Source organism: Streptomyces sp. NPDC037242, from assembly GCF_055604165.1.
On sequence record NZ_JBVJUY010000024.1, the window covers coordinates 56,047 to 111,760 of the forward strand.

Sequence of the window (55,714 nt, forward strand, 5' to 3'; positions counted from 1 at the left end):
GCGGACCCCAGGTGCAGCAGATAGCCCGTGGCGTGGGTGCTGATCCACTCGGGTCCGTCGTCCCCTGGGCCGCGCAGCCGGCGGCGCAGCCGGGCCACATGGGCCTGCAGCGCGTTGGCCGCGCCCGCGGGCGGGGCGTCACCCCACAGTTCGTGGATGAGCCGCTCTGCGGATAGCACCTCACCGGCCCGTACGAGCAGGCTCGCCAGCAGCGTGCGCTGCTTGGACCCCTGCGGCTCGCACCATGCGCCCGTCCGGCGCTCGCGCGCCTGCACCGGTCCCAGAATGCGGAAATCCCCCGGCCCGCTGCCGGCCACGACGAATTCCATCGACGCTCCCAACGGTGTCCGGATACGTGTTCCGGACTTAATCCCCCGGGCGGAATCTAGCAGCTTGGTGTCTACACGCAAATGCCTGATCGCGAAGCGTGGTGGATACTCGCTCAAGAATTCACCGGTACGGTTCGAGTCGCGGTTACCTTGCCTGAGTCGACGTCCGAAAATCGATGAGAACTCGGCTACGTCCGGAGGGAAGCCGTGGAGATTCAGGTACTGGGTCCGTTGAGTGCGGAGGTCAACGGGGGTTCGGTCGTTCCGTCGGCGGGAAAGCCGCGACAGGTGCTCGCGCTGCTCGCGTTGTACCCGGGCCGTGTGGTGCCGGTGCCGACGCTGATGGAGGAGATCTGGGGTTCGGGGCTGCCGCAGAGCGCGCTCACGACGCTGCAGACGTACATCCTGCAGCTGCGCCGGCGCCTCGGCGCCGCACTCGGCCCGGCCGCCCCCGGCGGCGCGAAAGAGGTGCTCGCGACCAGGCACGGGGGATACGTGCTCCAGGTCGCACCGGAGAGCGTGGACGTCCACGGGTTCGAGCGGCTGGTCGCGGGGGGCCAGTCGGCGTTCGAGGACGGAGACGACGAGCGCGCGGCCGGTCTGCTGCGCTCCGCGCTGGCCCTGTGGCAGGGGCCCGCGCTGGTGGACGTACGGGTGGGGCCGATCCTGGAGATCGAGGTGATGCGCCTCGAGGAGAGCCGGCTGGTGACCGTCGAGCGGCGGATCGACGTCGATCTGCGCCTGGGCCGGCACACGGAGGTGCTGGCGGAGCTGACCGAGCTCATAGCCCGCCACCGGCAGCACGAGGGGCTGCACGCCCAGGCGATGGTGGCGCTCTACCGCTCGGGCCGCCAGGCGAGCGCGCTGGACGTGTTCCGGAGGCTGCGGACGCGGCTGATCGACGAGCTGGGCGTGGAGCCCTCCCCGCAGCTCCAGCGGCTGCACCAGGCGATGCTCGCGGTCGACCCCGCGCTCGACGTGACCGCAGGACCGCGGCGCACGTCGACCTTCGACCTCTACGCGGCATAACCCGCGCCGAGGTGCCCGGATAACACCGTACGATCGATGGCCCGTGGAATTCTGATCATTCTCCACCGGAATCCTGCCGAAGTCCGGCCGGATTCCGGTCGGAGGCCGGACGGAATCTCGGCGGAATTCGATCGGAGTTCCGCCGGAGCCGCGCCGGAGTCTCGGCGTGTTCCCCCGGAAAGATCTAGGCTGAATCCTTTCTGAATTCTGGCGCGATCATCCATAATTCGTAGAACGGCCGTGTACGCGACGCCCGAGGGGCGCCGTGTCAGCGCCGTGTCAGCGTTTTGTGGCGGCGGCATGCACAATCGCTCCCTGTCCACGTCTGTGTTCCCAGCCAGGGAGGAGCTGATGGGCCGTGACGCAGATGAGCGTGGTCATCGCTCCCGGGCCACCGCCTTCCCTCGACCTGCACGGGCCGCTCACCTCGACGGCCCTGCAGGCGGCGCTGTCGCTGTTCCCGCCGTTCACCCCGGCCCTGCGCCGGCACAGCGCGACGCACCACAGCCTGACGCTGCCGCCGCCCCCCTTCCCGGCCGGGCCGCTGGTCGACCTGCTCACCTCGCTCCCCCAGCAGCCCGCCGCCGGTGTCCTGACGGCCCGGCCGGCGGCGGGCGATGCCCGTCCCGGGCCCGCCGCAGGTAGCCCCGCGCGCCCGGCGGCGGGTAGGCCCGCGCGCTCGGCGACGGGTGACGCCGTGCGCCCGGCTGCCGGGCCGGTGACGCCCGTACAGCACGACCTGCTGCTCGACACGGTGGCGCATCCCGGACACGGCCTGCACGTCGGACAGGTGCACTGGCGCTGGCGCGGACCGCTGGACACCGAGCGGTTCGCCGAGGCCTGGCAGTACGTCTTCGGCTCCGAGGCCGTCCTGCGGGCGGCCCTCGGGCCGGGGACCGCGGCCGGAACCCGGGCGGGAGCGGGGACCGGCGCCGCGCCCGGTGAGGCACCCGCCGTCTTCGTGCACGCCCACGCGGCCCCCGAGATCGTGTGGCACCCGGCCGGCAGCGCCGACTGGCCCGCGCTGCTGGCGAGCGAGCGGCGGCGCGAGTTCGACGTGTCCCGCCCCGGTCCGCTGCGCATCGCCCTGGTCGACGAGGGTGCCTGCACCCGGATCCTTGTCACCCACCACCAGGCCTTCGTCGACGGCCGCAGCATGCGCCTGCTGCTCGACGCCTTCTACCGCGCCTACCTCGCCGACGGGCGCCCGATGGGCGGTGAGCGCCGCCCGGACCTGCGCGACCACCTCCAGTGGCTCTCCTCCCGGGACCTGGCGCCGGCCCGCGCCTACTGGGCCCGGGCCACTCCCCCGCGCGGCGCCGCCACCCTGCCCGCGCGCACCGGCACGCGCCCGACCGGCGGGGAGGGGCACGGGGTGGGCCGACGGCGCCTGACCCCGTACGAGGCCGCGCGTCTGCGGGACTGGGCCGCGGGCCACGGCGCCGCCGAGAGCACCGCCCTGCACGCCGTCTGGGCGCTGCTGCTGCACCGGGCCACCGGGGAGCGGCACGTCGCCTTCGCCGTCGCCTCCTCCGGGCGGGGCATCGCGCTCGACAGCGTCGAACGGCTCCCGGGCCCGCTCCAGGTGGCACTCCCCCGGCATGCGGTCGTCGAGCCGCGCGGGCTGGTCACCGGGCTGCTCGCCGACCTGACGGGAAGCGCCCTGGACGCCGCCGCCTACGAGTGGGTCTCCCCCGGGCAGATCCACGCCTGGGCCGGCCGCGCCCCGTACGAGGCCGAACTCACCGAATCCCTCCTCGCCTTCGAGCCCCCGGCCGGGAGCGAGCGGCCGCACACCGCCCGCGCCACCCGGGAGTCGCTGAGCGAGGCGCTCGCGGAGGAGGGCGTACGCGTCGACCCCGTCGAGGCCGTCGGACCGTACACCGGGGCGCCGTTCAGCCTCAGCGCCGGGCACGACGGCGAAGGCGGCCTGATGCTCACCGCCGTCCACGACCGGGCCCGGATCAGCGACTGCGATGCCGCCGAGATCCTCGCGCAGACCGCCCGGCTGATGCGCGAACTGCCCGCCGCCGCACGGGAGTCCACCACCGTCGCCGAGGCCCTCGCGCTGCTCGACGGCGCCCCCGTACCGCATACGGCGGCCCGGCCGTCCGCGCCGCTGCGCACCCTGCGGGCGCCGGCCCACCCCGGAGCGGGCACCGTCTGCCTGATCCCGCCGCCGGGCGCGCCGCCCGGCTGCTACGACGCCATGGCGCAGGCCTACCCCGGGCCGCAGGCCCTGACCACCCTGCCGGACGGGGCCCCGGCCGACGCGGCGGCCTGCCTCGCCGCGCTGCGTCCGGCGCTGGCCGCGGGGCCGCCCCTGCTGCTGGGGTGCTTCTCCGGTGCGGCGGCGCTCGCCGCCGAGGTCGCAGGGCGCATCGCGGAGCAGGGCTGGCAGCCGCCGCTGGTCGCCGTCGCGGGAACCCCCGACGGGGGCGCCGACTCGGTCCGCGAGCTCGCCCGTACCCTCATGGCGGCGGCTTCGCGCCGGTTGTGAGGCTTCCGGAGCGGTCGAAAACCGCTGTACGGCCGCCTGGAGGCCTACCGGGTGATCCAGAGTCATATCCCATACGGGGGTGGGAGATCGGCGCGTACGACCCCGGTTCTGTGGGTCGCTTTTGTCGGATTTGGGAGTAAAGTCTAGAAGGTGAAGTCGACGTAGTCGATGTCGGTGAACTCCACGAGGAGCCCCTGGGCGCGGGCGCCGTGGTCCTTGAAGTAGATCTCCTGGAGACCCTCGGCGGCGATCTGCCGCAGCCGGCTCTCGGCGGCCCCGGCCGCCTGCGCGGCGAAGAGACGCTCGGCGTAGTCCGCCGGCAGGTGCTGGGTGATCCGCCGCATCCGGCCGTCGTCGGTGGTGCCGGGCGCGGCGCTGAAACCGAACCGGGCCCGGGTCTCGATGACCAGGCCGGTGGTCTTCGCCGCCTGGGCGCGGGCCCGCTTGCGCACCAGCGGCTGCCAGCGGCGGCGCACCTCGGTCGCGAGGCGGGTGGCGAGTGCCGGCTTGGGCTGCTTGATCTGGTCCTTCACATAGCGCTCGACCGTGCGCTGGGAAATGGCGAGGAGCTCCGCCACGGCCTTGGTGGACTTGAGCTGCTTCACCAGGAAACGCACCTGGGCGCCCGCTGACTTGGGGATCGGGCGGGTGAAGTGCTGCTCGTCGGCGCGGTCGAGGCTGTCGCTGATCTCGGGCATGGGTGGTGGCTACTCTCCGTCGGCCGCGGCGTCGTGGCCCTTGACGTGCCGGGCGGGGTTGTGGCGTTCGTCGAGCAGCTGCACGGCCCAGAGCAGGGGCTGCGTGCCCTCGTGCTTGACCATGCCGGGGCTGACGCCGAGGCGGAAGCCGCCGGGCAGCGGCTTGCCGTCGGGGGTGCGGGGCAGGAAGTCGAGCGGGCTGGGCCCGTCGGACAGGTAGACCGCGCAGTCGGAGAGGACGGCGATGGGGTACTCCCCCGCGTCGGCCAGCTTGCGCATCTTGCGGTGCATGTTGACGCGGGCCGTGGAGATGACCGCCGCCCGGATGTCGGGTCGCCAGGTGGGGCGTTCGAGGGCGGGCCAGGGCTCGCCCGGACGGTATCCGGCGCCCTGCGGTCGTTCGCGGAGCTTGCCGATGCCGCCCTTGACGGTGGACTTGATCGCGGAGAGCACCGCGGCCTGGGCCGGGTCCTGCTCCTTGTGGTGCGCCATCGCGGTGAGGAACTCGGGCTCGGTGAGGCCGGGGTGCACGCCGAGCTCCGCCATCGTGGCCATGTACGCGTCGCGCAGGCGGGTGTACCAGGCGTCGAGGTACGGGCCGTGGTCCGGGCGCAGCCAGGCCTCGGCCGGCTGGACGGGGTGGCCGAGCTCCTGGGCGTAGGCGAGGGTGGGGGTCGCGTACCAGGCGGGGCCGTCCGGGGCCCGGCCGTGCGGGGTGAAGGGGCTGGGCAGCCGCGGGTCGAGTTCCAGGTCCGAGAGGTCCGCCAGCCAGCAGCCGGGGATCTTGGGGTCGAAGCGCGGACGGCCGGTGTGGACGGCGGGGCCGATGCCGACGACGAGGCGGTTGGCCGCGGCGGCGAAGGCCATGTTCACGTCGATGCCGACCGCGTGGGTACGGGTGCACTCGGCGTCGCTCAGGAGCTGCGGATCGCGGATCCAGTCGTACGCCTCCTCGTCGAGGACCTGGTCCGGGGTGCGCTGGTGGGCGCGGGGGTAGAGAGCCGCGACCACCGGGTGCTCGTCGGGGGCCTCCGGGGGAGCGGGGTCGACGGGGCGGGTGAGGGAGCCGGCGACGGGAGCCGAGACCCAGGCGCCGGTTGCCTCGTCGCGGGCGGCGCGGGTGGGCGGACGCAGGGAGGTCATCAGCTCCAGGCCCGAGACCGCCGTCGAGCCGCGGGGGGTGAGCACCCGGGCGGCGTACGAGGTGAGCAGCTCGGCGAGGGCCGGGGCGGGCAGTTCGGCGGTGTCCTCACCCCAGGCGCGGGGGTCGAGGGCGCCCCAGGGCAGAACCGCGAGCTGGACGCACTGGCGGCCGGTGGTGGGGGTGGCCGGGCGGTAGACGCGGGCCCACGGGCCGAAGCCGCGGCGGGTCAGCTGCCACTTGGCCTTGGCGAGCTGCCGGACGACGGGGTGGTTGTCGGGGAGGCGCAGGCCGCGGCGGTCCTCCAGGACCAGGGGCAGGCCGAGCGCTTCGGCGGCCTCGGGGGTGAGGACCAGGAGGGGGTCGCCGTCCTTGCCGTTGCGGTGGAGGCGGGGGGAGCGGAGGTCGGCGTCGGGGCCGAGGGCCCACGAGATGAGGGCGGGGAGACCGGTGGCGGGGTACTCCAGGACCACCCCGCCGGCGGCGTGGGCGCGGCCGGTGCCGTCGAGCACGGCGAGCGGGCCGTTGCCTTCCAGGGGGGTGGTCCGGGTGGCGGGCTGCCGGGCGGGGGCGTTAACGCCGTTAACGCCGTTAATGATCGACTTCTTGGGCCGCGCCGGAGCCGGGGTGGGCGCCGGGGCGGGCGCCGGGGCGTTAACGGCGTTAACGGCGTTAACGATCGACTTCGTGCTCTGTTCCGGGGTCTCGTCCGGAGCGGGGGCGTTAACGGCGTTAATGATCGTTTGCGGAGCGGGCTCCGCCGGAGTCCCGTCCGGGGCGTTAACGCCGTTAATGACCGACCTCGAGGTTTCGTCCGGGGTGGGGTCACCGGCGCCGTTAACGCCGTTAACGGCGTCGGCCGGGTGGAGGTCCGAGAGGCCTTCCAGGAGGCGGGCGTAGGCCGCGCGCTTGGGGGGGCGGGGAGCGGTCCGGCCCGTCTCCCAGGAGGTGACCGTCTCGCGGCGGACGGACAGCGCCTTGGCGATCTGGTCCTGGCTCAGCCCCGCCGCCTCGCGCAGCCGCTTGCGCTCGTCCGGGTGCGGGAGGGCGTCCTTCGCCGCGGCCTCCGCGAGCAGGGCGTCGACCGCCGCGAAGAGGCTGGTCTGTTCGTTCTCGTGCGCGTTGAGCATCGGTACCTCCAGCCGCAGCCTATGCGAAGCGCACCTCAGAACGCACATGAAACACACGTGGGGGCGTTAACGGCGTTAATGCCGTCAGCGCCCCCGTCGTGGGTGCGGCCGCCGATCCGGCCTCAGATCCGGGTCAGCAGCAGCTCGGTGACGGCCTTCAGGTCGTCGGGCGTGAGGTGCGCGGTCAGGGCGTCCGCGATGGTCTCGGGGGAGTCCACCGCGATCGTGATCCGGCGGGGCGCGGGGGCCGGCCGGTCCTCGCGAGCGTTAACGGCGTTAACGGCGTTAACGCCGTTAACGCTCGCCGATGCCCCGGCCGCCGGCCCCGCCGTCGGGCGCGTGCGCTGGCGCGGGGGATTAACGGCGTTAATGGTCTCCTCCGCCGCGGCCGCCTGCTCGCCCTGGGGCAGGCGCCCGATCCGCCGGGCCGGCTCCACCTTGAGCTCGCCCGTCTCCACCTTGTCCTGGAGCTCCGGGGTCAGGTGAAGGAGGGTCAGCCGCTGCGAGACCCACGCCGCCGTCTTGCCCAGCCGCTTGGCGACCTGCGCCTGCGAGCCGTGCGCGTCCACCAGTTCCTGAAGGGCCCGCGCCTGGTCCATCGGCGCCACGTCGACCCGGTGGACGTTGGCGATCAGCGCCGACTCCAGGATGTCCGCCGCCGAAGTGGCCAGGGAGTCGTTCACGTGGATGTGCATCGTCTTCAGCCCGGCCAGCTGCGCCGCAGCGAGCCGCCGGTTGCCGTCGATGACCACGTACGGGGCACGGCCCAGGCCGTCGGTCTGTCCCGGGTGGGCCTCCATGAAGGCCATCCGGGTGGCCACGGCCAGGGGCTGGAGCTGGCCGCGGACCGAGAGGGACTGCGCCATCTCCTCCAGCTCGGTGAGCTCCTCGCGGAGGTTGAACGGGTTGTGGGCCAGCGCCTCGATCGGCACCTCCGAGGGCGGCACCACCCCGGAGGTCGGGGCGCCGGTGGCCTCCGCGATGGCCGCGCGGCGCGAGCTGACCCCGGCCGGCTGGGCCCGGGCGAAGGAAGCCGAGACTCCGAGTTTGTCGGCCTTGCTCATGAGATCTCCCTTGCGAGGGCGCGCAGTGCGATCGCCTGGTCGCCCTTGGGTGCGTAGACGAACAGCGGCTGCTTCACCCGGACGGCCTCGCGCTGTTCCTTCAGGTCGGGTACGACGGCCACGACGCGCGGATCCTTTATGTCCATCCAGGCCTGGAGCGAGGAGGTCGCGATGTACCCGCGCCGGCCGTCGTAGAGGTTCACGACGAGCCCGAGGTAGTCGATCTCCAGGCTGAGGTCGTCGCGCAGGTCGTTGATCTGAGAGGTGAGGAGGTCGTACGCATCGGCCGAGGAGTCCTCCGCCTGTACGACGATCAGCGCGCCCGAGGCGCCCGGCTGTTCGGTGTCGCGGCGGCGCCCGTAGTAGATGGCCGCGTCCATGCTCAGGCCCAGGCTCGGCGGGCAGTCGATGAGGATGACGTCGTAGTCGGACTCGACGGGGGAGAGGGCCCGCTCCAGCGCGGCCTCGCGGGCGCGCACCGTGGAGAGGCGGACGTCGAGGAGGAACGCGTCCGTGCACGCGGGCAGGATGTGCAGCCGGTCGCCGAAGCGCTCGTCCGCGACGGGCACGATCAGGTCGGCCAGCGGGCCCTTGGCCTCGCCGGCCATGTGGCAGGTGAGGCTGTCGCCGCCGATGGGCAGCGGCTGCTGGCCGAGCTGCTTGGTGAGGTGGCCCTGCGGGTCGAAGTCGACGATCAGTACGCGCATCCCGAGGCCCGGGAGGTCCTCCAGGTCCAGGGGGACGACCTCGGCGAGGCGCTGCTCCGTGCTGTGGGAGTCACCCGCGTCGCCCTCGGCGCCGGCGGCGGTGCCCGCGGCTTCGGCCGCCGAGAGCCGGGCGAGCTGGCGGGCGACGCGGACGGGGTGGAGGCTGGCGGGGTCCTCGGCGAGGGCCTCGGCGGTACCGGCGGTGATGGCGGTCTTGCCGACTCCGCCCTTCTGGTTGCACACGACGATGCGGCGGACGACGGACGGCCGCTTGACCGTGGGCGCCGGGTTCATCTCCAGCCAGAGGCGGACGGCTTGGGCGAGCCCCTGGATGAGGGAGACCCCGCGGTCCTTGGAGTCGGCGCGGAAGGACTCCCACTGCCCGGCGGGGAGCCAGGTGGAGAAGGACTCGGCGCCGGAGGTGTCGACGGGGGAGGGGGAAGAGGCGAGCGCGCTCCAGTGTGCGACGCCCTGGTGGACGGCGTCCTGGATGTCCACCCGCAGTTGGGCGGTGCGGATCTTCAACTCCTGGCGCAGCCACGGGGGGAGTTTGGAGACGACCTTCTCTCGGTCGCTCTGAGACGAGGGCGAAGTCATGAGAGGGACTTTACTAACGTTCGCCAGTGGATGTGGGCACCGCGCTTGAGTTTTGCTAACGAAGTGGTGTGGATCCCCGGCGGATCTCCCTCCGGATTCCCCTCCGGACCCGCCGTCAGCCGACCGGGACCGGCGGGGAGTCCAGTGCCGTCAGACCCAGCTCGGCCCGGCACCCGGACGAACCCGCGGGGTCGAACAGGGAGATGCGGCCGACGGGCACCATGCCCGGCAGCAGGAAGTTCCACAGGTCGACGACGCGCGCGTGCAGGTCCGCGCGGTGGGTGCGCGCCTGCGAGGCGACCTGGATGCCGGCGAACGCGCCGACGATCATCGTCGAGAGGTCGTACACATCGAGCGAGGGCAGCAGCTCGCCCCGCTCCTGGGCCGGCGTCAGACAGCGGTGGCAGGTGTCGATCCAGCCGTCGTACGGGCTCGGGTCCGGGTCGGTCGCGGAGCGGAGCTCGATGACCAGACGGATCCCGGCGCGGATGCGGACGTCGGTGCGCAGCCCGAAGGCCGTCCGGTGCGTGAGGTCGATGACCGTCTGGAGGCCCGGCTCCCGGACGTCGGTCACCGCGTGGGAGATCCGGTGCTGCTCCTCCATCAGGGCGCGGGCGAGCGCTTCCTTGGAGGGGAAGTGGAAGTACAGGGCGCCCTTGGTGACGCCGGCGTCCCGGACGACGTCGCTGAGGCTGGCGCAGGCGAAGCCGGCCTGGTCGAAGACGCTCGCCGCGCTGTCGAGGATCGCCTGCCGGGTGTTCTCCGCGCGTGTCTGCCTGGTCCTTGCCATGTGCCCGCTCCTCGTGGGTGTGTGACCGGGCGTCCAGGCGTCAGGCTGGCTGTTCTCCGTGTCCCGTCGAGGTCTATGTAGCCAGCAACTTCTTGGGGAAACCAGCCCGTCGGTACTTTCGGGGAAGTGGATCATTAACGGCGTTAACGCCGTTAACGTGTACGGTAGACACAGTTTGGCGGGACGGGCGGGAAGAGTGAGGGATCCGATGACGGACGAGCAGTGGGGCGCGGCCGTGCGGCTGCTCTGGGGGCCGCCGGTCACCTCCGCGCGGGGGCCCAAGCGCGGGCTCACCCTGGAGGGCATCGCCGAAGCCGGGGTCCGGATCGCCGACGCCGAGGGGCTGGCCGGCGTATCGATGCAGGGGGTGGCCGGGGAACTGGCGGTCACGAAGATGGCGCTGTACCGGTACGTCCCCGGCAAGGCCGAACTGGTCTCGCTGATGGTGGAGGCGGCTGTCCCGGAACCACCCGTCCTGGACGCGGCGGGGGAGGGCTGGCGCGAGCGGCTCGCGCTCTGGGCCCGGGAACTGTACGCGGGGTTCCGCGCCCACCCGTGGCTCCTGGAGGCGACGGTCGGGGCGCGGGTGATGGGGCCGCGGGAGACCGGGTGGATGGAGCGGGCCCTGTCCGCGCTGGACGGGTGCGGGCTGAGCGGGGCCGAGGCGATCGACGCGGTGGTGCTGCTGTCCGGGCACGTCCGGGGGATCGCCGAGCAGGAGCGGGCCATGGGCGGGGGAAGCGGCGGTGCCGGCGGCGGTGGACCGGTCGAGGGCCCCGACGCGCAGTTGGCGGCGGCGCTCGGCGAGGTGATGCGGGTGCACGGTGAGCGCTACCCGGCGCTCACCGCAGCGCTGGCTTCGGTCGCCGCCGTCGGGGGGCAGGACCAGGCCCTGGGATTCGGGCTGGATCGCATCCTTGACGGGCTCGGGCTCCTGATGGCGGGACGGGCTGCCGGGGCGTAGGAGACGGGTGGGGCGCGGGGGGAGAGCGACCCCCGGAAGTGTGGGCCCGGTCTGTTTCCGGATCCGCCGGCCCGGGGGAGGGTGACCGCCATGACGGCCACGGTGCCCATGACTCCCCTGGCGATCGGGGCGCTCGGGGCGCTCGGAGCGTTGCGCGACCCCCTGCCGGGGGTGCTGATCGCCACCGCGGTGGTCGTCCTCGCGTGCCGGGCCGGCGCCGCGGTGATGCGCGGCCTCGGGCAGACGGCCGTCGTCGGGGAGATCGCGGTGGGCATCCTGCTCGGGCCGACGCTGCTCGGGTGGCTCTGGCCGGCGGGGGAGAGGTGGCTGCTGCCGGGCGAGGTGGTGACGTACCTGGGGGTGTTGGGGAACGTAGGGCTCGTCGTCTTCATGTTCCTGGTGGGACTGGAGCTCGACCTCGGGCTGCTGCGGGGCAGCGGCCGGGCCGTGGTCCTGGTGAGCCAGGCGACCGTGGCCGTACCGCTGGGACTCGGGGCGCTGCTGGCGCTCGCGATGTACGGGTCCTTCGCGCCCGCCGGGGTGGGCCGGACCGAGTTCGCCCTCTTCGTGGCGGTGGCCCTGAGCGTGACGGCGTTCCCCGTGCTCGCGCGGATCCTCACCGAGGAGGGCCTGTACGCCACACCGGTCGGGGCGTTGGCCATGGCCTGCGCGGCGGTGGCCGACGTGGTGGCGTGGTGCCTGCTGGCGGTGGTCGTCGCGGTCGCCGGTGACGGCGGGGCCGAGCGGGTGCTGCTGACGGTGGCCGCGGCGGCGGCGTTCCTGGCGGCGATGTGGTGGGGCGTACGGCCGCTGCTCGCGCGGTGGGGCGCCCCCGGCGGGGCGGCCGGACTGTTCGCCGGAATCTGCCTGGCGGCCTGGGCGACCGATGCCATCGGGGTCCACGCGCTGTTCGGCGCCTTCCTGTTCGGCGCGGTGGTGCCGAGGGACGCGGAGCCCGCCCGGCGGGCGGCCGAGCGGATGCGGGAGTTCGCCGCGCCGGTGCTGCTGCCGCTGTTCTTCGTCGGGAGCGGACTGCGGACGGACATCGGGCTGCTGGGCGCGGACGCGGCCGGCTGGCTCTGGGCGGCGGCGGTCCTGGCGGTGGCGGTCGCCGCGAAGTGGGGCGCGGGCACCGGGGCGGCGCTGCTGGCGGGTCGCCCGGTGCGGGAGGCGGTGACGCTCGGGGCGCTGATGAACTGCCGGGGGGTGACGGAGCTGGTGGTGCTGAACATCGGCCTCGGCCTCGGCGTGATCGGCCCGCGCCTGTTCACCGTGCTCGTCCTGATGGCCCTGGCCACCACCGCCCTGACGGCCCCGGTGGTCCGCCGCACGGCGGCCCCGTACCGACGTGCCGAAGCCGGGGAGCGTTAACGGCGTTAACGCCGTTAACGCCGTTAACGCTCCCCGACATCGGCGGCGCCGCATCAGCGGACGGTCCAGCCGCCGTCCACGGGCAAGGTGGCGCCGACGACGAAGGAGGAGCGGTCGCTGCAGAGCCAGGCGGCGGCTTCGGCGATCTCGCTGGGGGCCGCGATGCGGGGGAGGAGGGCCGACTGGAGGAGGACCTCCTCCATCGCCGGATTCTCCTTGAGCCACCCGTCGATCATCTCGCTGCGCGTGGAGCCGGTCGCAAGGACGTTGACCCGGATGCCGAGGGCCGCGTAGTCGTTGGCGGCAGCCTTGGTCAGGCCCACGACCGCGTGCTTCGACGCGACGTAGGAGGCCGCCACCGGCGTGGCCACCAGGCCGGCGGTGCTGCTGTTGTTGACGATCGAGCCGCCGCCGGTGGCCAGCATGGCGCGGATCTCGTGGCGCAGGCAGTTCCAGACGCCGCGCACGTTGGTGTCCATGACGCTGTCGTAGGCGTCCTCACCGAGGAGGTGCAGGGGCTTGGGCTCGGTGCCGATGCCCGCGTTGTTGAAGGCCGCGTCCAGTCGGCCGTACGCGGAGACGGCCGCTGCGACGGCGCGCGCCACGTCCTCGCTGTCGGTGACATCGGCGACCACGTACTGCACCCGGTGTCCGTCGGCGCGCAGCTCCTCGGTGAGCGCGGACAGTTCGGGCTCGCGGCGGGCCACGAGTGTCAGCGCGGCGCCTTCCCGGCAGAACACACGGGCGGCGGCCGCTCCGATCCCGGAGCTCGCGCCGGTGATCAGCGCCGACTTGCCGGAAAGAAGTTTCACTTGTCTGTCTCCAACATCACCGCGAGACAGTAACACGGTGTAATGATCAATGCCATGACGAGTCGCAGGGTATTGGTAACAGGTGGTGCCGGGTTCGTCGGGACCGGTGTGGTGGAGCGGCTGGTCCGGTCGGGGGTGGCCGTACGGGCGCTCGTGCACGAGGCCGACGTGCCCGGAGCGGAGGTCGTACACGGGGACCTGACGCGGCCCGAGTCGCTGCGCGGGCTGTGCGAGGGCGTCGACACCGTGCTGCACCTGGCCGCCCGGATCGGCGGCACCGAGGAGCAGTGCCGGGCGGTCAACGCGGAGGGGACCCGGGCGCTGTTGGCCGAGGCGGAGCGGGCCGGGGTGCGGCGGACCGTCCAGTTGGGGACGGCGGCCGTCTACCGGGAGGGGGCCCACCGCGGTGCGCGGGAAGGGGAACTCGCCGAGGAACCGGAGTCGGTGACGAGCGTGACCCGGCTGGCCGGCGAGCGCCTCGTGCTGGCGGCCGGCGGTACGGTCCTGCGGCCCCATCTGGTGTACGGGCGGGGGGACCGCTGGGTGGTGCCCTCGCTGGTGCGGTTACTGGAACGGGTGCCGTACTGGGTGAACGGCGGCCGGGCCAGGACGTCCATGGTCTCGGTGGACGCCCTGGCCGGCGCGTTGGCGGAACTCGCCGTCCGGCACGGCGTGGGGGGCGCGGGGCAGGTACTGCACGCCGGCCATCCGGAACCCGTCAGCGTGCGGGAACTGGTGGAGACGGTCGTACGGGAACTCGGGCTCACGGCACTGCCGACGGACGACGTGGACATGGCCGGGGCCTTGGAACTGCTCGGCGGGCGGGGAGACCCGGTGCTGCGAAGGCGGGTGTCGTTCCTGGCGGTGGACCACTGGTACGACAGCCGGCGCCTGTGGAACCAACTCGAGGCATCTCCCGGGCCGGGATTCTCCGCAGAGTTCGGACGCTACGCCGCCTGGTACCGGGAGTACCAGGGCCAGCAGGGCTGAGGGGTCGCGCGCGGGGCTTCCCGCGTGCGGACCGGACAAACGGTCAGGGTGGGACGGGCAGGGCGAGGACGGGCCGCACAGGCGGCTCTCGGCGGTCAGGCGATCGTGCCGGTCACCGTGGACCGGAAGGCGGCGGCGCCTCCCTGGCGGCCGACGACCTCCACCCGGCCGGGTCCGGTGACGTTCGCGTCCACCCAGCACGGCGTGTCCAGCTCGACGTAGTTGAGGAATTCCGTCGACACGGCCGTGGGGGTGAAGGTGTCGGCCGGGTGCATTCCGTAAGCCGCCTGGCGGGCGGCTTCGACGAGGACCATGCCGGGAACGTGGTCGTTGGCGTGCTCGAAGAGGATGGGGTGGTTGAGGTCGGCGCTGAGTTCCCACCGACCCGGTCGTTCGGCGGGCGCAAGGACGACGTCGAAGGGCAGCGATCTGCCCGCTGATGCGGCGGCCACCGGCGTACGGCGTGCCAGTGCCTTCTCTAAGCCGATGGTGCCGCGGTCGCCGCGCAGTCTTGCGTAGGTGTTCGGGTGGACGAAGGTGAAGCGGGCGGTGCCGGTGGCGGTGAGTTCGCCATCGCGGTGTATGTCGACTTCCAGCAGCCCGGAGAAGCGGTTGCCCTTCCAGGCGAAGTCGTTGCACACGGCTGTGATCTGGAGGTCGGTCGGGCCGCGGCCGATGCGCAGCTGCTCGGGCTGGGTCTCGAAGTCCAGGCTCCAGAGCAGCACGTTGTAGCCGAGCGGCACCCCGTACACGGCGTGGCAGAGGTAGAGCCCGACCTGTCGTACGGTCTCTCCCGCCTGCACCGGGTCGTGGCTGATGCCGTCGGCAGTGGTGAAGAAGGTGTGGGCACGGGGCCACTGCCCCGTGAGGCGGAACATGTCCGGCCCTGCCTCGTCGCACCCCGTCAGGAAGACCTCCGCAAGCGAGCTGCGGTGGACGTACTCCCTGGGCACCGTGGTGGTCAACCCCGGTATGACGTTGCACCGGGCCCACGGGTCTCCCGTCCTCGGTAGAGGAAGGGCGGGCGCGTTCTTCCGGATCGTCAGCATGGTCATGGAACTCTCCCCGCAGAGCCAGTTCGACTGATGGGACAAGTGGCGCACGCGCCTCGCAAGATACGTACTCTCCGGTTTTGTTTCAAGGTGCTCAAATCGTGTCCTCCTGACGCGCATGACGGGTCGTTTGGGTCACATGTCGGCCTGTAGGGCGCGCCCACCAGCGGTGTTCCGGTCGTGGAACGGGCGGGGCGCCACGAACCGCGAGTCCCAAGTGGGAGCCGGTCTTCCGGTCATATGCCCCGGTCCGGTGGGGTGTTGCTGCGCCGGATTCGGTGAGAGGAATTCAAGCCATCGTTGAGTGGACGTCGGGCGCCCGGGTGTCAGGGCCGCCGTCGGCTGCCGGTGGGTCCGCCGCTGTGACACAGGGGAGAAAGAGAGAGTTAAAAACCGTATGGGTGGTATTTTTGAGCAGAGCGTCAACCTCTAACCGCAGCCTGTCGCGGACCGGCGCAAAGGGTGTAGATCCGGGGCGTCGAGGGGATGGGGTGTGTGAGTGACCAGGCGAAGAAGTGGGAGACTCGATCAAGTCACACCAGAGACCGGCTTGATAAAATACGGACCTTCTGGTTGGTTTCTGTCGAACGGCGGGGGCTGTATACGAATCCGCCGGTACGATTCCCTGGACATCGGAGGCACTCGTGGTGCGACAGGAGCGTGCAGTACGTACGCGCCGCGCGATCTTGGATGCCGCGGCGGCCGTCTTCGACGAGCGGGGTTACGACGCCGCCACCATCGCGGACATCCTTTCCCGCGCAGGCGTCACCAAGGGCGCCCTGTACTTCCACTTCGCCTCGAAGCGGGAGTTGGCCCAAGGCGTGCTCGACGCGCAGCTCGGTGAGGGCGGCGTACCTTCCCGCGACAGCAAGCTCCAGGAGCTCGTGGACGTCGCGATGGTGCTGGCGTACCGGATGAAGCACGAGCCGATGCTCAGCGCGGGCGCCCGGCTCTCGCTCGGCCCGGAGATGCGCGAGGTCTTCGGCGGCGGCGCGGTGCCGGAGTGGATCGACCTCACCCGGATGCTGTTGAGCGAGGCGAAGGGGCAGGGCGAACTGCTGCCGCACGTGGATCCCGCCGAGACGGCCTGGGTCCTGTCCGCCAGTTGGACGGGCGTGCAGATCTACTCGCAGACCCTCACCGACCGCGCGGACATCGAGGAGCGGGTGGCCGCCCTCTACCAGCACGTCCTCCCCGGCATCGCGACCCCGGCGATGCTCGGCCGGCTCGACATCGCCGAAGACCGCGGGCGCCGGGTGCTCGCGGAGTTGGCGCTGCTGAACGCCGACGCGGCCGAAGAGGTCGAAGAGAGCGGCGATGCGGGGAAGCTGGAGCCGGCCCGCCCCTGAACCGCCGGGTGCCGGTGTTCCCGTGATGTCCCTGTGCGCCCCGTCTCGGGTTGAGACGGGGCGCTTTGCGTGTGTCCGCCGGTCCGCGCGCGGGGGTCGGCCGGGGGCCATCCCGTAGCCCCCGGGCGGCGCAGCGCCGGGCAATGTACCGACTGTGCGGTCTCTTATGGGGCGTCTCCGGCCCCCTTCTGTGCCTCGTGTCGAGGTGGGATTGAGGCGTGCTGGGTTGGTTTGGGGGTACCGGGTGGAGCTTAAAGTCGCAGCTCAGGGCCAGTTCTTGAGTGAGGATGGGGTATTGCTGGGCTCCAGAACAGCGGGATCGGTTTCATATTGACAAACCGCTCGTCCTGTTTTCTACTGAGGTTGTGACTCATCCAGGACAGGGGAGTACGGCGTGAATATCGAAGTACTGGGCGCACTGGCGGTGCGGGAGAACGGGATCTCCATCGCGCCGACCGCCCCCAAGCCCCGGCAGGTCCTGGCGCTCCTGGCCCTGCATGCCGACCAAGTGGTGCCCGTGGCGGCGCTCATAGAGGAGCTGTGGGGCGACGAACCGCCCCGCAGCGCCCGCACCACGCTCCAGACGTACGTCCTCCAGCTGCGCGCGCTCATCGCGACCGCGCTGGAGGCGGGTGCGAGAAACGCGGAAGGCACCGAGGCGCCGGAGCGCACCGAGGCGCCGGAGCGCACCGAGGCGCCGGAGCGCACCGCGAAGGACGTCCTCGTCACCCTGCCCGGCGGCTATCTGCTGAACAGCGGCGGCGGCACCCTCGACGTGCGGGAGTTCGACCGGCTGGCCGGCAGCGGCTACCGGGCCATGGACGCGGGGGACTTCCCCGGCGCCGCGCGCTTACTGCGCGAGGCCCTGGCGCTGTGGTCCGGCTCCGCCTTCGCCGACGTACAGGGCGGCGTCCAACTGGACATGGAGACGCTGCGGCTGGAAGAGACCCGGCTGTGCGCGCTGGACCAGCGGATCGAGGCGGACCTGCGGCTGGGGCGCCACCGCGAGCTGCTGGCCGAGCTGACCGTGCTGGTGAGCCGCTACCGCACCCACGAGAACCTGCACGGGCAGTTCATGCTCGCCCTGCACCGCTCGGGGCGCCGGGGCGAGGCCCTGGACGTCTACCAGCGGCTGCGCGCCACCCTCGTACGGGAGCTCGGGCTGGAGCCGTCCGCCGCACTGCGGCGATTGCAGCGCTCCATCCTGATGGCCGGGCCGGAGAGCCTGGCCGAGGCCGGCGGCGAACGCCTCGTGCAGGTCTGACGGCCGGCAATGTGAGCGCGAAAGTGTGCCCGAGCAGGGGCTGGTACGGGGCGGGGAAAGGAGACTGCTCGGTGCAGGAGAGGTCGGAGCGGACCCGCAGGCGGCTCGTCCGTGCCGGTGCGGACATGTTCCACCGACACGGATACGCCCACGCCACCCTGGCCGACATCGCGGGTGCGGCCGGAGTGACGAAGGGCGCGCTGTACTTCCACTTCGGCTCCAAGGACGAGCTCGCGGAAGCCGTGCAGCAGCATGGATGCGCCCTGCTGCGCAACGCGGTCAAGGAACAGCGCGGCACAGGGGCCTCGCCCTTGCAGGTGTTGATCGACACCACGCACTGGCTGGCGCGGACGCTGCACGAGGACTCGGCGATCCCGGCGAGCTTCCGGATCACCAAGGAGTGCGTGGGGCAGCAGCCGCAGGTGGTCGACTTCCACGCGACCTGGCTGTCGGCCGTGTGCGCGCTGCTGCGGTTCGCGCGCGACGCGGGCGAACTGTCCGCGGAACGGCGCTGGGAGAGCGCGGAGGCGCTGGTCGCGGCCGCCGCGTGCGGGATCGAGGCCATGTCCGGGACGGGGATGTCGGCCGCGGAACTGCAGCGCAGGGTCTCCGACCTGTGGGCGCTGCTGCTGCCGAGCCTGGTGGCGGAGGGCCGTGCCCCGGAATACCGCACGGACGCGCGGTCGGTGGCCGCCGCGGCCGCGGCCGGGGCCCTGGGGAGCCTGGGGACCGGGCCGTGAACGGGGTGGGCACGGTGCTCCCGCTGTGGGAGGCGCCGCTGCTCGGACGATCGGAGAGGACCGGTCGGGTGCGGATCGACTCCGCACCGCGACCGGATATGACGCAGTCGGAGGAAACCGCCGAGAGCACCCGGCAGGAGAACAGGATTTCCGCGGGTGAATTCGGCGTACGGAGGTTGGCGCCACCACTGGCCCCGGCACGGGAGGTGGGCGGGACACGGGACCGACAGGGCCGCCGACCGGCGGTTCGACCCGTGGAGAGGGGCTCAAAAGAGCCTCGAGAATTCGGAGACGTTGCGCAGGGCCCGGCTACCGTGCCTCAGTCGAAGGCCAAATTCGAGGGGAATCTCAGCGAATTCGACGACTTACGGAGGAGACCGTGAAAATTCAGGTTCTGGGTCCGTTGAGTGCCGAGGTCAACGGGGGCTCGATCGTTCCCACCGCCCGCAAGCCGCGGCAGATCCTGACGCTCCTCGCCCTGTACCCGGGGCGGGTGATGCCGGTGCCCACGCTCATGGAGGAGATCTGGGGCACCGATCTGCCCCAGAGCGCGCTGACCACCCTGCAGACGTACATACTCCAGCTGCGCCGCAGACTCGGCACCGCGATGGGCCCCGGCGAACCCGGCGGCGCCAAGGACGTGCTGGCCACCCGGCACGGCGGCTACCTGCTCCAGATCCCGCCGGAATCGGTGGACGTGCACGAGTACGAGAGCCTCGTCGCCCAGGGCCAGAAGTCCTTCGAGGGCGGTGACGACGAGGGCGCGGCGGACCTGCTGCGCGCCGCGCTGGCGCTGTGGCAGGGGCCGGCCCTGGTCGACGTACGGGTGGGGCCGATCCTGGAGATCGAGGTGATGCGGCTGGAGGAGAGCCGGCTGGTCACCGTGGAGCGGCGGATCGATGTGGACCTGCGGCTCGGGCGCCACACCGAACTGCTCGCGGAACTCACCGAGCTGATCGCCCGCCACCCGCAGCACGAGGGGCTGCACTCGCAGGCGATGGTCGCGCTGTACCGCTCGGGGCGCCAGGCCACGGCCCTGGACGTGTACCGCAGGCTGCGCGGCCGGCTGATCGAGGACCTGGGCGTGGAGCCGTCCCCGCAGTTACAGCGGCTGCACCAGGCGATGCTGACCGTGGACCCGGCGCTCGACGTGGCGGCCGGACCGAAGCGGGGGTCGACCTTCGACCTGTACGCGGCGTGAGCAGGGGCCTCGCCTACCCTCCAAGGCATGAGCGACCTTGGTGAGTGGGCGCGGCCGTTCCGGCTCGACGTACCGCAGCGCGAACTGGACGACCTGGCCGAACGGCTGGACCGGGCCCGCTGGCCCGACGAACTGCCGGACGCGGGCCGGGCGTACGGCATGCCCCTCGGCGAGGTGCGCGAGCTCGCGCGCCACTGGCGCGACGGGTACGACTGGCGGGCCGCCGAGGCGCGGCTGAACTCCTGGCCGCAGTACACGTGCGTCATCGACGGGGCCCGGGTGCACTTCGCGCACCTGCGCTCGCCCGAACCGGACGCCCGGCCGCTGCTGATGACCCACGGCTGGCCCGGCTCCCTCGTCGAGTTCCAGCGCGTCGCCGGCCCCTTGACGGACCCCCGGGCGCACGGCGGGGACCCGGCCGACGCCTTCCACCTGGTGCTCCCGTCGATCCCAGGCTTCACCCTGTCCGGGCCGACCACCGAGCGGGGCTGGGAGTTCAAGCGGGTCGCGCGGGCCTTCGCCGTCCTGATGGAGCGCCTCGGGTACGAGCGGTACGGAGTCCAGGGCGGCGACTGGGGAGCCGCGGTCTCCCGGGAGCTGGGCCGGATCCACCCCGAGCGGGTCAGCGGCGTACACCTCAACCTGCTGCCGGGCGGCGGAGCCACCGCGGAGCCCACCGAGCAGGAGCTGGCGCCGCTGACGCCGGCCGAGCGGGAGCGTACGCGGGCCTCCTGGGAGCGGCAGCGGACCTGGGCGCGCGAGCGGCAGGGCTACGCCGACATCCAGGCGACCCGCCCGCAGACCCTCGCCTACGCGCTCAACGACTCCCCCGTCGGGCTGCTGGCCTGGATCGGGGAGAAGTTCGCCGAGTGGAGCGACCCCCGGTGCCCGCCGGACCGGGACCAGGTGCTGACCAACGTGATGCTGTACTGGCTGACCGGTACGGCCGGCTCGGCCGCGCGGATCTACCACGAGCGGGCCCACGCCGACTACTTCGGGCAGCCGCCCGAGGTCTCCCGCACCCCGACCGCGCTCGCCGACTTCCCCAGGGACAACTTCATCCCGCTGCGGCACGTCGCCGCGCGCACCGACTCCGTCGTGCGCTGGACCTCGTACGACAGGGGAGGCCACTTCCCCGCGATGGAGGTGCCGGACCTGCTGGTGGGGGACGTACGGGCGTTCTTCCGCGAGCTCGCGCCGCTCACCGGGCCGCCGACACCGCCTCCAGGGCCGCGTGCCACGGGAAGTGCGGCGGGGCGTCGGGGCCGGCCGGGCCGGGGGTGAAGCCGTCCTCGCCGTACAGGACGGTGACGCCGGCGCTGCGCAGGACGGCCAGGGACTGGTCGAACTGCGGGTGGGCGGCGAGGGCGGAGTTCAGGCAGGGCATGGCGACGACGGGCACGTCCTGCTTGCCGAGCGCCTCGGCGGCCACTCCGACGGCGAAGCGGTCGGTCAGGCCGAGCGCCCAGGCGTTGAGGGAGTTGAAGGTCGCCGGGGCGAAGAGCAGCGCATCGGCGGCCGGCCATACGTCGGCCTGGCCGGGGAGCTTGTACTGCCACCGCACCGGATGCCCCGTGAGGGCGGCGAGCCCGTCGAGGCTCCCGGAGAGCCAGTGCGCGGCGGTCGGGGTGAGGCCGAGACAGACGTCCCAGCCGCGGGCCTGGGCGTCCTCGATCACGCGGGCCACGTCGAAAACGGGCGGGGCGGCGCAGCACAGCAGGTACAGGGTCTTCGTCGTGGTCATACGGCAATGTGATCACATCGCACGAACCGGCCGGTCGGGCCGGTCATCCGGAGACGGTCCGGAAATTCTTCCGGCGCGGCCGATGAGTTCCGGCCGCGGCTGCGGTCCATCCCTGTGACACGCCGGCCAGACGCGGTACGGCACGAGGAGAAGAGGACGCCATGACCGAGCCGGTGAAGGGCCCCGCCAGCTACTTCCCTTCGATCGAGAAGAAGTACGGCCACCCGGTCGAGCACTGGAAGGATCTGATCCGGTCCTCGTCCCTGACCGGGCACATGGAGCTCGTCTCCTGGCTCAAGACCGAGCACGGGCTGGGCCACGGGCATGCCAACGCCCTCGTCGCGCACACCCTCAAGGAGGGGCAGAAGTAGCCCCGGAGCAGCTGCGGGGGTAGCCGCCGGTAACAGCGACTCCCGGCCTTTCTGCGGGATTTGAGCGTACTTCCGATCCACTTCGAGCCGTGCTGGAGACCGTGGAGGGCCCTTGCCCCCGCTCCGACAGCCCTGGGAGTTGCATCGTGGTGACCGCGCGGCCGCTACCGGCCCAGGCTCAGGTACTCGTCGTCGGCGCCGGGCCGGCCGGGCTCACCACCGCCCACGAGCTGGCCCGCCGGGGCCTGCGGGTGCGGCTGATCGACGCCGCGGCCGGGCCCTCCCGCGCCGGCGGGGCCGTCGCCGTGCACCCGCGCACCCTGGAGACCCTCGACCAGATGGGCCTCGCCCGCCGGCTCCTCGAACACGGCCGCAGCAACAGCGCGTTCACCGTCTCCGCCGGCGGCCGCCCCATCCTGCGCCTGGACACCGGCGACGCGGGCCCGGACCGCCCGCCCACCCGGTTCCCGTACACCGTGGTCATCGAGCAGAGCCGCACCGAGGACCTGCTGCGCGAGGCGCTGGGCCGCCTCGGCGTCAGCGTCGAATGGGGGGTCCGGCTGACCGGGCTGACCCAGGACGCCGAGCGGGTCCGGGTCCGGCTGCGCAGGGACGGGACGCAGCAGGACGAGGCGTACGAGGTCCCGTGGCTGGTCGGCTGCGACGGCCGGCACAGCACCGTCCGCGAACGGCTGCGGCTGCCGCTGCGCGGATCCGGCACCGAGCGCTGGGAACTCGCGGACGTGCACGTCGCGGCCGGGGACCTGCCGCAGGACACCGTGCACTGGGTGCACACCGGCGGCGGGCGCTCGCTGCTGATGCTGCCCTACGCGTGCGAAGGCCGCTGGCGGCTGCTGGCCGGCGACCCCGCCGGCCCCGACGACGACCCCCGGCCCGCGCACGAGCGGTACTCCGCGCTGCTGTCGGCCGGGCTCGGGCGGGAGGTACGGGTCGGCGAGCCCGACTGGACCTGCGTACGCACCTTCAAGCTGCGCACGGCCGAGCGGATGCACGAGGGCCGGTGCTTCATCGCCGGGGAGGCCGCGCACGGGGACAGCCCCGGCTCGGGGCAGGGCATGAACACCGGGATCCAGGAGGCGTACAACCTCGGCTGGAAGCTCGCGATGGTGGAACACGGCTGGGCGGGGCGCGAACTGCTCGACACCTACGGCCAGGAGCGGGTCCCGGTCGGCCGGGCGCTGCTGGAGCCGGGCCGCGAAAGCCTGCTCGCGCGGTTCGCGCACGTGCTCGCGGGCCTGGCGCTGCCGGCGCTGCTCGGCCTGGTACGCCGCACCTGGCTGCTGGACCGTGCCGTACGGCCCTTCGTGCGCGAGGCGGTGCGGCGCCGGATGCTCTGCGGCACGGCCGGGCTGGGCCTGGGCTACCCGCAGAGCCCGCTGAGCACCCCGCCGCCGGGACCCGGCGGCGGCCCCCACGGGCCCGGCGGCCCCGGCGGTCCGGGACTGCCCGCCGGGTCGCGGGCGGCGGGGGCCGCCGCCCGCTTCCCCGGCGACCCGGGGACGGAGGGGCTGCGGGCCGAACTGCGCGACGTGCGCTGGTCCCTGCTGTACGTGCCCGAGGCCACCGGCGAGGCGCGGGAGGCGGCGCAGGCCGCGCTGGAGCGGTACGGGGCCTGGCTGTCGGTCCGTACCGTCGCACCGGACCGGGCGCGCTCGCGCTCCGGGCCGCGACTGCTGGCGGACCCGGGCGGCCGGCTGCGCCAGGCGCTGGGCATGTCGGCGGGCAGCTGGCTGCTGGTGCGCCCCGACGGCTACACGGCGGGCGGCGGCCCCGAGCTCACCGAGGCCGCGCTCGCGGCGGCGCTGGCGCCGGCCGACCCGCGCCCGGCGCCGCTGCTGGAGGTGCTGCGGGAGCGGGAGGCGCGGGGGATGCGCCGGGTCGTCTGACCCGGGCGGCGGTCGCGGCCGTGGCGGTCGCGGCTGTGGCCGCCTTGGACTCACGCGTATGTTCCTGAGCTTCTCGGCGATGTTGCGTCTCACTCCTGGGCCGTTGACTGGTCACATGACGCAGACAACGCAGCAGACGCAGACGCAGACGCAGACCGAGACCGCCCCCGCCACCCTCGTGATCGGCGGCACCGGCAAGACCGGCCGCCGCGTCGCCGACAAGCTCACCGCCCTGGGCCGCCCGGTCCGCATCGGATCGCGCACCGGCGAACCGCCCTTCGACTGGAACGAGCCCTCGACCTGGGGGCCCGCCCTGGAGGGCGTCGACCGGGCGTACGTCACCTACTACCCCGACCTCGCCTTCCCCGGCGCCGCCGAGCAGGTGGGCGCGTTCGCCGAGGCGGCCGTCGCCGCCGGGGTGCGCCGCCTGGTGCTGCTGTCGGGCCGCGGCGAGGAGGCCGCGGAGCTCAGCGAGGAGAACCTGAAGGCCTCCGGGGCCGACTGGACGATCGTGCGCTGCGCCTGGTTCAACCAGAACTTCGACGAGAGCTTCTTCGTGGGGCCCGTGCTGGCCGGCGAGATCGCCCTGCCGACCGCCGGCGCCGTCGAGCCCTTCATCGACACCGACGACATCGCCGACGTGGTGGTGGCCGCGCTGACCGACGACCGGCACATCGGGCGGACCCACGACCTGACCGGCCCGCGCCTGCTGAGCTTCGCCGACGTCGCCGCCGAACTGTCCAAGGCCACGGGGCGCGAGATCTCCTACGTACCGGTCTCGACGGAGGAGTACCGGCAGGTGCTGCGCGAGAACGGCCTGCCCGAGGAGATCGCCGACCTCTTCGAGCTGATCCTCGACGGCCGCAACGCGCACCTGACGAACGGGGTCGAGGAGGCACTGGGCCGGGCGCCCAAGGACTTCGCGGACTTCGCGCGCGAGGCGGCCGCGACGGGCGTCTGGAACGCGTGAGGACAGCGGGCCCGCGGGCGGACGAGCGGGCGGATGATGGTGGGATGGACACACTGACCGGACTTCTCGAAGGCCCCAAGGCCCGGGGCGCGTTCCTGCAGAAGTCGGTGTTCAACCCGCCCTGGGCGCTGCGGATCGAGGACCGGGCCCCGCTGTCGGTGATGACGATGGTGCGCGGCTCGGCGTGGCTGCTGCCCGACGGGGGCGAGCCGGTGGCGGTCGGCCCCGGCGACGTGGCCGTCGTGCGCGGCCCCGTCCCCTACACCGTCGCGGACGACCCGGACACGCCGGTGCAGATCACCGTGGACGAGGAGCAGCGGTGCAGCCTGGAGGGCGCCGACGTGTCGCAGTCGATGCTGCTGGGCGTGCGGACCTGGGGCGAGGCCGACGGATCGGCGGTGATGCTGAGCGGCACCTACCAGGAGCCCGGCGAGATCGGACGCCGCCTGCTGGACGCGCTGCCGGCCGTTCTGGTCCACCCGTCCTCGGCGGCGGACACCGCCCTGATCTCCCTGCTGGCCGAGGAGATCTCCCGTAGCGAACCGGCCCAGGAACTCGTCCTGGACCGGCTGCTGGACCTGCTGCTGATCGGCGTCGTACGCAACTGGATCGCGGACCGCGGCGGCGCCGACAGCGACCCGGTCGTCGGGCCGGCGCTGCGGCTGCTGCACGAGAACCCGGCGTACGGCTGGACGGTCGCGGAACTCGCCTCGAAGGTCGGCGTCTCGCGCGCCGCGCTGGCGCGGCGCTTCACCGAGCTCGTGGGCGAACCCCCGATGTCCTACCTGACGGGCTGGCGCCTGGCGCTCGCGGCCGACCTGCTGCGCGAACCGGACGCCACCGTCGCCACGGTCGCCCGCCGGGTCGGCTACAGCAGCGCCTTCGCGCTGTCGACGGCCTTCAAGCGGGTACGGGGCCTGAGCCCCCGGGAGTTCCGCGCGGCCGGGTGAAGCAGCTGCGCGGCTACGCGCCGTCCGCGGTCAGGTCGAGCACGCCGACCGTCTGGCCGCCGCTCAGCTCGCCCGTGAGGCCGAAGCCCAGCCGCAGGTAGAACGGCTCGGGGCCGTCCGCGCCCGGGTCCCACGTCACATAGGCGTGGGACGCGCCGCGCTCGCGCAGCTCGGCGGCCACCGCCCGGACCGCGAAGCGGCCGTAGCCCTTGGCCTGTGCGTCGGCGCGGACGTTCAGGCGCCAGATGCCCGAGCGGACGTCCGAGGGGTCCTTCGCCGGGTCCCAGGCGATGTCGACGAAGGCCATCACGAAGCCGACGACCTCGTCGCCGTCCACGATCGCCCGCGGCCAGGCGGTCTCGCCGTGCACGTACGCCTCGGCCAGCGACTTGACCACCGGTGAGACGAGGTGCTGCTGGTCGGGGCGTACCGATATCGCGCAGACGGCGTCGAGGTTGTCGGCGGTGACCGGTTCCAGGCGGAGTGCGGAAGTGCTCATCCGTGCAGCGTACAAGTGGCGCCGGGGCCCGCCGCAGCCGCGGGGCGCCGCTGCCTAGCGCGGCCAGCCGATGTCGTCGTCGGGCATCGCGTCCTGGACCACCTCCGTCTGCTGGGCGGCGGCGTGCGCCGCGGGGATGTGGTGAGCGGGGGTGTGCGCCGCGGTCAGGTCACCGGCCTGGTGACAGGCGGGGGTGCATGACTCGCTCAATGCGCACACCGATGGCCTCATCGTCGACTCCCAGGCGCTCGAATCAGAAAAGGGCAGGCCCTGGCCGGTGCGAAGGCCGGGTCCTGGAGAGCATGCCTCGATCCGGTGGAGGACCGGTCGAGGAACACCCCACGACCGCTCTGCATCCGTACGAGATCCGCACGAGAAGGGGGCGCTTCGCCTGGCAAAGGTTTGCCCGCGAATTGCCGGGCGGCCTACGCTCGTTGACGGTTCCCGACAGAGTTTTGCCGCCGACCCCTGGGGTGCTCATGCTGCGACAGCCCGCCTTCGGACACCGCCTGAGGAAACTGCGGACGGCCAAGGGGCTGTCACAGACCGCGCTGGCCGGCGAGGGCATGTCCACCGGCTACCTCTCCCGGCTGGAGTCCGGGGCCCGCCAGCCCACCGACCGGGCCGTGACCTACCTGGCCGGCCGCCTCGGCCTGGAACCCGCCGACTTCGAGGAGCCCGCCACCGGCTCCCTCGCCCACGCCCTCACCCTCGCCGCGTCCACCGGCTCCCCCGACGCCATCGACTCGCTGCGCCAGGCCCTGGCGGCCGAGGGCCACGAGAGCGCGGTCCTGCGCTGGCAGGCGCTGTGGCTGCTCGCGCAGGCCTCCCGGCTCCAGGGCGACCACGTCACGGAGCGGGCCCAGCTCGCCGAACTCGTCGGGCTCGGCGAGGAGGTCGGCGTCAGCGAGCTGCGCGTACGGGGACTGACCCGCTTCGCCCGCTGCCTGCGCTCGCTCGGCGAGATCATGCCCGCCCTCGACGCGGCCTTCGAGGCCCACCAGCTCGCCCAGAGCGAGCGCCTGGGCGTCGAGGACCGGGCCACCGTGCTGCTCGCCCTCGTATCCGTACAGGCGGAGGCGGGCCGTACCGGCGACGCGCGCCTGCACGCCGACGAGCTGACCGTGCTCGTCGAGGGCCGCACCGACGCGCTGTGGGCCGAGGCCATGTGGACCGCGGCCGCCGTCCGCATGCGCCAGGCCGACCACCACGGCGCGCTGGCCTGCCTGGAGGCGGCCCTGGAACGCTTCAGCAGCCACGAGGACCTCGTACTGTGGCTGCGCCTGCGGCAGGCCGCCGCCCGCCTGCACCTGCAGATGCGGCCCGCCGACCCCGCGCAGGCGCAGCGCCGTATCACCGAGGCCGAAGCCGCCCTCGTCTTCGTCGGCACGCCCTCGCTGCGCCAGTACCAGGCGGCGCTCAAGGCCGAACTCGCCTTCGCCGACGCCCGGTACGAGGACGCGCGCACCCTGCTCGCCGACGCGGTCGGGGACCAGCCGAGGATGACCCACCGCGACCAGGTGCGCCTGTCGATCCTCCACCACCAGCTGCAGATCCTGGACGGGGACCCGGCCGGCGTACAGGGCCTGCGCGAGCTGGCCCAGCAGGCCCAGGACGACGTCAACATCGACCTCGCCGCGGAGATCTGGCGGATGCTCGCGGAGGCGCTCACGCAGACGACCCACGCTTGAGGGCGGGCCGTCCCGGCTTGAGCGAAGTTCGAGTGGCCCCGGGCAGGCTTGAGCACATCTGCACCCACTCGGAGGGGAGGCCGTTCCATGTCTTCTTCGCAGCGTGTCCACGCGAGCGAGCGGACGGCCGAGGTGGCCGCCCCGGCCGGCGTGGTCTACGGACTGCTCGCCGACGCCGTGCGCTGGCCGCTGCTGCTGCCGTCCCCCGTCCACGTGGAACGAATGGACTTCGACGGCACCCACGAGCGGCTGCGCATGTGGGACGTGGCCGGCGACCGGGTCCGCTCCTTCCACATGCGCCGCGTCCTGAACCCGCACACCCGCACCGTCGCCTTCGAGCTGGAGGACACCTTCCGGCTGGGCGTGCCCACCACCGGATGCTGGACCGTCGAGGCGCGCGACGACACCGAGACCCTGCTGACGCTGCGCCAGGAGCGCACCCTGGAAGGGCTGCCCGGGGACACCGGCGCACGGGCCCGCCGGGAGTGGGAAGAGGAGACCGAGGCCCAGCTGGCCCAGGTCAAGGAGATCGCCGAGCGCTGGGAGCGGCTGGACGAGCTGCTGCTGTCCTTCGAGGACAGCGTGCACGTCGCCGGACCCGCCGAGCTGGTCTACGACTTCCTCTACCGCATCGAGGACTGGGCGCAGCTGGTCCCGCACGTGGACGCCGCCCGCGTCATCGAGGACGTGCCCGGCGTGCAGGTGGCCGCCGTGGACACCTTCGCCGAACCCAGCGGCCTGAGCGTCACCACGCGCACGGTCCGGCTCTGCTTCCCCGCGGCCGCCCGGATCGTCTACAAGGAGCTCGCCTCCCCCGAACTGGTCGCCGCGCACAGCGGAGAGTGGTCCCTCGAACCGGACGAGGACGGCGTACGGGTCGTCTGCGCCCAGCAGGTCATGCTGCGGGCAGAAGCCGTAGAACCGGTCCTGGGCGGCGGTACCGATCTCGCCGAGGCCCGCCGCTACGTGCGGGAGTGGCTGGGACGCGCGAGCGCCGAGACCCTGCGGCTGGCCACCTGGCACGCCTTGAACAGCAGCGTGCGCCGGCTTCGATGAGGACGAGAGGGAGGCCGTCGATGGCCCCGACCCGGCCGGGTCTGCTCCAGGACGGCCGCGACACGAGGACCACTGGGTCCGTCGCGGCCGCCGTTTCCGTCGTGCCCGCGAAACCGGAGGCGGCGGCCCGGCCGCCCGCCGGGCCGCCCGCGCCGAGCGGGTACGCCCGGTCCGTGCTGCGCGCCGAGCAGCGCGACGCCCTGCTGGGGGCCCAGGCGCTGACCGGCGCCGCGAGCGCGGTCCTGCGCGCCACCGTCGCGCTGGTCGCCGGACAGGCCAGCGGCGGCGGCCGGGCCGGCCGCCGCTGGAAGGCCCCCCTGGCCTCCGCGTTCGCCGATCTGCTCGCGTGCGAGGCCCTGGTGACGGTGGGGCTGCGCGCCTGCGGGCTGCCGCAGGGCAGCGACCCGGGCGTACGCGCGGCCGTCGGCTACACGGTGCCGATCGTGGTGGCCGACGTACTGGACGAACTGCAGCTCGTCATGACCGAGAGCCGGCTCGCCGCCCACGACGGCCCCGAGCGGCGGATGCTGGCCGAGCTGGTCGACCGCCTGGAGCGGCCCGGCACCGGCCGCGCGGACGCCCTGGCCCGGCAGGCCGACGTCGTACGGGAACTGCCCGCCCTGGCGGCCGCGTTCGGACGGCGCTGGGACGCGGGCGGCCCGGGCGGCGCGGGCGGCCACAGCGGCCCCGGCCCTGCGGGCGGCGCGGGCCCCTCGGTGCTGTTCCGGCTCGACGAGCGGATGCCCGCGCGGATCATCCCGCCGGAGCCGGGCAGCGACGATACCCTGGTCGGCGCCCTCACCTGCGCCCATGCCCGCTTCACCCGCATCGCCGCGGCCGCCGACGTCGGCTCGGGCGACACCGTCGACCCCGCACTGGCCCGCGTCGCGGGCCGGCTGCTGAGCGAACAGCGCGCCCTGGCCCGCCAGAGCCGCCTCGCCGAGGGCGCGGACCCGGGCGACCCGCGGATGCGGGCGTTCGCCGACCGGCAGGCGATGGTGCTGCTCGCCGCCGCCGTGCTCGGGGTCCAGGGCGTCGCCGCCGAAACCGGCCGCGACCCCTTCCTCGGCAGCCCGCACTGGGCGCTGCTCGCGACCGCCCGGATCACCGAACGGCTCGGGATCGCACCCGACGGACCGGGCACGCCCGCCTCCATCGAGGCGCGGGACCGGATCTGGGCCGAGCTGGCCGAACGCCACCGCGAGGGCCTCGGCTGCGACATCCGGGCCACCGGGCGTGCGCGGTGACCGGCCGGCGGCACGTCCCCGGCCTGCGGGACGCCGGGCCCGACGCCCACAGCGCGCTCGGCGCGGCCGGCCCGCCCGGCGCCCTCGGCGAAGCGCTGGCCGCGCTCGCCACCCTCGACGCGCTCGACGCACCCGTGTACATCCCCGGCTCCGACGGCCCCTGGGACGCGGTCGAGGAACGGCTCGACACCACCGGCCAGGCGGTCGTCTGCACCCGGTGGGGCCAGTGGCTCACCTCCGCCCTGCTCGACCCCGAACTGCGCCCCCTGCTCGGCCAGGACTGGCCGCGCTACCGCCAGACACCGGTCGCCTCGGGCCGGCTGCGCTTCGCCGTGTCCCGCTTCGTCATGAAGCACACCGCCGCGCTCGCCCTGGGCGTGAGCCCGGGCAGCCTCGACCTCGGCTACCAGCTGGGCGGCCGGCCCGTACTGCGCGGGCTCGGCGGCGAACTGGAGGTCAGCCTCGCGCACACCGACGAGCTGATCCTGGTCGGCGTCAGCCGCACCGGCCCGATCGGCGTGGACGCCGAGCCCGCCGACCGCGACATCTCCTTCGAGCTGCTGCGCGACCAGGTCTGCACCCCGCGCGAGGGCGAGGAACTGGCCGCGCTGCCCGAGGACGAGCGCCGCGCACGGCTGCTGCGGCTGTGGACCCTGAAGGAGGCGTACACCAAGGCCCTCGGGCACGGGCTGCGCCGCCGCTTCTCCGCCTTCGGGTTCGACCGCGACGCCGAGGGCCGCGTGGTGCTGGCCGACCTGCCGGGCGGCGGCGACGCGGGCGACGAGGGCTGGGACTTCGTCACCCACCCGCTCGGCGAGTGCTACGTCGTCAGCGTGGCCCACCGCACCCTCCCGACCGCTTAGGGGGTGTCTGACGGGTGTCCGCGGCGTCGCGACGCCCGGCACGCGCTCTCGGACACCCGCCAGACACCCCCTAGGTCGTGTCGTCAGAGTCCCGTCTGGCCGGCGGGGCCTGCCCTTCGGGCGGCCGACGCCACTTTGACGACACTCCCCAGCCCCCCGGGCGGCTGCGGCCGGGGCGGGCCGCACCGAGCGGCTCACGGGTGGTCGCCGAGGCGGTCGCCGGCGGGCTGCTCGTCCAGGTGGTCCAGGCACAGCTCGTACAGGTCCTCGCCGTGGGTACGCCGCCAGAGCTCCGGTACGGGCACCGCTGCGGGCCACAGCGCGCGGTGGCCCGCCGGGTCCGCGACGACGACGAACGTGCCGAACTCGTCCGCGAACGGGTCCTCGTCCCACGGGTGGTCGAAGACGTGCAGGCTGCCGTTCTCCGCGACCCGCGCGGCGTGCCCGGTCCGCCACATCCGCGCCGCCCCGCCCTGCGCGCACACCAGCGGGTCCGGCAGGAACCGCTCCCCGGTCGCGCCCGGCAGGCCCGGGTAGCCCTGCGCCACCCCGACCCCGGCGACGTACAGCGCGCCGAGGGCCCCGGGGGGTACGGGCCGCATCCGCGCGTCCAGTACGTAGGCGTGGTAGCCCGGCGCGGGCCGGGCCGGGCCGCCGGGCATCTGCTCGACCAGCAGCCGCCCCTCGGGCCAGCCCGCGCTGATCGTCAGCTCCGTGTCCTCGGCGCGGGCGAGCGCGACCAGTACGTCGTCGGACGGGCCCAGGATCGCCGAGGCCCCCGTCTCGCGCAGCCAGCCCAGCACCTCGGGCGGCGTCCCGTACGCCAGCGACGGGTCCGGCAGGTGCACTTGGGACCCGCACACCAGCGCGGACAGCAGCCCCATCGCGACCTCCGCGTCGGGATAGCCGTTCAGCAGCCAGGCGGTGTCGCGGGCCCGGCCCAGGCAGGCCGCGGCGAGGGCCTCGCCGCCCACCGCGACGCTGCCGCGGGGCGCGACCGCCAGCACCACGGGACCGCCGGGGTCCAGCGGCCGCGTCCGGTCGCCCTCGCGCACTGGCCAGCTCGCACCGGCCGGCAGCAGGTCCGCGGCCGGGTCGCGCACCAGGCGCACCGGCCCGGGGGTCAGCGGCAGCAGCCGGTCGGCGGCCGAGTCCAGCAGCAGTACGGCGGGCCGCGCCCCGACGGGCAGCCCGCGCGCCGGATCCACCGGCAGGCAGGCCGCGCCCGTCTTGGCGATGGCCAGCGCGGCCACCGCGAAGCCGGTCGGTGAGGCGATGGCGGTGGCCACCGAGGTCCCGGGACCCGCCTGATGGGCGATCAGGGCGTGGGCCAGCAGGTCGGAACGGGCGTCGAGCTCCGCGTAGTCCAGGCCGGCCAGGGCCGGTGCGCCCGGGGTGCGGGCCACCTGCGCGGCCAGCATCGCGGCGACGCTCGGCGGCGCCTGCGGCCGGGCGCCCGGGGCGCCGTTCCACGGGCCGCCCCCGCCCGGCGCCCCCGCCGCGGCGGGCAGGCCCAGCCGGCCGATCCGCTCGTGGGGCGCGTCGAGGGCCGCGTCGAGCAGCGCGAGCAACTGCCCGGTCAGCAGCGCGGCGGCCTGCTCGCCCAGCGATTCGTACGAGAACGAGGCGGTGACGCCGATCCCCGCCGGGGCGCCCGAAAGGCCGTGCCGCTCGGTCAGGGTCAGCCCCAGCGCGGCGTTCTGCAGCGACAGCTGCTCCGACTCGGGCTGTACGGTCAGCGCCCCGGCGGGGAACGCGCCGTAGCTCTCGCGCAGCACGCTCAGGGAGATGCCGCCCGGCAGTGCCAGGGCAGCGTCCCGGTCCCGGTAGGCGGCCAGCGCGGCCGTGCGGACCCGCCGCACCAGCTCGCCGAAGGCCGGGTCGCCGGAGGTGTCCACCGTCAGGGCGAGCACCCGCCCGTACACGCCGACCGCGCCGCGCAGGGCCGCGCTGTCCCGGGCGGCCACGGGGGCGGCGACGGTGACGCTTGCCTCCGCGCCCAGCCGGCCGAGCAGGGCGGCGAGCGCGGCCTGCACCACCATGAACAGGGTGGCGCCGTGCTCCGCGGCCAGCGCGGTGAGCCGCGCGTGCACGGTGGCGCCGAGCTCCAGGGACAGGGTGCCGAAGGTGTCCTCGGTGCCCAGCGGCGCGCTGCCCGGCGGGGCGGTCGGGGCCACGTCGCCGCGGGCCGCCCGGGGCGCCCCCTGCGGCGGGGCACCTGCCGGGGCGGGCGCGCCGCCGCCGGCCCGGGCCGCGTAGGCCGCGGCGAGGGCCGCGGCCAGCGGTGCGTGCGAGAAGAGGTCGACCTCGTCGCCCGGCAGGGTCAGCTCCAGCAGGTGGTCGTCGGCGGCGACTTCGCGCAGCCGGGTCCCGGCCGAGCCGATCCGGCTGTTGCGCAGGGCGCCCTGGCCGCGGCCCAGGTCGTCGAGGGCGGCCGCCAGCGCGGCCACGTCGAGGGCGCCGCGCAGCCGCAGCGGCAGTACGGCGCTGCGCGCGACGGCCCGGCCGGGGCCGGTGGCGGCGGCGGGCCGGTCGCCGGCCAGCGATGCGAGGCGGGCCGGGGTCGGGGCCCCGTACAGGCCGCGCAGGTCCACCGGGGCGCCGAGTGCCTCGCGGGCCCGGGCCACCAGCCGGGCCGCGGCCGGGGCGTGGCCGCCGAGGGCGAAGAAGTCGGAGTCGGCGTGCACCACGCGCGCCGGCAGGCCGAGCACCTCGGCGAACAGGTCGCGGGCGATGGCCTGGAGCGGGGTCCCGGGCCGGTTGCCGGGCAGGACGCCTGCCCGCGCCGGGACCCCCGGCGCCGGGTCGGACGCGGAGGTGGACGCGGCCAGCGCGGCCCGGTCGGTCCGGCCGTCCGGGTCCAGCGGCAGCGCGCCGCGGACCACGAACGCGGCGGGCACCATGTGGTCGGCCAGCCGCGCCCGCAGGTGCCCGCGCAGCGCGGCCTCCAGGCCGGCGGTGTCCGCGAAGGCGGCCGGGGTGTTCACGCACTCCGCGGCGGTGAAGCCGAGGGAGGCCAGGGCGGCGAGGGTGGCGTCGGAGGCCGGCGTCCCGGCGGTCCCGAGGACCACGTCGTAGCGGTCGCCGGCGCCGGGCAGGGCCCGTACCTCCACCCTGCGCACGGCCGGGAACTCACGGGCCAGTGCCGTGAACAGCGCCGGGGCGACGCGCAGTTCGGGATCGGGGCCGGTGCTCCAGTCGAGCAGGCGCAGGTCCCCGAGCAGGATCGAGCCGCCCGGCGCGAGCAGGTCCAGGGCGCGCGCGAGGACGGTGCGCAGGTAGCCGAGGCCGGGGAAGTGCTGCACGACCGAGTTCAGGACGACGGTGTCGAAGTACCCGGCGGGCAGCCCCGCGGTGTCGTGCGCCTCCCGGCAGCTGAGCCGGACCTTGCCGCGCAGCCGCTCGTCGGCGTTGGTCCGGGCGCGCAGCGCGTCGACGGCCGCGCCGCAGAAGTCGGTGGCCCAGTACTCCTCGCAGTCCGCACCTGCCGCCAGCGGCACCGCGAGCAGACCGGTGCCGGCGCCGATCTCCAGGATCCGGCGCTGCCCCAGCTCGCGGACGCAACTGACGGTCGCCGCGCGGCGCTCGCGCAGCACCCGCGCGGACACGGGCGGGGCCCCGTCCGCGGCGCCGGTCGCGCCGATCGAGTCGGCGAACGCCTCCAGCGCGTACGGGTCCCGGGTGCGGGCGTCGGCGTACAGGGCCGCGTAGATCTCCTTCCACTCGCCGATCCGCACCGGGTCCGCCACCGCTGGCCGCGGACCGGCCGCGGGCACCACGTGCGCGACCAGGTGCCTTCCGCCGTCGCGGTCCCCGGCCGGGGTGACCACGGCCTCGGCGACGCCAGGGTGCTCCCGCAGCGCCGACTCGACCGCGCCGATCTCCACGGGCATGCCGTGCAGGGTGATCCGGTCCGCGGACCGGCCGGCGAACTCCAGGGCGCCGTCCTCGCGCACGGTCACCAGGTCGCCGGTGCGCCGCAGCGCCGTACCGCTGTCGCTCCAGCGGTCCTCCAGGCCCGCGAAGCCGCGTACGGCCGGTCCGCCCAGCAGGAGTTCGCCGGTGTCGCCCGGGCCCGCCTGGGTGCCGTCGCCGCGCACGACCACGGCGCGCACGCCGTCGCGGGGGCGTCCGACCGGTATGCGCAGGGTCCCCTCGGGGACGTCCGACACCTCGTGCCAGAGGGCGAGGGGCGCCGAGCCGGCCGCCCCGTACACCTGGACGAGCCGCCCCGGCGCCCCGGCGCGCAGCACCCGGCGCACGGCGCGCGGGTCGCAGGCATCGCCGCCGAACAGGACGGTGCGCAGCGGGGCGAGGGCTCCGGGCCGCTCGCGGGCGATCCGCTGCAACCGGGCGGTCGCCAGGAAGAGTACGGACACGCCGTGTCCGCCCAGCGCGTGTTCGAGGAGGGCCGGGTCGGCCACCGTCGCGGGGTCCAGGACGAGGAGACGGGCGCCGGCGGCGAGGGTGGACCAGAGCTCGAAGGCGAAGGCGGAGGAGTCCGGGCCGGCGGTCTGGGCCACCACGTCGTCGCGGGTCACCCGCAGCGGGTCGGCCGCGCCGACGAGGTCGAGCAGGGCCCGGTGCGGTACGGCCACGGCGTCGAAGGCGCCGTCGGGTCCGGGGATCCAGCGCACGTACGCCGCGTCGTCAGGTCTGGGGCCGTCCTCTTGTGAGCCGGCGGGGGCCGGGGCCGCGGCGGGCCGCGCCGCCGCGATGCGGGCGGCGTCGGTGTCCACCCGGACGATCGCGGTGTCCGGGCCCAGGCCGTCGGGGCCGTCGGCGTGTCGCGCCGCGGTGGCTTCGTCGGTAACGACGGCGCGCGCAGCGCTGCCGCGTACGACGGTCCGCAGGCGGTCGCCGGGGGTGCCGGGGGTGCCGGGGGCGCCGGGCAGGTCGGGGTCGACGGGGACGTAGGAGGCTCCGGCGCGCAGGATCGCCAGGAGCGCGGTCACCAGTTCCGGGCCGGGCCGCAGTGCGGTGACCACCCGGTCGCCGGGTACGACGCCCAGGTCCGTCAGGTGGGCCGCGAGCCGGTCGGCCGACCGGCTCAGTTCCCCGTAGGAGAGCGAGTGTCCGCCGCCGTCGGGGGCGGGGCTGGTCACGGCGATCGCCTCGGGCCGCGCGAGTGCGTGCCGCTCGATGAGGCCGGAGAGTGACATCTGGGCGTGCTCCTTCGACAGCGACTGGCTGGGCGACTCGGCTGCTGCGGTGCGATGCGGTGCGATGCGGTGCGGTGCTGTTCCAAGCGGTGGCGTGGTGCGGTGTGGTGTGGTGCGGGGCCTGGCAAAACCTTGCCGGGGCGCCGTGTTCGGGCGGTTACGGCCAGTCGGAGTTCGGGGCGACCGGCCAGTCGGTCTTGGGGCCGATCGGCCAGTCCGTCCCAGGTCCGGAGGTCGCGGAGGCGGGGGCGACCGGCCAGTCGGTGCCCGGTCCGCCGTCGGCCTGGGCGATGCCGCCGGCGGTCAGGACCGCGAAGCCGACGAGGGCGGTGGTGGCGAAGACTCGGGCGATGTTCTTCATGGTGACTCCTCCGTGGCAAGTGTTGTGTTCCTGCTTGGCAACCTCTCTGCCAAGAAGATTGGCAACGAATCCTCGGGATTCACTCGTCATTTGGTGGAGATGCGCTCAACACCCCTGGAAAACACGCTGGATTCGCCGTGCTCGGACCTTTGCCGCACCTTCCTTCAACCCCATCTGACCTGCGGAAACAAGGGTTCTGGCAGGATCGGCACACCCTCTTGCCAACTATTGCCAACCTCTTTTGGCACAAGAGGGGACGGCCTCCGGAACTAGAGTTTCGCCGGAGCGGACGTTGCCAATGCGCGGGGATTCTGGGCAATGTATTGCCAGAGATGATGGCAATACCTGGTACACCCCAACAGCGAGGGGAGGCCCCCGAAGTGAACGCGCAGACGTCGCACCCCGCCCCGATGGCCCTGACGGCCCCGAAGGCCAGGGCGACGGCCCCGACGGCCCACCTGAACACCGCGGGTACGGGCCGGATGCCCGCCGCCGTGCACGCCGTGCTCGCCGACTGCACGGCGCGCGACGACCGCTTCGGGCCCTACGTGCTGGAGGAGAGCCTCGGCCCCGTCCTCGACACCGGGATCCACGAGCGCCTCGGCGCCCTGCTCGGCGTCCCGGCCCGCCACACCGTCCTGTTCACCGGCGCGGCCGACGGCTTCGACTCCTTCGCCTCCCGCCTCCCCCTCGGCCCCCGCGACCGGATCTGGACCACCCCGCACGAGGGCGTGGCCCGCCTGGCCACGCTCGTCGCCCTGCGCGACCGCACCCGCTGCACCCTTGAGGTCGTGCCGCTGCGCGAGGACGGCGACCTCGACCTCGACTGGATGCGGGACCACCTCGACGAGGACGTCGCGCTCGTCTCCGTCGTCCACGTCTCCGAGGCCTGCGGAACCGTCAACCCGGTCGAGGCGGTCGGCGCGCTCCTCGCCGGCCACCGCGCGCTGTACGCCGTGGACGCCTCCCACTCCGTCGGCCAGCTGCCCGTCGACGCCGCGCGCATCGGCTGCGCCCTGCTCACCGCCGACGGCTGGCGGTTCCTGCGCGGCCCGGACGGCATCGGGTTCGGCTACGTGGACCCGGGCCTGGGGGCGTCACTCGCGCGGCCGCCCGTCGCCGCGGCCGTGGCCGCGCTGTACGAGGCCCTCGCCCGGCACGACGCGGACACGTCCGGCCCGTACGAGAGCCTCCTGCCGCGGCTGCGCGCAGCCGTGGGGCGGCTGCCCGGGATCCGGCTGCTCGCCCCGGGCCGGGAGCAGGCCGGGATCGTGGGCTTCCGACACGACGAGGTGCCGGCCGCCCTCATCCGGCGCGGGCTGGCGCGGCGCGGGGTGGTCGTCCGCAAGGCGGTCGCGCAGGAGACCCCGCTGCACCCGGCCTCCGCCGGGGGCGACACGGCGGTCGGCGCATCCGTCCACTACGACAACACCCCCGCGGACATCGACCGCTTCGCGCTCGCGCTGCGGGACGTACTGCGCGAGGAGCGGCCGGCCGCCGGGCGGGCGGCGGCCCCTGCCGTACGGGCGCTCGCGGCGGTGGCTCCGTAGCGGCGCGCCCGCGGCGCACCCGCGGCGTGCTCGGCGTACGTCGGCTCAGCGCGCCAGCAGGGCCCACACCGTGAAGCCGAGGGCCGCCGTGCACAGCACGGTGCGCCACCGGTTGGCGGGAACCCAGCGCTTCTCGAACGCCCGGCGCACGGCGGCGGGGTCGGTGATCCGCTCCGCCGGGCCGGCCGCCTCCAGGGCGTTGTTGAGCGGGATGTTCACCCGCCCCGTCACCGCCAGCGCGAGCGCGTAGGCGACGAACGCCCCGATGAGGGGCGCCAGCGCGTCGTGCCCGCCGGAGGGCAGGTGCAGGGCCAGCGCCAGCCCCGTGGAGAGGAGGGCGCCGAGGAAGGCCAGCATGAACCAGCCGTTGACGATCGCGACGTTGATCCGCTGCATCACCGCGACGAAGGTCCGGTCGTCGGACCGCTTGAGCGCCGGCATCACCGACACGTCGAAGGCGAAGAACAGGCCCGCCATCAGCCCCGTGGTGACGGTGGCGGCGACGAGCGAGACGAGCCTTGCGATCCCCATGCCGGCCCCCAACGTCAGCGGAAGGTCAAGTCCGCTGATCATAAGGGCTTCAGGACCGGGTATCGCGTGGGATTCGAGTGTGCTTCCAAGGCCTCTTGAGCCTCTCCGGCGACGGTGGCTGGAATCCGGCCGCAGACCTGGAGGACCCACATGACCATCATCGACGCGCCACCCATACCCGCCCAGGACCGTGCCGCGGAACTGGCCGAGATCAAGGCCCAGGTGCTCGCCGGGCCGGACGAGCGGGCCACCGAACGCCAGCACTCCAAGGGCAAGCTGACCGCCCGTGAGCGCATCGACCTGCTGCTCGACCCGGACTCGTTCCACGAGATCGAGGCCCTGCGCAGACACCGCGCGACCGGATTCGGACTGGAGGCCAAGCGCCCCTACACCGATGGTGTGATCACCGGCTGGGGCACGGTGGACGGGCGCACGGTCTTCGTGTACGCGCACGACTTCCGGATCTTCGGCGGGGCGCTCGGCGAGGCCCACGCCACGAAGATCCACAAGATCATGGACATGGCCCTCGCGGCCGGTGCCCCGCTCGTCTCGCTCAACGACGGCGCGGGCGCCCGCATCCAGGAGGGCGTCTCCGCGCTGGCCGGCTACGGCGGCATCTTCCAGCGCAACACCAAGGCCTCGGGCGTCATCCCGCAGATCTCGGTCATGCTCGGCCCCTGTGCGGGCGGCGCCGCCTACTCCCCGGCCCTCACGGACTTCATCTTCATGGTCCGCGACACGTCGCAGATGTTCATCACCGGTCCCGACGTCGTACGCGCCGTCACCGGCGAGGAGATCTCCCAGAACGGCCTCGGCGGCGCCGACGTCCACGCCGGAACCTCCGGGGTGGCCGCCTTCGCGTACGACGACGAGGAGACCTGCCTGGAGGAGGTGCGCCACCTGCTCTCGCTGCTGCCCGCCAACAACCGCGAGATGGCGCCGCACGAGGCGACCGACGACCCCGCGGACCGGCGCACCGACTCCCTCAGCGGCATCGTCCCCGCCAACCCGCAGCAGGCGTACGACATCCGCAAGGTCATCGAGGAGGTCGTCGACGACGGGGACTACTTCGAGGTCCAGTCGGCCTGGGCGACCAACATCATCTGCGCCCTCGCCCGGATGGACGGCCACGTCACCGCCTTCATCGCCAACCAGCCCGCCAGCTACGCGGGCGTGCTGGACATCCACGCCTCGGAGAAGGCCGCGCGCTTCGTGCAGTTCTGCGACGCCTTCAACATCCCGATCGTCACCCTCGTGGACGTGCCCGGCTTCCTGCCCGGCGTGGACCAGGAGCACGGCGGCATCATCCGCCACGGCGCCAAGCTGCTGTACGCCTACTGCAACGCGACGGTGCCCCGCATCTCCCTCGTGCTGCGCAAGGCGTACGGCGGCGCGTACATCGTCATGGACTCCCGGTCCATCGGCGCGGACCTGGCGCTGGCCTGGCCCACCAACGAGATCGCGGTCATGGGCGCCGAGGGCGCGGCGAACGTCATCTTCCGCCGCGAGATCGCCGGGGCCGACGACCCCGACGCGATGCGCGCGCAGAAGATCAAGGAGTACACGACCGAGCTGATGCACCCGTACTACGCGGCCGAGCGCGGCCTCGTCGACGACGTCATCGACCAGGGCGAGACCCGTTCGGTGCTCGTCGGGGCGCTCGCGATGCTCCGTACCAAGTACGCCGACCTGCCGTCGCGCAAGCACGGCAACCCGCCCGTATGACGGCGGCGGAGCGGGCCGGGGCCCCGGAGCAGGACACCGCGCCGGTCGACGGGCAGGCCGTCGCGCAGGTCCCCGCCGCGGCCGGGGAGCCGTGGCGGATCACCGGCGGGCAGCCCGACGCGGTGGAGACGGCTGCCGTGATGGCGGTCCTGACGGCCCTGCTGAGCAGGTCCGAAGACCCGGGAACGGAGCAGCCGCGCACGGTAGCCTCCGGCTGGGACCGCACCCGGAACAGCGAATTCCGTCATGCCGGGAGCTGGCGCAGACCAGCTTGAGCCGGCCCCGGCCGGGCCCCCGGGCCCGGCTCCCGGCCGCCCAGGCCCGACCTCCAGGAGGAGCAGATCGTGAAGGACCCGAAGGACCCGAAGGACCGCCTGGACGCGCTGCGGGCCGACATCGAACGCCGCAACCCCGCCCAGCCCGAGTTCCACCAGGCGGTACGGGAGGTCCTGGACACCCTGGCCCCCGTGTTCGCGGCGCGCCCCGAGTACGCCGAGGCGGGTCTCGTCGAGCGGCTCGTGGAACCCGAGCGCCAGATCATCTTCCGGGTCCCCTGGCAGGACGACCACGGCCGCGTCCACGTCAACCGCGGCTACCGCATCGAGTTCAACAGCGCGCTCGGACCGTACAAGGGGGGCCTGCGCTTTCACCCGTCCGTGGACATCGGCGTGGTGAAGTTCCTCGGCTTCGAGCAGATCTTCAAGAACGCGCTGACCGGCCTCGGCATCGGCGGCGGCAAGGGCGGCAGCGACTTCGACCCGCACGGCAGGTCGGACTCCGAGGTCATGCGCTTCTGCCAGTCCTTCATGACCGAGCTCCACCGCCACATCGGCGAGCACACCGACGTCCCGGCCGGCGACATCGGCGTCGGCGGCCGCGAGATCGGCTTCCTCTTCGGCCAGTACCGGCGCATCACCAACCGCTGGGAGGCCGGGGTGCTGACCGGCAAGGGCCGCGGCTGGGGCGGCTCGGCGATCCGCCCCCAGGCCACCGGCTACGGCAGCGTGCTGTTCGCCGCCGAGATGCTGGCGCGGCGCGGGGCCGCCCTGGACGGCCTCACCGCCGTCGTCTCCGGCTCCGGCAACGTGGCCCTCCACACGATCGAGAAGCTCCAGCAGCTGGGCGCCAACCCGCTGACGGCCTCCGACTCCCGGGGCTACGTGATCGACGACAAGGGCATCGACCTCGCCCTGCTGAAGCAGATCAAGGAGGTCGAACGGGGGCGGGTGAGCGAGTACGCCGAGCGCCGCGGCTCCTCCGCCCGCTACGTCCCCGGCGGCCGGGTCTGGGAGGTCCCGGCGGACGTGGCCTTCCCGTCGGCCACGCAGAACGAACTGGACGCGCAGGACGCCCGGCTGCTGATCGCGAACGGGGTCCGCGCGGTCTCGGAGGGCGCCAACATGCCCACCACCCCCGAGGCCGTCCGCCTCCTCCAGGAGGCCGGGGTTGCCTTCGGCCCGGGCAAGGCGGCGAACGCGGGCGGAGTCGCGGTCAGCGCCCTGGAGATGAGCCAGAACGCGGGCCGCGTCGCCTGGAGCGCGGAGCGCGTCGAGGACGAACTCGCCTCGATCATGCGCGACATCCACGAGGTCTCGTACGAGACGGCCGCCCGCTACGGCGCCCCCGGCGACTACGTGACGGGCGCGAACATCGCCGGCTTCGAGCGGGTGGCCGACGCGATGCTGGCGCAGGGAGTGATCTGACGGCTCCGGCCGTCGTGGACCTCGGCGGCCGGGGTGCGCGCGTGCGCGCCGTACCCTGGCCCCGACCACCGATCAGCCGCGCCGCACACCGCAGGGGGACGCCGCCCGTGCTCACCGCACTCACCGGCACGTACGGAGACCGCCCGGACGCCATCAGCGTGGCCGGGCGCGCCGCGTCGTACGAGGAACTGCTCGGCGCGGCCCGGGCCGTGGCCGCGGACGTCGCCGGCGCCCCGGCCTTCGCCGTCACCGCGACCCCCACCCTGGAGACCGTCGCCGCCGCGGTCGGCGCGCTGCTGGCCGGCGTGCCCTTCGTACCGCTGCCGCCCGACGCCGGGCCCGCCGAACGCGAGCACATCCTGCGGGACTCGGGCGCCGAGCTCCTCGACGTCGACTTCGCGCGGCGCAGCGACCTGACCCCCGCGTCGGCCGCGGGACCCGCGGACCCGGCCCTCGTCCTGTACACCTCCGGGACCACCGGACCCCCGAAGGGCGTCGTCCTGTCCGCCGCGGCGCTCACCGCCGACCTCGACGCCCTCGCCGAAGCCTGGCAGTGGAGCGCCGAGGACACCCTCGTCCACGGACTGCCGCTCTTCCACGTGCACGGGCTCGTACTCGGCGTCCTCGGCGCCCTGCGTACCGGAAGCCGCCTGGTCCACACCGGCCGCCCCACCCCCGAGGCCTACGCCGCGGCCGGCGGCAGCCTCTACTTCGGCGTCCCCACCGTCTGGTCCCGCATCGCCCGCGCCCCGCGGGAGGCGGCCGCCCTCGCGGGCGCCCGGCTCCTCGTCTCCGGCAGCGCCGCGCTGCCCGCGCCCGTCTTCCGGGACCTGGAACGCCTCACCGGCCTGCGGCCCGTGGAGCGCTACGGCATGACCGAGACCCTGATCACCGTCAGCGGCCGCGCGGGCGGCACGGTCCGCCCCGGCACGGTCGGCACCCCGCTTCCCGGCATCCGTACCCGCATCGCCGCCGAGCCGGGCGCCGAGATCGGTGAACTCCAGCTCACCGGACCGACGCTGTTCTCCGGCTACCTGGGCCGCCCGGAGGCCACGGCCGCCGCGTACACGGACGACGGGTGGTTCCGTACGGGCGACATCGCGGCCGTCGACGAGGCGGACGGGGTCCACCGCATCGTCGGCCGCGCCTCCATCGACATGATCAAGTCGGGGGGCTACCGGATCGGCGCCGGCGAGATCGAGAACGCCCTGCTGGACCATCCCAAGGTCACCGAGGCGGCCGTGGTCGGCGTCCCGGACGCCGACCTCGGCCAGCGCATCGTCGCCTTCGTCGTCGCCGAAGGGGTCACCGGAGCCGAACTGACCGACTTCGTCGCCGCGCACCTGTCGGTGCACAAACGCCCCCGCGAGGTCCGCTTCGTCGAGGCGGTACCGCGCAACGCGATGGGCAAGCCGCAGAAGAAGCTGCTGCTCAGGGACGAGGGCTCGGCCTAGCCCGGGGCGGGATAGGCCCGGGTGTCACGCCTGCGGCGGTTCGGGCTGGAGGAGCGCCTCCAGCAGGGTCTTCGCCTCGGCGGTCAGGCCCTCGCGTGCGAAGGTGTTCGCGTACTCCAGCTGCAGGTCCCTCTCCGTTTCGCGGAGACCGCTCGCCGCCAGGGTTGCCCTTGCTTCCTTGAAGTTGCCTTGCTGGCACAGGGACCTGGAGAGGGCTACGTACGCGGCGCTGACGTAATACGGGTCGCTCTCGCGGTCGATCGATTCGCGCGCGACTCGAACCGCCTCGTCCGCGTTCCCGCAGATCAAGAGGCATTCCACGTGTCCCTCGAAGCGGTCGGAACGTTCGTCGTCCGGGAATCCTTCGTAATGTGCGCGGGCATACTGTTCGAGCTTCTGAAAATTTCTCGTGATCATTAGCAGCCTTGCGAGGTCCGAGTACCAGAAATCGGATTCGGGCCGGATCCTGTGTGCTGCGGTCAGTGCGCGCTCGGCTTCTTCGTATCTTGCCAGATCCAGCAGAATTGCGCCCTGCATTCGCCAGTACCAAGGATCCCTTGGATTCAGCTGGATCGCGCGGTGATTGAATTGCAGTGCACGCTCATGTTTTCCGCGGTTATGGCTCTTCCAGGCCAGCCAGTGGGCGCAAGGGGGGTAGTCGATCTCCGACGGGGAGCCGTTGTCGAGATAGGATTGAACGTATTTCCCGTACGCCTCTTTGACGTCTTTGAAATAGATGGAATATGCGCGGTACGCCTGGATGATCAGCGTAGGGTTGTTGATTTTGGTTCTGTTGAGGTGTGAGACGAGCAGATTCTTGGCGCGCTCCTTCTCCTTGCCTGCTTCGTAGGCGCCCGCCAGGTTCACGATCCCGGCGGTCTCCGGATCGAGATACGGCCGGTAGGCGGCAAAGGTGGTCCACTCCTCCTGCGCGCCTTCTTCCTCCCGCTTGGCCTTGAGCCAGAGCTGTTTGAACTCGTCGCCGTCCGCCCCGAGCGCGGCGGCCACGGGACCCAGGGACTTCCATGAGGGAAGGTTCTCCCCGCGGATGACTTGTTGGGCGGTTGTGTGGCTGACCGCCCCGTGGCACCGCTTCGAGATCTCCCGCATGCTCAGCCCGCCGGACTCCAGGTGGGCGGCCCTCAGCCGGACCTTGAGTTCCTTCAATGCGTCGCGCATGGCCCCCCCTGTAAGGATTTGTAAGGCACTGTAAGACGCGGAGGTCGTACAGGCAAGCCGTGTACGGAACTGTCCGAAGTTGAATGCGCCTGAAAGCTTTCCCCTGGTTTCCGAAATGCCGTGCCAGGGTTTGGGCATGGCGAAAATCCGAAAGATTGCAGCGAGGGCGGCCAAGGCGCTGGGCCGGAATGGCGAAAAGGGTGGATCGGGGGTGCGGATCGGCAGTGAAACGGAATTGCCTTTCCTGCGGCGCAGGGTCGTCCGCACGGCAGTGATGGCCGCGTGGGCCGGCGTCATCAAATACGAGGCATTCGCCGTCATGGAGTGGCTGGACTCCGTTCTCTAGCCCCCCGGCCGACCCCGCGCGTTCGTGGACCTTCTGGCCGAACGCGCGGGATCCTGGCTGGTGGACCCGCTCGACACGGCCGTGCTGCCCTCGGCGCACACCTTCGACGGCCGACTCATCGTCTATCTGGACATCGGTGACCCGCAACGCAACCAGGGAGTTCTGACGGTGGGTGCCCAATTCGACGGCTCCGTCGTCCGCGGGGGCCAACTCCACAACCAGGACTTCACTGTCCAACAGGCCGCGAGTGAGTTCGTCTTCGAAGCCGAGGGCAGCCCTACGGAGTTGGGGAACAGAGCGGCAGCGTGGTTCGAAGTTCGAAGCGGTCCTCGCGCGACCTCTGGTTCGCTGGGAATGGCATCACGAGGGAACGACGTACGCGGTCCGCTACGAGTACGCAGATACGGGGCGGGGCCTCTGCGAGGGCTTCGAGACCCCCCTGGCACCCGACGGACTGCGGAAAAGACTGGCCGCAGACGGCGTGATCCGAGGCCGGGGCCGGATAAACCGTGCCGGCCTGGGCGAGCCGGACGTGATCGCACACGTCCGGGGCGTGCGCCCCGATCAGTGATTGCGGGACGGCTCTCAGGCGCGGGGCGCCAGGCGGCGGGCCAGGGCCTCCAGGGCGCCGGCCACCTCCGCCTCCGCGGTGGCGTCGCCGAGCGCCCTGGCGAGGGCCGCCTCCTCGACCCGCGAGGTGCCGGCGGCGCGTACGGCGGCCACCCGCGCGGACGTTCCGGGGGCCGGGCGGACCAGGGTCCGGCGGCGGTCGGCGGGGTCGGCGGTCATCCGGGACACCCTCGACCCGCAGGCCCTCACCGCAACCGCCACCCGGATCGTCCCGGCCCGAAGGCGTACGCGGCCGCGCTGCGCGCACTGCTCACCGCACCGCGACGCGGGAGGCCGTGACGTGGGAGAGCGTGACGCGGAGAAACCAAGTGGGCAGGCGGGACTGCTGTGAGTAGCTTGCTCGTATGGACCAAACGGCTGGCGATGCCAGAACTGATCGGCGCGCCCTCGTAGCCGCATGTGTCACCGTCGCGCTGTGGGCCTCGGCCTTCGTCTCGATCCGCTCCGCCGCCGCTCACTTCAGCCCCGGGGCACTGGCGTTGGGCCGACTGCTGACGGCCTCGGTCGCGCTCGGGCTCGTACTGGTCATCCAGCGCGTACCGCTGCCCGCGCGGCAGGCATGGCCCGGCATCCTCACCTCGGGGGTGCTCTGGTTCGGCCTGTACATGGTGACGCTGAACTGGGGCGAGCAGCTCGTGGACGCCGGGACGGCGGCCATGATCGTCAACATCGGCCCGATCGTGATCGCCCTGCTCAGCGGCTGGCTGCTCAAGGAGGGTTTCCCGCGCATGCTGTTGGCGGGGATGGGAGTCTCCTTCGCGGGCGCCGCCATCGTGGGCGTGTCCACCTCCAACGGTGAATCCGCCTCCCTGTCCGGAGTGCTGCTCTGCCTGGTCGCGGCCCTCGCCTACGGGGCCGGGGTGGTCTCGCAGAAGCCGGCGCTGAAGTACGCGACCCCGATCCAGGTGACCACGTACGGCTGCTTCGTCGGCACGGCCGTCACCCTGCCCTTCGCCTGGCAGCTCGCCGGCGAGCTGCCCGACGCCCCGCTCTCCGCCACCCTCAACATGCTCTACCTGGGGCTCTTCCCGACCGCCCTGGCCTTCACCACCTGGACGTACGCGCTCGCTCGGACCACCGCCGGGAAGATGGGCGCGACCACCTACGCGGTGCCCGCCGCCGTCGTGCTGATCGCCTGGGCCGCCCTCGACGAGATCCCCGGCTGGCTGACCCTGCTGGGCGGGGCGATCTGCCTGGCTGGCGTCGGCGTCTCCCGCAGGCGCCCCGCCGTCGCACCGGCCGCCCGGCCGAGCGGCGAGCAGCCGGTGCGCGCCGCCGACTGACGGGCGTCGGCGCGCCCGGCTCCCCGTCCGACGTCCGACGCACTCCCACGAGGAACGACATGAACCGCACCGCCGCCGCCGAAGCCCAGTACCAGCGGGCCGTCGCCTTCCGGGATCTGCACGCGGGCCCGGGCCCCTTCGTCGTGCCGAATCCCTGGGACGCGGGCAGCGCACGCCTCCTGGCCGGCTTCGGTTTCGCCGCCCTGGCCACCACCGGAGCCGGCCTCGCCCACAGCCTGGGCCGCCCCGACGGCGCGAACCGGGTCAGCCGTACCGAGATCTTCGCCAACGCCCGTGTCATCGTGGACGCCACGGGCCTGCCGGTCACCGCCGACCTGGAGAGCGGTTTCGGCGAACGCCCCGAGGACGTCGCCGAGACCGTCCGGCTCGCCGCCGCAGCCGGCCTGGTCGGCGGCTCCATCGAGGACTCCACCGGCCGCGACGAGGACCCCGTGCGCCCGCTCGGCGAAGCCGTGGAACGGGTCGCGGCCGCCGTCGAAGCGGCCGCGCGACTGGACTTCCCCTTCACCGTCACCGCCCGCGCCGAGAACTTCTTCCAGGGCCGCCCCGACCTCGACGACACCATCCGCCGGCTCCGGGCCTACGAGGAGGCCGGCGCCGACGTGCTCTACGCCCCGGCCCTGCCGGACGCCGAGGCCGTCCGCGCGGTCTGCTCCGCGCTCTCCCGCCCCGTCAACGTCCTGATGGGCGGCGCCCTGAACCTCTCCGTCGCCGACCTCGGCGCCCTGGGCGTACGCCGCGTCAGCACCGGCTCCGCCCTGTCCCGCGCGGCGCTGGGCGCCCTCACCCGGGCCGCGCGGGAGATCGCCGAACACGGCACCTTCACCTTCGGCGCGGACGCCCTCCCGTACGCCGAAGCCAACACCCGGCTTGTCTAGTGCCGTGACCGGCAAGGTCCACGGCACTAGCGGATCTCTCGTGAGGAGCTTCACCATGCGCGCGACCCCGCGCCCTGCGTTCGTATTCGTTCACGGCGGCTCCAGCAACGCCCGGGCCTGGGGCCCGTTGCAGAACGAACTGGCCCTGCTCGGGCACCGTACGCACGCCGTCGACCTGCCCGGCCACGGCGACCTCGCCGCCGCCCCCGCCGCCTACTACCGGCAGCCGCAGGACCTCGCCGCACTGGCCGCCGCCCCGTCGCCGATGCGAGGTGTCACCTTGCAGGACAACGTGCGCCACGTGCTCGCCGTCATACGCCGCCTCGCCGCGGCGGGGCCCGTCGTCCTGGTCGGCAACAGCATCGGCGGTCTGACGATCAGCGCCGTCGCCAACGCCGCGCCGGAACTGCTCCACCGCACGGTCTACCTGTCGGCGGTCTGCCTCAGCGACCCGGCCATGCTCACCGAGCCCTGGGACGTGGTCGACGACAACCTGCTCGACGCCCTGGCCGCGCGCATCACCGTGCCCCGCGCGGACGGCCATGACCAGGATGTGGTCCGGCTGAACTGGCGCAGTGCGCACGCCGACCCGCAGCTGTTCGCGGAGCTGAAGGCCGCGGTCATGGCCGACTCCACCGACCACCAGTTCCGGCTGCTGCTGGACTCCCTGGACCCGGACGAGAACTACGCGATCCTGGAACCGGGTGCGGTGGTCCGGGCCGACGGATGGGGCCGTGTCCCGCACACCTTCGTCCGGCTCGCCGCGGACAGGAGCATCCCCCCGGCCGTCCAGGACCACATGATCCGCAAAGCGGACGCGCTGACCCCGCACAACCCCTTCGAGGTGCACACCCTGGACGCCTCGCACGTCGGCTACTTCAGCCGGCCGCAGGACTTCGCGGAGCTGTTGGCCGGCCTCGCCTGAGGCGCCTTCGGCGCCCCCGGCGCGGGGTGATCAGTTAGTGCACGTACTGCCGGTCATGCCGCCCATGACGGGACCGGAGCCGGGGGCGCGGCGCGCCGCGCGCGGCGGCGGGCCAGGAGGATCGCGGCGAACGCCGCGACCGCGACGGCCGCGCAGACGGCCGCGGTGATGAACGGCCAGTGGGGCCAGGCCGGATCGTGGTAGCCGGCCTCGTACGGGGTCTTCGTGCAGGCGGTGGTGGCGTCGCAGGCGTACCGCTTGCCCGCGGTGAGGAACAGCCCCGCGACCACGCCGAACCCGGCGAAGGCCAGGGCGGCGAGCACCGATGCGGCGGGGAGCGCGTACCAGGCTCCGTGGGGCTGGACGCGTCCCCGCGGCGGTCCGTATGACGGCGGGTTCATCGCGGCGCTGCTCCTCGGGTCGGCGGTGTTGCCGGGACCCATCCTCCCGGTGGCAACGGGGCCGGGTCATGAGTGCGCGTACTCAACTACGCCACTCTGTGCCCTTTCGGCCATCCATGGAACGGATCCGGCCAAGGGGCGAAGGTCGGCCATGGCCGGGCAGCCCTCTTTGGGAGGCTGCTCACGCCGAATCAGAGCGAGCGGAATGATCGAATACCGGGCCGGTTCGGCTGTGACGGAAGGTCCGTGGTGCTCAGTTGGACTTGTTGATCGGAATCGCCGAAAAAACCATCGTCGCCCTCTCGGCCTCGGGACTCTCGCTGCTGGGACTTCGACTCTTCAGGCCCAGTATCAAACTCTCTCCCGAGATATCGGTCTGGTGGTCCGAGGAGAAAGAGGCATTCCGGTGCAGCATCAAGCTGGTGAACAAGAGCCGCCGCGTCCTGGTGGATCCGAGATTCGAGCTGATTCTCATCTACAAGAACTCCGCGGGCCGGAAGAAGTCCATGCTGATCACGCGTGACCGGCCGGACCCGATGTCCATCGCCGGCCGCCGCTGGAGGAAGCAGACCGACAGCGTGTCGGGCGTCTATACCATCACCTACGGAGAAGACGTCCTCACCGCGATCGGCGGACGCCGGCGGGGAGATGCCGACGCGGTCTTCCTGCGCTTCCGGTGTTTCGCGCGGGACGGAATGTCCGGCATCGGGAGGCAATTCGAGATGAGGTACGAGACGCCCCTCGAAAAGCTCATCTACGGCAGCTTCGAGAGGGGGAAGAGCCTCAGCATCGTCCCCGAGGAAGCGGACGACCGCTGGGCGGACAAGCTGGCCCAGGTCTTCGGGCCGGACGCAGACCCCCGCGGCGCTGCCCCCGGCGCTGACCCCGCTGCCGTTCCCGGGGCCCGCCGCGACGGCGCCCCGGTCGTTGACTAATCGGCCGGCCGGAGGTTCCTGCGTTTCACCACGAGCGCCCTCGCCCGCTCCGTGAATTCCGAGTCCGGCCGCCTGAGGTCGTCGCCGAGATGGGCGGCGACCTCGGCCTCCCGGAGGAGGTCCAGGCGGTGGAGCGGCCATTTCGAACTCATCAGGAGGCCGTGGTCGCCCGGACGGGATTTCAAATGCTCGTCGAGCATGCGGTATCCCGCCAGGTACACGTGGTCCTTGATGAATCCGCCCGGCGCCGAGGTATCGGAAAGACCCCGCTTCACGCGTGCCGTGACGTCGAAGGCCGCACCGGGTGAGGTGTACGGAGTGAGCGCCCGGAAGACGTCGGTGAAACTCCCGCGCAGCGCCGCGTCCACGGCCACCACGCGCAGGGCGAACCTCCGATCCAGGCCGTTTCCGTCGGCCACCTGCTGTTCGTTCCAGACGGCCAGCCCTTCTTCGGTGGCCGTATGCCCGGAAAGCTGTAGGCCGAGTATTTCCGCCCCGCGCAAGGCGTTCACCCACCGGAATACGTGCGTGCCTATCTCGTGCACGATCAGCCGGACGAGTTCATCCTCCGAGAACCGCTCGTCCGCCCGGATCCGCACCGCCCGGTCGGCCGTCGACACGCTCATCCGGGCGGCCATGCCCGGATGCAGCCGCACGCTCCAGTCCGCCAGCTCCTCCTCCCCGAGCACGTCCCCGATCGCGGCGGCGGCGTCGGCAGCGCTCAGTTGCGGCCTCGACTCCTCCTCGGCGCCTCGCCGCTCCGGCGCCCGCAGGACGGCGAGGGCGTCGGCGAGGAGGTCCGCGTCCGGGGTGCCGTTCTCCTGCGAGGTCGCCTCCGTGATCCGTACGGCGTCGTGGCTCGCGCAAGCGCCGTACCGGTCCAGGTACCGCGCGGCCTCGTCCGCGATCAGCCGGTGCCAAGGGTCGTCCTTGGGTACGGTCTCTTCGTGCACCCGGCGCAGGGCCCGGGCCCGGTCGTCGTCGCTCGCGGTGTACGTGAACCGGGGGTTGTCCGCGTCGCCCCGCTCCGCCCAGGCCCGCAGGAACCGCTCGCGGTGTTCCACGAGGCCCTCGGGGAGCACCAGTCTCAGCAGCGACATGCCGGCCGTGGCCGCCTTGAACCGGGTGGCTGCGGGGTCGGCGCGCCGCATGCGGTCGATCTCAGGGTTCACGCCGGGGTTCTCCGTAGGTCGTCCATCGGGTCTCGCGGTTGTCTCGGATGTCCGTTCCCATCCGAGGGAGTGCCAACCCGGAAAACCGGCCAGATCGCCGCCCGGCGAGCCGTAGGGTGTCGGCATGGCGAAGAACGGGCCGGCCGGGAGCAGGCAGAGCGCCGCGTGAACACCGGCTACATCCTGGACCACACCGCGATCGCGGCCCTGGCCCACGGCGACGTGTACATGGCCGCCCGCGTGTTCCGGTCGGTACGCCAGGTCCAGCCCCTGTACGTGCCGGCCGTCGCGCTCGCCGAAGGCCTCACCGGGGTCGCCCGGGGCGACGTGGCGCAGATGCTGCGGGACGCGCTCGGCGCCCCCTGCTTCGTCTTCCGCACCCTGGACGAAGCCGGCTGCTGGGCGGCCGCGCAACTCGCCCGCGAACGGGCCGCCGACCTACCGACCGCCCACGCGGCGTACCTAGCCCTGGCCTCCGGACTCCCCGTCCTGACCCGCCAGCCCGCCCGCTACAAGCACATCGACCCCAGCATCACCACCGAACCCATCCCCTAGGTCGTGTCGTCGAAGTCCCGTCTGGCCGGCGGGGCCTGGGACGACACTCCCTAGCCCACCCCCCCCCGCAGTTCCGACCCCGGACCCGTGCATCGGCGACGGCCAAGGCCCCCGCGGGTCGAGGGGGATGCGAGCGGGGGTGGGCATCCTGGGGGCGCGGTGGGGCGCGCGGCGGGGCCGGGCGGTGACGGCCGCGCGCGAAGAAGGCACGGCACTACCCCTTGCCCGCACCGACGGAAGCCTGTCGCTATGACGCATCCAGAACTGACCCTCGCCTCGCTCCGGATCCTCAATGGCACCCCCACCCCCACGATGGAGGAGCTCGCCGTCCTCGCCGGGCTCCTCAACGCCCGGCTCCAGGCCCCGGCGCCGTCCGAACTCCCCGCGCCCGCGCCCACCCCGCTGCGGCGGCACTCCGCTCCCGCCTACGACCCGCCCCGCGCCTGGGCCTCCTGACGGCCCGTCCAGAGGCGGGGAAGCGAGGTGGCCGATTCCGGCATACCCGACTTCCACCCCTCCCACCGGGCTGATAGCTTCCGCGAGTTGATCTTGATCCTGCCTGTCGATGCGCCGCACCGCGCCGACGGCGGTCCCCTCGCACAAGGAAGTCACATTGCACCGCCACGCACCGCACCGGGCGCCCGTCGCCCTCCTCGCCCGCGCCGCCGCCCCGGCCGCCCTCCTCGCCCTGCTGCTGCCCGCCCTCCCGGCGGCCGCGGCCGAGACGCCCGCGACGCCCCACCTCGACGCCGTCGAGCAGACCCTGCGCCAGGTCTCGCCCGGGCTGGAGGGCCAGGTGTGGGAGCGCACCGCCGGCAACACCCTCGACGCCTCGACCCCCGGCGGCGGCGACTGGCTGCTGCAGACCCCCGGCTGCTGGGGCGATGACACCTGCGCCACGCGGCCGGGCACCCAGCGCCTGCTGTCGAAGATCACCGAGAACATCTCGGCGGCGACGAGCACCGTCGACATATCGACCCTCGCGCCCTTCCCCAACGGCGCGTTCCAGGACGCCGTCGTCGCCGGCCTCAAGAACTCGGCCGCGCGCGGCAACAAGCTGACGGTACGCGTCCTCGTGGGCGCGGCGCCCGTGTACCACCTCAACGTGGTGCCCTCGAAGTACCGCGACGAACTCGTCGCGAAGCTCGGCCCGGACGCGTCGCGGATCACCCTCAACGTGGCGTCGATGACGACCTCGAAGACCGCGTTCTCCTGGAACCACTCCAAGCTCCTCGTGGTCGACAACCAGTCCGTGGTCACCGGCGGCATCAACAGCTGGAAGGACGACTACCTGGAGACCACCCACCCGGTGGCCGACGTCGACCTCGCGCTGAAGGGCCCCGCGGCCGCGTCCGCCGGCCGCTACCTCGACCAGCTGTGGTCCTGGACCTGCCAGAACAAGAGCAGCTTCACCAGCGTCTGGTTCGCCTCCTCCAACAACGCCCCCTGCCTGGCGGCCCTGGCCCCGGCCGCCGGCCCCGCAGCCCCGGCAACCGGGACCGGGACCGCCCCCGGCAACGTCCCGGTCATCGCCGTCGGCGGCCTCGGCGTCGGCATCCGGCAGAGCGACCCCACTTCCGCGTTCCGCCCCACCCTCCCCACCGCCCCCGACACCAAGTGCACCGTCGGCCTGCACGACAACACCAACGCCGACCGCGACTACGACACGGTCAACCCGGAGGAGAGCGCCCTGCGCACGCTCGTCTCCAGCGCGAAGACGCACATCGAGATCTCCCAGCAGGACGTCAACGCGACCTGCCCGCCGCTGCCCCGCTACGACATCCGCCTCTACGACGCCCTCGCCGCCAAGCTCGCCGCCGGCGTCAAGGTCCGTATCGTCGTCAGCGACCCCGCCAACCGGGGTGCGGTGGGCAGCGGCGGCTACTCCCAGATCAAGTCGCTCTCCGAGATCAGCGACACCCTGCGGGGCCGCCTCGCCCTCCTCACCGGCGACCAGCAGCGCGCCCGCACCGCGATGTGCTCCAACCTCCAGCTGGCCACCTTCCGCAGCTCGGCGAGCCCGAAGTGGGCCGACGGCAGCCCGTACGCGCAGCACCACAAGCTGGTCTCCGTCGACGACTCGGCGTTCTACATCGGCTCGAAGAACCTCTACCCGTCCTGGCTCCAGGACTTCGGCTACATCGTCGAGAGCCCCTCAGCCGCCCAGCAGCTCACCGCCCAGCTGCTCGCCCCCCAGTGGCAGTACTCGCAGGCCACCGCCACCTTCGACTACGCGCGCGGCCTCTGCCAGGCCTGATCCGCCGGCCCCCCGCCGGCCCCATGCGCCTTGCCCGGTCGTGCGCCGGGCAAGGCGCGGTCGATCAGGGTTCCACCCGTGGTCGAGATCCGTGCCTAGGTTTGAAAGTGACGGATCCCTGCTGTGGCGGGGACGGTGCACGGCAAAAAACGTACGGGGGCTCCATGAAGATCAGCGAACCTCTAGCTCTGGAGGCAGCCACCTGGCTGCCCGAGGAAAGGGAACGGGTGTCCGACGTCCTGGCGTCGGGCGGCATCACGGAGGCGGAAGCCGAACAGTTCGGCCTGACCGAGGTACCGGTGTCCGACATACCGGGACCGCAGCTGGCCGTCCGCGCAGCGGAACGCGCCCTGGCCGCCGCGGAGTTCGACCCCGCGAGGATCGGCCTGGTGGCACACTCCTGGCTCTTCCACCAGGGCCACGACTTCTGGTCGCCCCCGCACTACGTCGCCGACCAGCTGGGCGCGCACGACGCGCTCCCGATCGGCGTACGGCAGATGTCGAACGGCGGCGTCGCCGCCCTCGGCGTCGCCGTGGACCGGCTCATCGCCGACCCCGAGGTGGAAGCCGCGCTGGTCACCACCGGCGACCGGTTCGTCCCGCCCGCCTTCAACCGCTGGACGGCGGACTACGGAGCCGTCTACGGCGACGCCGGCACCGCGGCCCTGCTGCACCGCCACGACCCGGACCAGCACGACGCGCAGCGCTCGCGGCCCCTACTGCTCCTGCGCTCGCTCACCTTCGCGACCGCCGCCGAGTACGAGGCCATGTACCGGGGCCGGGACCCCTTCACCGAGGCGCCCCTGGAGGCCGGCAGCCCCATCGACATCCGCCGGCCCAAGAAGGCGTACCTCGAGGAGCACGGCGGGATGGGGCCCTTCCTGAAGTCCGCGGCCGACGCCGTACGCTCCACCCTCCTGCAGTCGCTCGCGGAATCCGGCGTCGAGCCCGGCGACCCGCGCATCCGCTGCGTGGCGCTGCCCCGCCTCGGCGAGCACGTCCTGTCCATCACCCACGCCCTCCTCGACGAGCTCCTGGGCGTGGAGATCCTCCAGCTGCGCGAGGGCAGCGGCCACCTCGGGGCCGGGGACCTGCTGGCCAACCTGGCCCACATCTCGGCCTCCCACGGCCTGGAGCCCGGCGAGTTCGCGGTGGTGATCGGCGGAGGCGGCGGCTTCACCTGGTCCTGCGCGGTGGTCCAGGCGGCCTGACCCCTGCCGAGCCCGGGGTGCCCGGTCCTCCCGTACTTCCGCTTCGCGGAAGACTTCCAGGTCAACAGCGGTATTACGGGAGGCCGGTCACCCCGTGCGGTACAGGCGCGGCTACTGTGGGGAGGTTACGCGCCGCCAAGCGTGACTTCACAACGCGCGCTCGATTCAGGGGGAATGGAATGGTGCTCAGGCCCGCCATCGTGGAACTGTCGGAACTCGGCCCGGACTTCGTCGGCAACCCCTACCCGATCTACGCGAAACTCCGGGAACAGGGACCCGTCCACCTCGTTCGCACTCCGGAAGGCCGCGAAGCCTGGCTGATCGTCGGACACGACGCCTGCCGCAGCGCCTTCACCGACCCGCGGCTGAGCCGCGACTGGCTCCGGTCCGGCGACATCGGCCAGATCAT

The 55,714-nt window shown here is 73.1% G+C and carries 51 protein-coding genes (2 of these 51 running past the window's edge); 33 read left to right on the forward strand and 18 right to left on the reverse strand.

What is annotated here, in order from left to right; genetic code table 11:
- Window positions 1-329: the beginning of an AfsR/SARP family transcriptional regulator gene (locus tag ACZ7GJ_RS26100; protein WP_470755212.1), read on the reverse strand. It extends 583 nt beyond the left edge of the window; only the first 329 of its 912 coding nucleotides appear in the window; the start codon lies at window positions 327-329; its stop codon lies beyond the left edge, outside the window.
- 207 nt (window positions 330-536) lie between these two features.
- On the opposite strand from ACZ7GJ_RS26100, the gene ACZ7GJ_RS26105 reads away from it, so the two are divergent.
- Both ACZ7GJ_RS26105 and ACZ7GJ_RS26110 read left to right on the forward strand, forming a co-directional pair.
- Entirely contained in the window at window positions 537-1,358 is an 822-nt protein-coding gene (locus ACZ7GJ_RS26105) for an AfsR/SARP family transcriptional regulator (RefSeq protein ID WP_470755216.1), read from the forward strand.
- A gap of 367 nt (window positions 1,359-1,725) precedes the next feature.
- A complete protein-coding gene (locus ACZ7GJ_RS26110) occupies window positions 1,726-3,858 on the forward strand; it encodes a condensation domain-containing protein (protein ID WP_470755318.1) in 2,133 nt (710 codons plus the stop codon).
- Between the two features lie 143 nt (window positions 3,859-4,001).
- Here ACZ7GJ_RS26110 and tpg read toward each other — a convergent pair whose 3' ends face one another.
- The 5 genes from tpg to ACZ7GJ_RS26135 all read right to left on the reverse strand — a co-directional run bounded on the left by tpg (window position 4,002) and on the right by ACZ7GJ_RS26135 (window position 9,985).
- A complete protein-coding gene (tpg, locus tag ACZ7GJ_RS26115; protein ID WP_470755218.1) occupies window positions 4,002-4,556 on the reverse strand; it encodes a telomere-protecting terminal protein Tpg in 555 nt (184 codons plus the stop codon).
- 9 nt (window positions 4,557-4,565) lie between these two features.
- Window positions 4,566-6,827 carry a telomere-associated protein Tap gene (gene tap, locus ACZ7GJ_RS26120; RefSeq protein WP_470755220.1) on the reverse strand — a complete coding sequence of 754 codons (2,262 nt, stop codon included), beginning with the start codon at window positions 6,825-6,827 and terminating at the stop codon, window positions 4,566-4,568.
- A gap of 122 nt (window positions 6,828-6,949) precedes the next feature.
- Complete coding sequence (locus tag ACZ7GJ_RS26125) at window positions 6,950-7,891, reverse strand: ParB/RepB/Spo0J family partition protein (protein ID WP_470755222.1); 942 nt, start codon at window positions 7,889-7,891, stop codon at window positions 6,950-6,952.
- Window positions 7,888-9,195: a ParA family protein gene (locus ACZ7GJ_RS26130; protein ID WP_470755224.1), complete on the reverse strand. Its 1,308-nt coding sequence runs from the start codon at window positions 9,193-9,195 to the stop codon at window positions 7,888-7,890. The genes ACZ7GJ_RS26125 and ACZ7GJ_RS26130 overlap by 4 nt, the downstream gene beginning before the upstream one ends.
- Before the next feature lie 115 nt (window positions 9,196-9,310).
- Window positions 9,311-9,985: a ScbR family autoregulator-binding transcription factor gene (locus ACZ7GJ_RS26135; RefSeq protein ID WP_470755227.1), complete on the reverse strand. Its 675-nt coding sequence runs from the start codon at window positions 9,983-9,985 to the stop codon at window positions 9,311-9,313.
- A gap of 208 nt (window positions 9,986-10,193) precedes the next feature.
- Between ACZ7GJ_RS26135 and ACZ7GJ_RS26140 the strand changes: the two genes are divergently transcribed.
- The gene (locus ACZ7GJ_RS26140) at window positions 10,194-10,949 is read left to right on the forward strand and encodes a TetR/AcrR family transcriptional regulator (protein ID WP_470755229.1); all 756 of its coding nucleotides are present in this window, start codon (window positions 10,194-10,196) and stop codon (window positions 10,947-10,949) included.
- Between the two features lie 90 nt (window positions 10,950-11,039).
- Window positions 11,040-12,320, forward strand: a complete 1,281-nt coding sequence (locus tag ACZ7GJ_RS26145; protein WP_470755232.1) for a cation:proton antiporter domain-containing protein — start codon at window positions 11,040-11,042, stop codon at window positions 12,318-12,320.
- 53 nt (window positions 12,321-12,373) lie between these two features.
- Here ACZ7GJ_RS26145 and ACZ7GJ_RS26150 read toward each other — a convergent pair whose 3' ends face one another.
- Complete coding sequence (locus ACZ7GJ_RS26150) at window positions 12,374-13,132, reverse strand: SDR family NAD(P)-dependent oxidoreductase (RefSeq protein WP_470755235.1); 759 nt, start codon at window positions 13,130-13,132, stop codon at window positions 12,374-12,376.
- 54 nt (window positions 13,133-13,186) lie between these two features.
- On the opposite strand from ACZ7GJ_RS26150, the gene ACZ7GJ_RS26155 reads away from it, so the two are divergent.
- Window positions 13,187-14,122 (forward strand): NAD-dependent epimerase/dehydratase family protein, encoded by a 936-nt coding sequence (locus ACZ7GJ_RS26155; RefSeq protein WP_470755238.1) that lies wholly within the window; start codon window positions 13,187-13,189, stop codon window positions 14,120-14,122.
- A gap of 95 nt (window positions 14,123-14,217) precedes the next feature.
- On the opposite strand, the gene ACZ7GJ_RS26160 is transcribed toward ACZ7GJ_RS26155, so the two are convergent.
- The gene (locus ACZ7GJ_RS26160; protein WP_470755319.1) at window positions 14,218-15,075 is read right to left on the reverse strand and encodes a ScbA/BarX family gamma-butyrolactone biosynthesis protein; all 858 of its coding nucleotides are present in this window, start codon (window positions 15,073-15,075) and stop codon (window positions 14,218-14,220) included.
- Between ACZ7GJ_RS26160 and ACZ7GJ_RS26165 the strand changes: the two genes are divergently transcribed.
- From ACZ7GJ_RS26165 to ACZ7GJ_RS26190, 6 genes are all read left to right on the forward strand, one after another.
- Window positions 14,999-15,208: a hypothetical protein gene (locus tag ACZ7GJ_RS26165; RefSeq protein WP_470755322.1), complete on the forward strand. Its 210-nt coding sequence runs from the start codon at window positions 14,999-15,001 to the stop codon at window positions 15,206-15,208. The two genes, ACZ7GJ_RS26160 and ACZ7GJ_RS26165, sit on opposite strands and share 77 nt — an antisense overlap.
- A gap of 613 nt (window positions 15,209-15,821) precedes the next feature.
- Window positions 15,822-16,523 (forward strand): ScbR family autoregulator-binding transcription factor, encoded by a 702-nt coding sequence (locus tag ACZ7GJ_RS26170; RefSeq protein WP_470755320.1) that lies wholly within the window; start codon window positions 15,822-15,824, stop codon window positions 16,521-16,523.
- Window positions 16,524-16,917: 394 nt separating this feature from the next.
- Window positions 16,918-17,787, forward strand: a complete 870-nt coding sequence (locus ACZ7GJ_RS26175) for an AfsR/SARP family transcriptional regulator (RefSeq protein ID WP_470755240.1) — start codon at window positions 16,918-16,920, stop codon at window positions 17,785-17,787.
- Between the two features lie 71 nt (window positions 17,788-17,858).
- On the forward strand, window positions 17,859-18,527 hold the full coding sequence (locus tag ACZ7GJ_RS26180) for a ScbR family autoregulator-binding transcription factor (protein ID WP_470755242.1): 669 nt from the start codon (window positions 17,859-17,861) through the stop codon (window positions 18,525-18,527).
- Between the two features lie 379 nt (window positions 18,528-18,906).
- Complete coding sequence (locus tag ACZ7GJ_RS26185) at window positions 18,907-19,728, forward strand: AfsR/SARP family transcriptional regulator (protein WP_470755244.1); 822 nt, start codon at window positions 18,907-18,909, stop codon at window positions 19,726-19,728.
- 27 nt (window positions 19,729-19,755) lie between these two features.
- A complete protein-coding gene (locus tag ACZ7GJ_RS26190; protein ID WP_470755246.1) occupies window positions 19,756-21,012 on the forward strand; it encodes an epoxide hydrolase family protein in 1,257 nt (418 codons plus the stop codon).
- On the opposite strand, the gene ACZ7GJ_RS26195 is transcribed toward ACZ7GJ_RS26190, so the two are convergent.
- Window positions 20,930-21,472 carry a flavoprotein gene (locus ACZ7GJ_RS26195; protein ID WP_470755248.1) on the reverse strand — a complete coding sequence of 181 codons (543 nt, stop codon included), beginning with the start codon at window positions 21,470-21,472 and terminating at the stop codon, window positions 20,930-20,932. The genes ACZ7GJ_RS26190 and ACZ7GJ_RS26195 overlap by 83 nt on opposite strands.
- Before the next feature lie 161 nt (window positions 21,473-21,633).
- Between ACZ7GJ_RS26195 and ACZ7GJ_RS26200 the strand changes: the two genes are divergently transcribed.
- From ACZ7GJ_RS26200 to ACZ7GJ_RS26215, 4 genes are all read left to right on the forward strand, one after another.
- Window positions 21,634-21,843, forward strand: a complete 210-nt coding sequence (locus tag ACZ7GJ_RS26200; protein WP_470755250.1) for a DUF4287 domain-containing protein — start codon at window positions 21,634-21,636, stop codon at window positions 21,841-21,843.
- 146 nt (window positions 21,844-21,989) lie between these two features.
- Window positions 21,990-23,750: an FAD-dependent oxidoreductase gene (locus ACZ7GJ_RS26205; protein WP_470755251.1), complete on the forward strand. Its 1,761-nt coding sequence runs from the start codon at window positions 21,990-21,992 to the stop codon at window positions 23,748-23,750.
- A 115-nt stretch (window positions 23,751-23,865) separates the two neighbouring features.
- Window positions 23,866-24,720: an NmrA family NAD(P)-binding protein gene (locus ACZ7GJ_RS26210; protein WP_470755253.1), complete on the forward strand. Its 855-nt coding sequence runs from the start codon at window positions 23,866-23,868 to the stop codon at window positions 24,718-24,720.
- Window positions 24,721-24,764: 44 nt separating this feature from the next.
- Entirely contained in the window at window positions 24,765-25,670 is a 906-nt protein-coding gene (locus ACZ7GJ_RS26215) for an AraC family transcriptional regulator (RefSeq protein WP_470755254.1), read from the forward strand.
- Between the two features lie 13 nt (window positions 25,671-25,683).
- On the opposite strand, the gene ACZ7GJ_RS26220 is transcribed toward ACZ7GJ_RS26215, so the two are convergent.
- The gene (locus tag ACZ7GJ_RS26220) at window positions 25,684-26,169 is read right to left on the reverse strand and encodes a GNAT family N-acetyltransferase (RefSeq protein WP_470755255.1); all 486 of its coding nucleotides are present in this window, start codon (window positions 26,167-26,169) and stop codon (window positions 25,684-25,686) included.
- Between the two features lie 54 nt (window positions 26,170-26,223).
- Window positions 26,224-26,379 carry a hypothetical protein gene (locus ACZ7GJ_RS26225; RefSeq protein ID WP_470755257.1) on the reverse strand — a complete coding sequence of 52 codons (156 nt, stop codon included), beginning with the start codon at window positions 26,377-26,379 and terminating at the stop codon, window positions 26,224-26,226.
- A gap of 269 nt (window positions 26,380-26,648) precedes the next feature.
- Between ACZ7GJ_RS26225 and ACZ7GJ_RS26230 the strand changes: the two genes are divergently transcribed.
- The 4 genes from ACZ7GJ_RS26230 to ACZ7GJ_RS26245 all read left to right on the forward strand — a co-directional run bounded on the left by ACZ7GJ_RS26230 (window position 26,649) and on the right by ACZ7GJ_RS26245 (window position 31,026).
- Window positions 26,649-27,860, forward strand: coding sequence for a helix-turn-helix domain-containing protein (locus tag ACZ7GJ_RS26230; RefSeq protein ID WP_470755259.1), 1,212 nt, complete (start codon window positions 26,649-26,651; stop codon window positions 27,858-27,860).
- An 87-nt stretch (window positions 27,861-27,947) separates the two neighbouring features.
- Window positions 27,948-28,916, forward strand: a complete 969-nt coding sequence (locus ACZ7GJ_RS26235) for an SRPBCC family protein (protein WP_470755261.1) — start codon at window positions 27,948-27,950, stop codon at window positions 28,914-28,916.
- A 20-nt stretch (window positions 28,917-28,936) separates the two neighbouring features.
- Window positions 28,937-30,163 carry a hypothetical protein gene (locus tag ACZ7GJ_RS26240; protein WP_470755263.1) on the forward strand — a complete coding sequence of 409 codons (1,227 nt, stop codon included), beginning with the start codon at window positions 28,937-28,939 and terminating at the stop codon, window positions 30,161-30,163.
- The gene (locus ACZ7GJ_RS26245) at window positions 30,160-31,026 is read left to right on the forward strand and encodes a 4'-phosphopantetheinyl transferase family protein (RefSeq protein ID WP_470755264.1); all 867 of its coding nucleotides are present in this window, start codon (window positions 30,160-30,162) and stop codon (window positions 31,024-31,026) included. The genes ACZ7GJ_RS26240 and ACZ7GJ_RS26245 overlap by 4 nt, the downstream gene beginning before the upstream one ends.
- A gap of 194 nt (window positions 31,027-31,220) precedes the next feature.
- Here ACZ7GJ_RS26245 and ACZ7GJ_RS26250 read toward each other — a convergent pair whose 3' ends face one another.
- Both ACZ7GJ_RS26250 and ACZ7GJ_RS26255 read right to left on the reverse strand, forming a co-directional pair.
- A complete protein-coding gene (locus ACZ7GJ_RS26250) occupies window positions 31,221-36,188 on the reverse strand; it encodes an AMP-binding protein (RefSeq protein WP_470755265.1) in 4,968 nt (1,655 codons plus the stop codon).
- A gap of 157 nt (window positions 36,189-36,345) precedes the next feature.
- Window positions 36,346-36,549 carry a hypothetical protein gene (locus ACZ7GJ_RS26255; RefSeq protein WP_470755267.1) on the reverse strand — a complete coding sequence of 68 codons (204 nt, stop codon included), beginning with the start codon at window positions 36,547-36,549 and terminating at the stop codon, window positions 36,346-36,348.
- Between the two features lie 380 nt (window positions 36,550-36,929).
- On the opposite strand from ACZ7GJ_RS26255, the gene ACZ7GJ_RS26260 reads away from it, so the two are divergent.
- A complete protein-coding gene (locus tag ACZ7GJ_RS26260; protein ID WP_470755268.1) occupies window positions 36,930-38,099 on the forward strand; it encodes an aminotransferase class V-fold PLP-dependent enzyme in 1,170 nt (389 codons plus the stop codon).
- Window positions 38,100-38,144: 45 nt separating this feature from the next.
- Here the strand turns inward: ACZ7GJ_RS26260 and ACZ7GJ_RS26265 are convergent, their stop codons facing one another.
- The gene (locus ACZ7GJ_RS26265) at window positions 38,145-38,630 is read right to left on the reverse strand and encodes an anthrone oxygenase family protein (RefSeq protein ID WP_470755269.1); all 486 of its coding nucleotides are present in this window, start codon (window positions 38,628-38,630) and stop codon (window positions 38,145-38,147) included.
- Window positions 38,631-38,780: 150 nt separating this feature from the next.
- On the opposite strand from ACZ7GJ_RS26265, the gene ACZ7GJ_RS26270 reads away from it, so the two are divergent.
- From ACZ7GJ_RS26270 to ACZ7GJ_RS26285, 4 genes are all read left to right on the forward strand, one after another.
- Entirely contained in the window at window positions 38,781-40,355 is a 1,575-nt protein-coding gene (locus tag ACZ7GJ_RS26270) for an acyl-CoA carboxylase subunit beta (protein WP_470755270.1), read from the forward strand.
- Complete coding sequence (locus ACZ7GJ_RS26275; protein WP_470755272.1) at window positions 40,352-40,630, forward strand: acyl-CoA carboxylase epsilon subunit; 279 nt, start codon at window positions 40,352-40,354, stop codon at window positions 40,628-40,630. The genes ACZ7GJ_RS26270 and ACZ7GJ_RS26275 overlap by 4 nt, the downstream gene beginning before the upstream one ends.
- A gap of 69 nt (window positions 40,631-40,699) precedes the next feature.
- A complete protein-coding gene (gene gdhA / locus ACZ7GJ_RS26280; protein WP_470755274.1) occupies window positions 40,700-42,058 on the forward strand; it encodes an NADP-specific glutamate dehydrogenase in 1,359 nt (452 codons plus the stop codon).
- Between the two features lie 107 nt (window positions 42,059-42,165).
- The gene (locus ACZ7GJ_RS26285) at window positions 42,166-43,512 is read left to right on the forward strand and encodes an AMP-binding protein (protein WP_470755275.1); all 1,347 of its coding nucleotides are present in this window, start codon (window positions 42,166-42,168) and stop codon (window positions 43,510-43,512) included.
- Between the two features lie 24 nt (window positions 43,513-43,536).
- Here ACZ7GJ_RS26285 and ACZ7GJ_RS26290 read toward each other — a convergent pair whose 3' ends face one another.
- Together ACZ7GJ_RS26290 and ACZ7GJ_RS26295 are read right to left on the reverse strand one after the other, a co-directional pair.
- A complete protein-coding gene (locus ACZ7GJ_RS26290) occupies window positions 43,537-45,012 on the reverse strand; it encodes a helix-turn-helix domain-containing protein (protein ID WP_470755277.1) in 1,476 nt (491 codons plus the stop codon).
- A 610-nt stretch (window positions 45,013-45,622) separates the two neighbouring features.
- The gene (locus tag ACZ7GJ_RS26295; protein ID WP_470755279.1) at window positions 45,623-45,826 is read right to left on the reverse strand and encodes a hypothetical protein; all 204 of its coding nucleotides are present in this window, start codon (window positions 45,824-45,826) and stop codon (window positions 45,623-45,625) included.
- 185 nt (window positions 45,827-46,011) lie between these two features.
- On the opposite strand from ACZ7GJ_RS26295, the gene ACZ7GJ_RS26300 reads away from it, so the two are divergent.
- From ACZ7GJ_RS26300 to ACZ7GJ_RS26310, 3 genes are read left to right on the forward strand one after another with little or no spacing between them, the layout of a single operon-like run.
- Entirely contained in the window at window positions 46,012-46,950 is a 939-nt protein-coding gene (locus ACZ7GJ_RS26300; protein ID WP_470755281.1) for a DMT family transporter, read from the forward strand.
- A 59-nt stretch (window positions 46,951-47,009) separates the two neighbouring features.
- Window positions 47,010-47,849: an isocitrate lyase/PEP mutase family protein gene (locus ACZ7GJ_RS26305; RefSeq protein WP_470755282.1), complete on the forward strand. Its 840-nt coding sequence runs from the start codon at window positions 47,010-47,012 to the stop codon at window positions 47,847-47,849.
- A gap of 55 nt (window positions 47,850-47,904) precedes the next feature.
- On the forward strand, window positions 47,905-48,774 hold the full coding sequence (locus ACZ7GJ_RS26310) for an alpha/beta hydrolase (RefSeq protein WP_470755284.1): 870 nt from the start codon (window positions 47,905-47,907) through the stop codon (window positions 48,772-48,774).
- A gap of 53 nt (window positions 48,775-48,827) precedes the next feature.
- Here the strand turns inward: ACZ7GJ_RS26310 and ACZ7GJ_RS26315 are convergent, their stop codons facing one another.
- Entirely contained in the window at window positions 48,828-49,175 is a 348-nt protein-coding gene (locus tag ACZ7GJ_RS26315) for a hypothetical protein (RefSeq protein WP_470755285.1), read from the reverse strand.
- Between the two features lie 257 nt (window positions 49,176-49,432).
- Between ACZ7GJ_RS26315 and ACZ7GJ_RS26320 the strand changes: the two genes are divergently transcribed.
- Window positions 49,433-50,110, forward strand: coding sequence for a hypothetical protein (locus ACZ7GJ_RS26320; RefSeq protein ID WP_470755287.1), 678 nt, complete (start codon window positions 49,433-49,435; stop codon window positions 50,108-50,110).
- Here ACZ7GJ_RS26320 and ACZ7GJ_RS26325 read toward each other — a convergent pair.
- Window positions 50,107-51,282 carry a tyrosine/phenylalanine carboxypeptidase domain-containing protein gene (locus ACZ7GJ_RS26325; RefSeq protein ID WP_470755289.1) on the reverse strand — a complete coding sequence of 392 codons (1,176 nt, stop codon included), beginning with the start codon at window positions 51,280-51,282 and terminating at the stop codon, window positions 50,107-50,109. The two genes, ACZ7GJ_RS26320 and ACZ7GJ_RS26325, sit on opposite strands and share 4 nt — an antisense overlap.
- Window positions 51,283-51,447: 165 nt before the next feature.
- Here ACZ7GJ_RS26325 and ACZ7GJ_RS26330 point away from each other — a divergent pair, with 165 nt between their 5' ends.
- The 5 genes from ACZ7GJ_RS26330 to ACZ7GJ_RS26350 form a co-directional block, all read left to right on the forward strand.
- On the forward strand, window positions 51,448-51,837 hold the full coding sequence (locus tag ACZ7GJ_RS26330) for a type II toxin-antitoxin system VapC family toxin (protein ID WP_470755290.1): 390 nt from the start codon (window positions 51,448-51,450) through the stop codon (window positions 51,835-51,837).
- A gap of 249 nt (window positions 51,838-52,086) precedes the next feature.
- Entirely contained in the window at window positions 52,087-52,293 is a 207-nt protein-coding gene (locus ACZ7GJ_RS26335) for a hypothetical protein (protein ID WP_470755291.1), read from the forward strand.
- A gap of 157 nt (window positions 52,294-52,450) precedes the next feature.
- Window positions 52,451-54,094, forward strand: coding sequence for a phospholipase D-like domain-containing protein (locus tag ACZ7GJ_RS26340; RefSeq protein ID WP_470755292.1), 1,644 nt, complete (start codon window positions 52,451-52,453; stop codon window positions 54,092-54,094).
- Window positions 54,095-54,258: 164 nt separating this feature from the next.
- On the forward strand, window positions 54,259-55,305 hold the full coding sequence (locus ACZ7GJ_RS26345) for a beta-ketoacyl-[acyl-carrier-protein] synthase family protein (RefSeq protein ID WP_470755294.1): 1,047 nt from the start codon (window positions 54,259-54,261) through the stop codon (window positions 55,303-55,305).
- 179 nt (window positions 55,306-55,484) lie between these two features.
- Window positions 55,485-55,714, forward strand: partial view of a cytochrome P450 family protein gene (locus ACZ7GJ_RS26350; protein ID WP_470755295.1) — the beginning only. The gene runs 979 nt beyond the window's last position; 230 of the gene's 1,209 nt are visible here — the first part of the coding sequence; its start codon is at window positions 55,485-55,487; its stop codon lies off the right edge, out of view.

What these genes read in the sequence shown, in the direction of transcription:
- ACZ7GJ_RS26145 (WP_470755232.1), top strand. Translation starts at nt 11,040, where the DNA reads ATGACGGCCACGGTGCCCATGACTCCCCTGGCGATCGGGGCGCTCGGG.
- ACZ7GJ_RS26310 (WP_470755284.1), top strand. Translation starts at nt 47,905, where the DNA reads ATGCGCGCGACCCCGCGCCCTGCGTTCGTATTCGTTCACGGCGGCTCC.
- ACZ7GJ_RS26345 (WP_470755294.1), top strand. Translation starts at nt 54,259, where the DNA reads ATGAAGATCAGCGAACCTCTAGCTCTGGAGGCAGCCACCTGGCTGCCC.
- ACZ7GJ_RS26155 (WP_470755238.1), top strand. Translation starts at nt 13,187, where the DNA reads ATGACGAGTCGCAGGGTATTGGTAACAGGTGGTGCCGGGTTCGTCGGG.
- ACZ7GJ_RS26195 (WP_470755248.1), bottom strand. Translation starts at nt 21,472, where the DNA reads ATGACCACGACGAAGACCCTGTACCTGCTGTGCTGCGCCGCCCCGCCC.
- ACZ7GJ_RS26240 (WP_470755263.1), top strand. Translation starts at nt 28,937, where the DNA reads ATGGCCCCGACCCGGCCGGGTCTGCTCCAGGACGGCCGCGACACGAGG.
- ACZ7GJ_RS26135 (WP_470755227.1), bottom strand. Translation starts at nt 9,985, where the DNA reads ATGGCAAGGACCAGGCAGACACGCGCGGAGAACACCCGGCAGGCGATC.
- ACZ7GJ_RS26305 (WP_470755282.1), top strand. Translation starts at nt 47,010, where the DNA reads ATGAACCGCACCGCCGCCGCCGAAGCCCAGTACCAGCGGGCCGTCGCC.
- ACZ7GJ_RS26250 (WP_470755265.1), bottom strand. Translation starts at nt 36,188, where the DNA reads ATGTCACTCTCCGGCCTCATCGAGCGGCACGCACTCGCGCGGCCCGAG.
- ACZ7GJ_RS26210 (WP_470755253.1), top strand. Translation starts at nt 23,866, where the DNA reads ATGACGCAGACAACGCAGCAGACGCAGACGCAGACGCAGACCGAGACC.
- ACZ7GJ_RS26335 (WP_470755291.1), top strand. Translation starts at nt 52,087, where the DNA reads ATGACGCATCCAGAACTGACCCTCGCCTCGCTCCGGATCCTCAATGGC.
- ACZ7GJ_RS26275 (WP_470755272.1), top strand. Translation starts at nt 40,352, where the DNA reads ATGACGGCGGCGGAGCGGGCCGGGGCCCCGGAGCAGGACACCGCGCCG.
- ACZ7GJ_RS26265 (WP_470755269.1), bottom strand. Translation starts at nt 38,630, where the DNA reads ATGGGGATCGCAAGGCTCGTCTCGCTCGTCGCCGCCACCGTCACCACG.
- ACZ7GJ_RS26315 (WP_470755285.1), bottom strand. Translation starts at nt 49,175, where the DNA reads ATGAACCCGCCGTCATACGGACCGCCGCGGGGACGCGTCCAGCCCCAC.
- ACZ7GJ_RS26165 (WP_470755322.1), top strand. Translation starts at nt 14,999, where the DNA reads ATGTCCGGCCCTGCCTCGTCGCACCCCGTCAGGAAGACCTCCGCAAGC.
- ACZ7GJ_RS26230 (WP_470755259.1), top strand. Translation starts at nt 26,649, where the DNA reads ATGCTGCGACAGCCCGCCTTCGGACACCGCCTGAGGAAACTGCGGACG.
- ACZ7GJ_RS26290 (WP_470755277.1), bottom strand. Translation starts at nt 45,012, where the DNA reads ATGACGGCGAATGCCTCGTATTTGATGACGCCGGCCCACGCGGCCATC.
- ACZ7GJ_RS26300 (WP_470755281.1), top strand. Translation starts at nt 46,012, where the DNA reads ATGGACCAAACGGCTGGCGATGCCAGAACTGATCGGCGCGCCCTCGTA.
- ACZ7GJ_RS26295 (WP_470755279.1), bottom strand. Translation starts at nt 45,826, where the DNA reads ATGACCGCCGACCCCGCCGACCGCCGCCGGACCCTGGTCCGCCCGGCC.
- ACZ7GJ_RS26215 (WP_470755254.1), top strand. Translation starts at nt 24,765, where the DNA reads ATGGACACACTGACCGGACTTCTCGAAGGCCCCAAGGCCCGGGGCGCG.
- ACZ7GJ_RS26140 (WP_470755229.1), top strand. Translation starts at nt 10,194, where the DNA reads ATGACGGACGAGCAGTGGGGCGCGGCCGTGCGGCTGCTCTGGGGGCCG.
- ACZ7GJ_RS26110 (WP_470755318.1), top strand. Translation starts at nt 1,726, where the DNA reads ATGAGCGTGGTCATCGCTCCCGGGCCACCGCCTTCCCTCGACCTGCAC.
- ACZ7GJ_RS26190 (WP_470755246.1), top strand. Translation starts at nt 19,756, where the DNA reads ATGAGCGACCTTGGTGAGTGGGCGCGGCCGTTCCGGCTCGACGTACCG.
- tpg (WP_470755218.1), bottom strand. Translation starts at nt 4,556, where the DNA reads ATGCCCGAGATCAGCGACAGCCTCGACCGCGCCGACGAGCAGCACTTC.
- ACZ7GJ_RS26220 (WP_470755255.1), bottom strand. Translation starts at nt 26,169, where the DNA reads ATGAGCACTTCCGCACTCCGCCTGGAACCGGTCACCGCCGACAACCTC.
- ACZ7GJ_RS26125 (WP_470755222.1), bottom strand. Translation starts at nt 7,891, where the DNA reads ATGAGCAAGGCCGACAAACTCGGAGTCTCGGCTTCCTTCGCCCGGGCC.
- ACZ7GJ_RS26235 (WP_470755261.1), top strand. Translation starts at nt 27,948, where the DNA reads ATGTCTTCTTCGCAGCGTGTCCACGCGAGCGAGCGGACGGCCGAGGTG.
- tap (WP_470755220.1), bottom strand. Translation starts at nt 6,827, where the DNA reads ATGCTCAACGCGCACGAGAACGAACAGACCAGCCTCTTCGCGGCGGTC.
- ACZ7GJ_RS26255 (WP_470755267.1), bottom strand. Translation starts at nt 36,549, where the DNA reads ATGAAGAACATCGCCCGAGTCTTCGCCACCACCGCCCTCGTCGGCTTC.
- ACZ7GJ_RS26270 (WP_470755270.1), top strand. Translation starts at nt 38,781, where the DNA reads ATGACCATCATCGACGCGCCACCCATACCCGCCCAGGACCGTGCCGCG.
- ACZ7GJ_RS26130 (WP_470755224.1), bottom strand. Translation starts at nt 9,195, where the DNA reads ATGACTTCGCCCTCGTCTCAGAGCGACCGAGAGAAGGTCGTCTCCAAA.
- ACZ7GJ_RS26200 (WP_470755250.1), top strand. Translation starts at nt 21,634, where the DNA reads ATGACCGAGCCGGTGAAGGGCCCCGCCAGCTACTTCCCTTCGATCGAG.